Raw genomic sequence first — 54,144 nt, forward strand, 5'->3', positions numbered from 1 at the left:
ACGTCCTGAGCCGTCCAACGCCCCACCCCGACCTCTGCCAGGGTGCCGGTCATCGACCGCACTTGGCGATGCAGGAACGAGCGGGCCTCGAACACCAGGTGGACCTCGTCGCCGACGCGGAACACCCGGGCCACGTCCAGGGTCTTCAACGGCGACTTGGCCTGGCAGGCCATGTCGCGGAACGTCGTGAAGTCATGCAGGCCCACCAACGCCTGGGCCGCCGCGTGCATGGCCTCGGCGTCGATCGGCTTCTTGACGTGCCAGACCTTGCCCGCCTCCAGCGCCGGCGGGGCGCGGCGGTTGAGGATGCGGTAGAGATAGCGCCGCTCGTTGGCCGAGAACCGGGCGTGCCAGTCGTCGGACACCACCACGGCGTCGAGCACGCTGACCGCCTCGCGCACCAGATGGGCGTTCAGCGCGTTCATCACCGTCTCGGCCGGCCAGCCGCGCTCCAGATCGACATGCACCACCTGGGCCGTGGCGTGGACCCCGGTGTCGGTGCGGCCCGCGGCCGCGATGCGGATGTCCTGGCCGGTGAAGGCCTTCACCGCCGCCTCGATCGCGCCCTGCACCGACGGCTGCGAGGCCTGGGCCTGGAAGCCGTTATAGGGCCGGCCGTCATATTCGATCGTCAGGCGGTAGCGGGGCATCAGGCCAGAACCGTTCCGGCGGAAACGGGGAAGCCACGCAGGAACACCTCGGCGTCCTGAGCGCCCTTGCCTTCGCGCTGGGCCTTGAGCAGGCGGACGGCGCCGTCTCCACAGGCGATCAGCAGGGCGTCGTCCAGGGCCACGCCCGCCTCACCATCGCCGTCCTCGACCCGCGACAGCAGGGCCTTCACCCGCACCGGCCCCTTTTCCGACGGAGCCTCGAACCATGCCCCGGGGAACGGCGACAGGCCCCGGATGTGGCGGTCGACCTCGGCGGCCGGGCGGGTCCAGTCGATGCGGGCCTCGGCGGCCTTGATCTTCTTGGCGTAGGTGACGCCCTCTTCGCTCTGCGGCGTCTCGCGGGCCCCGCCGCGCTCGATGGCGGCCAGGGCGATGGGCAGCAGGCGCGAGCCGACAGCGGCCAGCTTGTCGTGCAGGGTCCCGGCGGTCTCCAGGGCGTCGATCCGCACCTGCTCGCCCATCAGCACCGGACCTTCGTCGAGGCCCACGCTCATCCGCATCACCTGGACGCCGGTCACCGCGTCGCCGGCCATGATCGCGCGCTGGATCGGGGCCGCGCCGCGCCAGCGGGGCAGCAGGCTGGCGTGCAGGTTGAAACAGCCCAGGCGCGGGGCGTCCAACACCTCGGCGACCAGGATCTGGCCGAACGCCACCACCACGGCGGCGTCGAGGTCCAGCGCCTGGAAGGCCTCGATCTCTTCGGGGGTCTTCATCGAGACCGGCGTGCGCACCGGCAGGCCCAGGCTCTCGGCGAAGGCGTGGACCGGCGAGGGCTTGAGGTCCTGGCCGCGGCCGCGCGGGGCGGGCGGCTGGGAATAGACGCAGGCGATCTCGTGGCCGGCGGCGACGAGCTCGGCCAGGCAGGCGACGGAGAAATCGGGGGTTCCGAGGAAGGCAAGGCGCATGGCGGACGTTTAGACGGCCGAGCCCTCATTAGGAAGGCGGGGGTGCGACAGAGTCGGAACCTTCACCATGGATCGCCGTTCTATGAACGACCCCTATTTCCAGGAGGAAACGCCATGCGCTCCATCACCCTGATCGCCGCCGCCGGCTTGGCCGCTCTTTCGCTGGCCGCCTGCTCGGACGAGCACGCCACCCAGATCAAGGAAGGCGCCAAGGCCGCCGGTAGCGAGATCAAGCAAGCCGCCACCGACATCAAGAACGACCCCGACGTGAAGGAAGCCGGCACGGCGCTGAAGGAAAGCACCGAGGAAGCCGCCGCCGACGCCAAGGTCGCGGCCGGCGAGGCCGTCGACAAGGCCAAGGAAGCCGGCGCCAAGGCCGGCGAAGAGACCAAGGAAGCGGCGGCCGACATCAACGCCGACGCCAAGAAGGCCGGCTCGAACGCCAAGAAGGAAGTCCACGAAGCGACGAAGTAAGGCTCACGTCGCCGCGCTTGGCCCTCGTCCTTCGACAAGCTCAGGATGAGGACCATTTACAGGCCCCGACAGTCGAAAACCTCATCCTGAGCTTGTCGAAGGACGAGGTTTTCGTTGCGCCTTAAGCCGCCCGGCGCGCCTTCTTGACCTTGCTGATGGCCCGATCGCGCTTCAGGCGCGACAGGTGGTCGATGAACAGCACGCCCTTGAGATGGTCCATCTCGTGCTGGATGCAGACCGCGAACAGCTCTTCGGCGTCTTCCTCGACCGCCTCGCCCTTGTAGTTCAGATAGCTGAGCTTGACCTTGGCCGGGCGCTCGACGGCGTCGTAGACCTCGGGCACCGACAGGCAGCCTTCCTCGTACGAGAACAGCTCCTCGGACTCCCAGGTGATCTTCGGATTGACGAAGTAGCGGGGGGCCGGCTCCTCGCCCTCGCGGGCCAGGTCCATGACGATCACATTGACCAGCTCGCCGACCTGCACGGCCGCCAAGCCGATGCCGGGGGCGTCGTACATGGTCTCCAGCATGTCGTCCATCAGCGCGCGCAGGGCGTCGTCGACGGCGGGCACCTCCTTGGAGACTTGCTTCAGAATCGCCAGATCGGCGGCGTTATCGACGGTGAGGATGCGACGGATGGCCATAACGACAGTCAGGTAAGGTCCGCGCCGCCTAGCGTCAAGGCGACCGAAAGGCGCGGGGCTAGGGAGCCGCCAGCGTGATCATCATGGCGAAGATCTGCCAGGCCAGCACGCAGACGGCGCCGACCAGGATCAGGGCCGGCATGCCCAGGGCCTTCACCCGACCCTTGAGCAGCTTGTCGAAACGCTCGGCGTCCACCGCCCGCTCGACCTTGGCCTTGCCGTAGGACTTGCTGATCAGCACGCCCGTGCGCCGCGCGTTCAGCACGGTCAGGCCCTGGGACAGCAGCATGTAGAGCGACGCGATGATGGCGCCGGCGCAGGCGAAGAAGATCATGCCGCCAGGCTACGGCTTAGCTTTCAAGCGCGCAACCATGGGTTCGTCCGAGGCTTCCGGGGCCTCGCCCGACGCCAGCTTGATCAGCGGCCGCACCGAGCCCTCGACAGGCCCCAGCTCGCCGATCTCCTTGCCCTCGTGATCGACCGACAGGTCCTCGAAGCGGCGGGCCTGGGTCAGGACCTGGCTCTCCAGCGAGCCGACGAACTGGTTGTAGCGGCCGACCGCCGCCTCCAGCGCCTTGCCCACCGAGCCGGCGTGGGCCCCCATCACGGCGATGCGCTTGTAGAGCTCGCGGCCCACCGCGACGATGGCGGCGGCGTTCTTGGCCTGGTCCTCGGCCCGCCAGCCATAGGCGACGGCCTTGCAGAGGGCGAACAGGGTGGTGGGGGTGACCAGCAGCACGCGGCGGTCCATGGCCTCGGTCATCAGGTCGGGCAGGCGGTCCAGGGCCGCGGCCAGGAAGCCGTCGCCGGGCACGAACATGGCCACGAAGTCGGGCGAACCCTCGCCGGCGAACTGGTCCCAATAGGCCTTGGCCGACAGGCTCTGCATGTGGGCGCGGACGCTGGCGGCGTGGCGGGCCAGGGCGCTTTCCTTCAGGTGCTCCTCGACGGCCTCCTGGGCCTCGAGGAAGGCGTTCAGCGAGCACTTGGCGTCGATCACGAACACCCCGCCGCCGGGCATTTTCACCTTCACGTCGGGGCGGCGGCGGCCCTCGTCGCTCTCGACGCTGAACTGCTCCTCGAAGTCGAAGCGGTTGTTGAGGCCGGCGGCCTCAAGAACGTTACGTAAAGTCTGCTCGCCCCAGCGGCCCTGGACGCCGGCCCCGCGGCGCAGGGCGGCCGACAGCTTGCGGGCCTCGAACTGGGTGGCGGTCGAGGCCTCCATCAGGGCGGCGATCTGGGCCTTGAGGCCGCCGGTCTCCTCGGCGCGGGCCTTCTCGACGGCGGTGACCTGGGCCTCGAACTTGGCCAGGGTCTCGGCCACGGGCTTGAGCTGGGCTTCCAGGCGCTGCTGGCTCAGCAGTTCGCGGCTCTTGAAATTCTCTTCGGTGCGCTTGATCAGCGCCTCGGCCACGGTGTTGGCGGTCATGGTCGCCTGCTGGGCGGCCTGGGCGCGGATCAGCTCGCCCTGGGTGGCGGTCTGGTCCTCCAGCAGCCGGGCCCGCTCGTCGGCCTGGACCAGCCTGGCGTTCAGCTCCCAGGCCTTGGCCTCGGCGGCGGCGGCGCGGCGCATGGCCCAGACGGCGACCGCCGCGGCGGCGAGCGCCACGACCAGCAGGACCAGGGCGAGGATCAGGAACGGATCGGAGAAGTTCATGCTCCGTTCTTAGCGGGAGTCGCCGGTTCTAGGAAGCGAGGTCGCGCGGCCTCGAAATCCGGGCGCGGGCGGTCTAGACCCTCGGCTTCGCTGCGAGAGAGGCCCTTCATGTCCCGGCTTTGGATCATCGGACCGGGCGCGGTCGGCCGGACCCTGGGCCGCTTGCTCCACGACCGCGCGGGCTTCGAGATCGCGGGGGTGGTCGGGCGGGACCTGGACCGCGTGGAGGCGGCGCGGGACTTCATCGGCCAGGGCCAGGCCCTGACCTTCGCCGATCCGATCGCGATCCGGGCCGGCGACGTGGTCATGATCTCGGTCGGCGACGGCGCGATCGACGAGACGGCCGCCTGGCTGGCGCAAGCCGTCGACCCGGCGGGCCTGGTCGTCTTCCATTGCAGCGGCGCGCGCGACCTGGTCCCGCTGGAGCCCCTGCGCCAGGCCGGGGCGGCGGTCGTGGCCCTGCATCCGGTCAAGGCCTTCGCCGATCCAGCCCGCGAGATCCTGACCTTCGACGGCGTGGTCTGCACCCTGCAGGGCGACGCCGAGGCCGTGGCGCGGCTTGCGAAAGCGGTGACGGCCGTCGGCGGCGATCCGGTCGTCCTGCCGCAGGACGTCGACCGGCGGCTCTATCACGCGGGGACAGTGTTCTCGTCGAACTACCTGGCGGCCCTGGTCCAGGCGGCGCTGGACTGCCACGCGGCGGCGGGCTTGGACGAAGCGACGGCCCTGCACGTGCTGAGCCCTATCCTGCGCGACGCCCTGAGCGCGATCCTGGATCGCGGACCAGTCCAGGCTCTGACGGGTCCGATCGCCCGAGGGGACGCCGCGACGGTGGGAACGCAGGTCGAGGCGATCGCGGCCGTGGATGCGGATCTGGCGGGGCTCTATCAGGCGCTGGGTCGGCGGACAGTGGGGTTGGCGCGGCGGAAGACGCCGGGGTTGGATTTGACGGGGATGGAGAGCGTGCTGGGCGCGCCCGCTTCCTCCTCTACTCCCTTCATCCCGACGAAAGTCGGGACCCAAGCCGAATAGGCCGCCAATCCACGACTGTCCCGTTCGCAAGCGCCATCCCTGACGGGCCGCTTGGGTCCCGACTTTCGTCGGGATGAAAGGATCGATGGAATGGGCGGTGGACCCTAAGCCGGCCGCCGCGCCCGCAGCGCCTGGGCGATCGTCCCGTCGTCCAGCCAATCCAGGTCGCCGCCCACGGGCACGCCGCGCGCCAGCATGGTCACCGAGACGCCGGTCGGCGCCAGGCGGTCGGCCAGGTAGTGGGCCGTGGTCTGGCCGTCGACGGTGGCCGGCAGGGCCAGGATGACCTCGGCGATCTCGCTCGCGTTCGCCCGGCCCAGCAGTTCGCCGACCCGCAGCGCTTCGGGACCGATCCCGTCCAGGGCAGACAGCAGGCCGCCCAGCACGTGGTAGCGGCCCTTGAACGAGCCCCCGCGCTCCATGGCCCACAGCGAGCCGACCTCCTCGACCACGCACAGCAGGCGGTTGTCGCGGGTGGCGTCCGAGCAGATGGCGCAAGGATCCGACGTGTCGAGCGAGCCGCACACCGAGCAGGTGCGCACCTTGGCCTGGGCGTCGACCAGGGCCGCGGTCAGCGGCGCAAGCAGGGTGTCGCGCTTCTTCAGCAGCGCCAGCGCCGCGCGCCGGCCCGAGCGCGGACCCAGGCCCGGCAGCTTGGACAGCAGCGCGATCAGTCGCTCGATCTCGGGTCCCGCGGAGGCGGCCATCAGGGCTTGGCGACCCGCGTGACCTGCGAATAGACCACACGCCACTGGCCGTCGCGCTTGGCCCAGGTGTCGACGAAGCGCACGACCAGGGCGAAGCGCTGGCCGCTGTCCACGCCCGTCATGTTGACCCGGCCGCCCAGCAGGGCGGTGTCGCCCAGCACCTTCTCGACCGGCTCTTCGATCGTGAACGGGTCAAGCTTGAAGCCGGGGGTCACGTAGTCGGCGATCAGCCGCGCCTTGTCCTGGACCTGGCCCGCGCCGTTGACCAGCACGTAGTCGTCGGCCACCAGCCGCTCCAGCGCCGCGCGGTCGCCGTTCACCTGGGCCGCGTCATAGGCATGGGCGGCGGCGGCCAGGTCGGCCGGCAGGGGCGCGGCGAAGGCCGCGCCTGGAGCCGTCAGCGCAAGGGCGATCAATACGGTGCGAAGATGGAGCATCGGGGTCTCCGTGCGGACGGGGAGAGGCTAGAACTTCATGCCGGGCAGTCCGCCCATCATGCCGGCCATCGGACCGGCGGCCTCCTGCAGCATCTGGTCGCGCTGGGCGTCCAGCTTGGACTTGGCGACGGCGTGGGCGGCGACGACCAGGTCGGCGATCACCTCGCCCTCGCCCGGCTCGACCAGGCTCTCGTCCAGCACCACCTTGACCAGCTCGCCCGAGCCCTTGAGCGTGACGGTGACCATGCCGCCGCCGGCGGTCCCGTCCACGGTCAGTTCGACGATCCGCGCCTGAGCGTCGGCCAGCTTCTGCTGCATGGCCTGGGCCTGCTTCATCAGGCCGCCGAGGTCTTTCATCTGCTTTCTCCACTTTTCCTGTCATCCCGGAAACGGCGAAGCCGTTATCCGGGACCGCCGGAAACGCCGGCGTTCACGCGTCGGTCCCGGATTGGCGGCCCTGCGGGCCTTGTCCGGGATGACAACGCTTAAGTCTCTTCCAGTTCGTCCGGCTCGATCGGCGGCGCCTCGGGCGTCATCATCTTGCGGACCTCGACGATCTCGGCGCCGGGGAAGGCGTCCAGCACGGAGGCCACGAACGGGTCCGCCCGGATCGAAGCAAGCTCCTCGCGGTCCTCGCGCTTCTGGCGTTCCAGCAGGCTCTCGGCCCCGCCGCCGCCCTCGGCGGCCACCAGCCAGGGCTGGCCGGTCCATTCCTTCAGCGCCCGCACCAGCCGGCCGGCCAGGTTGCCGGGCGCGCCGGGAGCGGGTTCGAAGGTGATCGCCCCAGGCCGGAAGCTGATCGGGCGGACATATTGCTCGACGTCCAGGCGCAGGCCGATGTCGCGCTTCTCGGCGATCAACTTCACGACGTCTTCGAACGAGGCAAGAGTCGGCGCGGCCTGGGCGGCCGGCGCGGCCATCACCCGGGCCTGGGCGTTGACGGCCCCGCCGCCTCCGCCGCCGCCCATCGAACCGCCGCCTCCACCGCCCGGACCACCGCCGACCGGCTGACCGTCGCGCAGGGCCTTCAGGGCTTCCTCAGGACCGGGCAGGTCCGCCGCGTAGCACAGGCGGATGATCGCCATCTCGGCCGCGGCCATGGCGTCGGGCGCGCGGCGCACTTCCTCGTGGGCCTTCAGCAGCATCTGCCACAGGCGCGACAGGGTCCCGGCCGAGGTCTGGGCCCCGATCGAGGTCAGGCGCGCGGCCTGCTCCTTGGGCATCGACAGGGCGTCCGGCCCCAGGGCCTTGGCCACCGAGGCGGCATGGCAGTGGTCCAGCAGGTCCAGCATGACCACCGCCGGATCGGCGCCGAAGCCCCACAGGGCGCGGAAGCCGGTCAGCGAGTCGCCCGGCTTGCCGCTCATGACGTTCTCGAACAGGGCGATCGTCTGGCCGCGGTCGGCCAGGCCCAGCATGTCGCGGACCACGGCGGCGGTGACGGTCGAGCCGCGCTCGCCCTGGACGATGGCCTGGTCCAGCAGGGACAGGCCGTCGCGGACCGAACCCTCGGCGGCGCGGGCGATCAGGGCCAGGCCGTCCTCCTCGACCTTGGCCCCTTCCTTGGCGGCGATCTTGGCGAAGTGCTTGACCAGCACGTCCGGCTCGACCCGGCGCAGGTCGAAGCGCTGGGTGCGCGACAGGATCGTCACCGGCACCTTGCGGATCTCGGTGGTGGCGAAGATGAACTTGGCGTGCGGCGGCGGCTCTTCCAGCGTCTTCAGCAGGGCGTTGAACGCCGCCGTCGACAGCATGTGCACTTCGTCGATGATGTAGACCTTGTAGCGCGCCTCGACCGGGGCGTAGCGCACCCCGTCCAGCAACTCGCGCATCTCGTCGACCTTGGTGCGGCTGGCGGCGTCCAGCTCCAGCACGTCCATGTGCCGGCCCTCGACGATGGCCTTGCAGTGGCGGCCGTCGACGGTCAGGTCGACCGAGGGCTGGTGGACGGTGTCGGTCTCGTAGTTCAGGGCCCGGGCCAGCAGGCGGGCGGTCGTGGTCTTGCCGACGCCCCGCACGCCGGTGAGCATGAAGGCGTGGGCGATGCGGCCCGTGGCGAAGGCGTTGGCCAGGGTGCGGACCATGGCCTCCTGGCCGATCAGGTCCTCGAAGGTGCGCGGCCGGTACTTGCGCGCCAGCACGGTGTAGGCGGCGTCAGGGTCGGACGGCGCCTCGGCGACCGGGGCGGCTTTCGGCTCGGCGGGCGGCGTCGCGACGACGGGCGGAGTCGCCTCCGCCGGCGGACCGCCGAAGATGTCGGCGGTGTTCTCGTCGCGCTCGGGGGCGTCTTCATCCCACGGCGGCGCGGAATCGGTCGTGAGGTCGTCGTGGTCGGCCATGGCGTGAGTGTAGTGCGCCGAAGGGCGCAGCAAAAGGCTCGGCCCGCGCTTGAGGGGCTGTTGTCGTCATAATGTGGGGAAAGGTGGAGACCGGCAGACGACCCGGAGCGAAACTCGTTGTGGCTGCTGCCTCTCGGCCCTGACCAGGTTGGCGAGGACTCCGCCCGTCGCCGATCTCCAAGGCCTATATCGCGACTCATTGAGACGGATGCAAGACACAAGCTCCGGAGGCGTGACGACTCTTCGTCGCGGATGCGGGTTTTCGCCGGGCCGCATTTTCTTCGCGCGAACCGGAATCCACATCGCTCGAAAATGCTCTAGAGATTCGCCATGGCCCTTTCGATCATCACCAACATCTTCGCCGGCAATCCGCTCGACCGCGCCAGCGAGCGCCGGGGCGACGAAGCCTGGCTGGCCGAGAAGGCCGACGATCCGCACTCGCTGGCGGTCGCCATCTGGAACGGCAAGGCCCTGGTCGAGGACCTCGTCGGGGACGAGGGCAAGGTCACGGGCGCCCAGATCGCCTATTTGCGCGCGGACATGGCCAAGGACCTGGCCGCCACGCCCGAGCGGCTGCTGTTCCTGGGCCTGTGGAAGGACATCGCGGTGTTCGCCGTCGACCTGGAGGGCGGGGCCGATCCGGCCGAGGGGCCGTTGCAGGGCCTGGGCCGGTTCGAGGAGCTGCGCGGCGTCGCCCTGACCCTGCCGCCGCCCGACGCCGGCATCCTGGCCACGGCCAAGTCGATGTTCGAATGGCGGCGCAAGCACAAGTGGTGCAGCAACTGCGGCCAGGAGACGGCGGTCAGCGACGGCGGCTGGAAGCGCCATTGCCCGTCCTGCCAGGCCGAGCACTTCCCGCGCACCGACCCGGTGGCGATCATGCTGGCGCTGCACGACGGCCGCTGCCTGCTGGGCCGCCAGGCCGGCTGGCCGCCGGGGATGTATTCAGCGCTGGCCGGCTTCCTGGAGCCCGGCGAGACCATCGAGGAGGCCTGCGCCCGCGAACTGATGGAGGAGGCCGGCCTGACCGCCACCGCCGTCCGCTACCACTCCAGCCAGCCTTGGCCTTGGCCCTCGTCGCTGATGATGGGCCTGATGGCCGACGTCGACAGCGACACCGCCGCCCCCGACCAGACCGAGCTGGAAGCGGTGAAGTGGTTCACCAAGGACGAGGCCAAGGCCCTGATCGCCGGCGAGCTGGAAGGCTTCTTCGCCCCCCCGCCGCTGGCGATCGCCCACCAGCTGATCAAGGCCTGGGCGGAGGGGTAAATCCTCCCCCTGTGGGGGAGGTGTCGGCGAAGCCGACGGAGGGGGAGTGCTCGGCAGGCGACGTCCTGCAGGATCAACGCGCCCAAGACTCCCCCCACCGATCGCTGCGCGATCGCCTCCCCCACAGGGGGAAGGCCTGACGTCCGGCGGACGTCAGGCGAACAGCTTGATCAGCTCCCGCGCCACCATCCACGCCAGCACCAGCGTCGCGGACGAGAACGCCAGGAAGCGCAGCAGCACGATGTTGACGCTGATCTGGATCAGGCTGTGCAGCACCCGCAGCCCCACGAAAGCCCAGGCCAGGTTGAGCGCCAGGCCGTCGCCGTGGCCGGCGACCTGGATGGCCAGGGCCGCCGCGTAGAAGATCGTCGGCTGCTCCATCAGGTGGTTGTAGTTGTCGGCCGCCTGGCGGGCGGGCGCGGGCAGGGCGTTCAGGCTGCCCGGAAAGGCCGCGTCCTGCGGCTTGAGCCCGGCCTTGCTCATGGCCGGCACCCGCTGGACGTACATCCACAGCCAGATCACCAGCGACCAGGCTGTCAGCACCATCACGGGCGCGATCAGAGTGTTCATCGTCATTCCCTCCCCGGCCCCTTGCTGGAACCTTGGCGGAGAAGTTAGGCGCCGAACGCCCGATTAGCGAAGCTTGCCGTGACGTTATCTCTCTGCCGCAGGGGGAGAAGGGTTCAAACCCGGTCGCGGAACGGATCGGCCGGATAGACGCCCAGCACCTCGAACTTCTCGGAGAAGAACTTCAGCTCGTCGAAGGCCAAGGCCAGGGGGCGGTCCTCGGGACGGCCGTCGACCTCGGCGTAGAAGAAGGTCGCCGTGAAGGCCCCGCCCTCCATGTAGCTTTCCAGCTTGGTCATGTTGACGCCGTTGGTCGCGAAGCCGCCCAGCGCCTTGTAGAGGGCGGCCGGCAGGTTGCGAACCTTGAACACGAAGCTGGTCACGCAGCGGTGGGTGAACGGCGGCGGTTCGGGGTGCTTCTCGGCCGTCATCACCAGGAAGCGCGTGGTGTTGTTGCGCTCGTCCTCGATGTCGCGGGCCAGGATGTCGAGGCCGTAGATCTCGGCGGCCAGGGCCGGGGCCACGGCGGCGCGGGTCGGGTCGGGCTTCAGGGCCAGGGCCTTGGCGGCGCCCGCCGTGTCGCCGGCGCTCTCGTGGGCCAGGCCCAGCTTCTTCAGGCTGTGGCGGCACTGGCTGAGCGCGATCGGCATCGAGCTGGCGATCTTCACCGTCTCCAGCGTCACGCCCTTGTTGGCCATCAGCTGGAAGCGGATCGGCTTGAAGCGCTCGCCGACGATCTTCAGGCCCGAGGCGGGCAGCAGGTGGTGCACGTCGGCCACGCGGCCGGCGATCGAGTTCTCGATCGGGATCATGCCCAGTTGGCAGGCGCCGGTCTTGATGGCCTCGAACGCCTCCTCGAAGGTGGCGCAGGGCACGGCCTCGTAGTCGGGAAAATAGGTGCGGCAGGCCTCGTGGCTGTTGGCGCCGGGTTCGCCCTGGAAGGCGATCTTCTTGAGGATGCTCATGCTGTCTTTCCGGTCGCCCCAATGGTGTTCAGATAGGCGCGGGCCGCTTCTAGATCAGAGGGGTTGTCGACGGAGATCGGGGCCTCGGCGGCCACGGCGGCGCGCAGCGAAAGGCCCAGCTCCATGGCGCGCAGCTGCTCCAGCTTCTCCCGCTTCTCCAGCGGCGAGGGCGGGGCGGCGTTGAAAGCTTCCAGGGCGGCGCGGCGATAGCCGTAGATGCCGATGTGCCGCCAGATCGGCGCGTCGCCATAGAGGGTGGAGCGGGTGAAATAGAGCGCGCGGCCCGACAGGCCGTCCTGCTCCATGGCCAGCACGGCCTTGACCACGTCGGGGTTGGTGCGGTCGGCGGGCGAGGCCTCGGGCGCGACGACCGTGGCGATGTCGCAGCCGGGATGGGCGCTCAGCAGGTCGGCGCAGGCGCTCAGAACCGACGGCTGCACGAACGGCATGTCGCCCTGCAGGTTGATCACGGCGTCGTGGCGGCGTTCGGGGTCCAGCTCCTCGAGGGCGGCCAGGATGCGGTCCGAGCCCGACGGCAGGTCCGGATCGGTCAGGACCGCCTGGCCGCCGGCCTTCTTGACCGCGTGGACGATGGCGATGTCGCCCGCCGCCACGGCCACCGGACCGATTCCCGCCGCCTGGGCCTGGCGCAGCACGCGCACGATCATCGACACCCCGCCGATGTCGGCCAGGGGCTTGTCGGGGAGCCGGGTGGCCGCCATGCGGGCCGGAATGACGACGATGGGGTTCATGAAAGGCCGATGCGGGTCAAAACCGTTGCTGCCCGGTTGCGCCCCGGGCGGTAGCGTGTAAGAGACGCGAGCGCAACATGGAGCGCACGGGGGAAACCTCCGGGCGCGGATTCGGGCCTGTCGTCAGACGGCCCCCAAGAGGCTGGTAAGGCTTTAGATGAGCGACCTGACGTTCAACAAGATCTTCGGCGGCGTCCTTATGACGGGCCTGATCATTTTCGGTCTCAAGGAAGCGTCGGACATCGTTTTCGCCAAGCACGAGCTGGAAAAGCCGGGCTACGAGATCGCCGTCGCCGAGGAAGCGGGTCCCGGCGGCGCCGTGGCCGAGGTCGCGCCCGACTGGGGCAGCGTGCTGCTGGTTCCGGCCAATATCGAAGCCGGCAAGGCCGTCACCGCCAAGTGCGCCTCGTGCCACAGCTTCGAGCAAGGCGGCCCCAACGGCACCGGCCCCGACCTGTGGGACGTCCTGGGCCGCAAGCCCGGCTCGCACGGCGGCTTCGCCTATTCGCCGGCCATGACCGAGTTCGGCGGCAAGAACGCGGTGTGGGACTACGACCATATCGACCAGTTCCTGAAGGCTCCGGGCAAGTACATCTCGGGCACCAAGATGACCTTCGTCGGCCTGAAGAAGCAGGAAGACCGCATCGCGGTGATCGCCTATCTGCACAGCCTGGGCTCCAAGCTGCCGGTTCCGGCTCCCAAGCCGGCTGGCGCGGCTCCCGCCGCCGAGGGCGCCGCCCCGGCCGCTGGCGAAGCGCCGGCCGCCGGCACGGCCGCTTCGGGCGGCGAGACCGCTCCGGCCCCGGCCGCCGCCCCGGCCGCCGCGCCCGCCCACTAGGCGGCTCCACCAGGCGTCCAGGCGCGACAAAAGATCAAAAGGCCGCGAAGTTCGCTTCGCGGCCTTTTTCTTTGCCCCGTTTGCAGGCGCCGTGAGGCCGTCTGCAGCAAAGCTGCCTTGCGGCCTTTTCCCATTCCGTGAGTAGAGTATCGAACCGTACCGCTTCACCGGAACCGTTCGACCATGACCGCTCGCCTGCTGGCCGCCTCTCTCGCCGCGATGCTGATCGCCGCCCCAATCTTGGTCGTTCCTGGCTCGGCTTTCGCCGCCAAGGCGCCGACCGTGGCCCTGAAGTCGCTGGCCGACCTGCCGACCCCGCCCTACCCTTATGACGAGGCGGCCGACGCCGAGGCCGACGTCGCCGCCGCGCTGAAGCGCGCCAAGAAGGCCCGCAAGCTGACCCTGATCGATTTCGGCGGCAACTGGTGCGCCGACTGCCGGATCTTCGCCGGCGTCATCGAGCAGCCCGACGTCAAGCCGTGGGTCGACAAGCACTACGAGGTCGTGACGGTGAACGTCGGCCGCTACGACAAGAACATGCAGATCCCGGCCCGCTACGGCGTCGACAAGCTCAAGGGCGTGCCCAGCTTCCTGGTGGTCGACGGCAACGGCAAGCTGGTCAATCCGGGCGCCTTCTTCGCCCTGACCGACGCCCGCCACATGACCCCGCAGTCCATCGTCGACTGGCTGGCCCAGTGGCCGAAGTAGCCCACTAAGGCCGCCGCCATCCCGTGACCGGTCCGCCGCCCGCCGCCTCGACGCGGGCGACGGCCTCGGCCAGGGGTTCGACCGCCACGGCCATGTGGTGGGCGTTGGCGTGCAGGATGGTGTCGGCGTCCAGCAGGACGGCCACGTGTCCTCTCCAGAACACCAGGTCGCCGCGCCGGCGGTCGGCCTCGGCGATGGGCGCGAAGAAGGCCAGCTGCAGGTCGGTGTCGCGCGGGATCGCCCGGCCGCAGGCCGCCAGGGCCTGCTGCACCAGGCCCGAACAGTCCAGGCCCAGCGATTCGCGACCGCCCCACTGGTAGGGCGCGCCTAGATAGCCCTCGGCGACGGCCACATAGTCGGTCAGGGCGACGCCGACCGGCGCCAGGTGGGCGGCGACGAACCAGCCGGTGCCCTCGCCCTTGGCGAACCGGCCGTCGGTCGCCTCGACGGCGGTCAGGGCGTTCAGCGAATAGAGGCCCACGGGGCGCGACTTGATGTTCGGCTCGGCGAAGGCGTAGGTGCGCGGGACCGCCACTTGGTGGGTGGCCGGCGCGCCCGTGGCGGCCAGGTCGTCCTCGGCGACGAAGCCCACATAGCCGTCACGCGCCGCCTGGCCCCAGGCGAAGCCGTCCTTCACCTCCAGCACCCGGAACAGCTCGCCGAACAGCAGCTGGTCCCATTGCTCGGCCATCGGATGGGCGGCCTTGCGCAGGGCGGCGGTCGGGACGGCGACCTGCCGAAGCGTTGGGGCCTCGTAGCGTTCGGCGGCGACCAGGCCTTGCAGGTCCAGGTCCGCCAGGTCGGGGCGCGCGAGGGTCACCCTTGGATCGTTTGGGCGTGGATCGCTCATGCGGAGGCCTTCGGAAAACGCGACTTCAGCATGCCGTACAGCCCCCGGATCACCTGGGCCTCGCCGCCGGAAACGAAGCCCGGCCGGGCCTTGGGGTTCCAGGCGAAGATGTCGAAATGGACCCACGCGCCCGTGGCCGGAGCGAAGCGCTGCAGGAACAGGGCGGCGGTCATCGAGCCGGCCTGGGCCCAGCCGTCGGGGTCGTTCTTGAGGTCGGCGATGTCGCTCTCGACCGCCTCGCGATAACCGTCCCACAGCGGCATGCGCCACACCGGGTCGGAGGCGACGCGCGCGCCCTCCTCGATCTCCAGGGCCAGGTCGTCGTCGGGGGTGTAGAACGGGATGACCTGCGGCCCCAGCGCCACGCGCGCCGCGCCGGTCAGGGTGGCCATGTCGATGGTCAGCACCGGCTCCAACTCGCCGGCCCGGGTCAGGGCGTCGGCCAGGATCAGCCGGCCCTCGGCGTCGGTGTTGCCGACCTCGACGGTCAGGCCCGAGCGGGTGGCCAGCACGTCGCCGGGCCGCATGGCGTCGCCGGCGATGGCGTTCTCGACCACCGGGATCAGCACGGTCAGCGCCACCGGCAGGCCGGCGGCCATCACCATCCGGCCCAGGGCCAGGGCGTGGGCGGCTCCGCCCATGTCCTTCTTCATCAGCCGCATGCCGCCGGACGGCTTGATGTCCAGGCCGCCGGTGTCGAACACCACGCCCTTGCCGACGAGCGCCACGCGCGGATGCGAGGGATCGCCCCAGGTCAGCTCCAGCATCCGCGGCGCGCGGGCCGGGACGGCGGCGCGCCCCACGGCGTGGACGGCGGGATAGTTCGCTTCCAGCAGGTCATCGCCCGTGACCACGTCCAGGGTCGCGCCGTAACGCTCGGCGATCTCGCGGGCGATGGTCTCGATCTGCAGCGGGCCCATGTCGTTGGCCGGGGTGTTGACCATGTCGCGGGCCAGGGCGCAGGCGTGGGCCAGGCTGCGGACCTCGTCCAGATCGACGGCCTCGTCCGCGACCAGTCGTCGCGGTTCGTCACCGGTCCGGGGCCGATAACGGTCGAACTTGTAGGCGCCCAGGGCGAAGGCCAGGGCGATCTGGCCGGCGTCCAGGTCGTCGGGAACGGCCGCCAGGCGGTAGTCGCCGGCCGGCAGGCGGCCCGGCAGGGCGCGGAACAGCATGGCCTCGGCCTTGTCCCGGGTCCCCAGGCCCAGCAGCACGCGGTCCACGGCCCCTTGCGGCGTGGGGAGAACAAGCACCTGGCCGGCCTTGGCCTTGAAGTCCTCCAGGGCCACGAAGCCCTTCACGAAGCTGGGCCGCGCCTCGACGAAGGCGGCCAGTTCGGACTCGTACAGGCAGTGGATGGGCGTCGGCGCGCCGTCCTCCGGAGAGCGGGACGAGGAGGCGATGATCGGTTCCGACATGGGCGGGCCCTGAACGATGGAAATTATGCTTAACGATTCCTTGAGGGCCGCGCGCGAGGATGCGGGACCGTCGGGAGATCCTTCTTCATGTGTCGCAAGCGCGCGCTCCTCGCAACCGTTCTCGCCCCTGTCCTCGCCGTCGGCGTGCTGACGGCGTCCTCGGCGCAGGCCGCCAGGAAGTCCGCGCCCGCCCCGGCCGCGTCGGCCGTCGCCGCCCCCGAGGCGCCGCGCAAGGCCACGCCCGCCCAGAGGGCCGAGATGCGCCGCGCCGACCCCTTGACCCGCATGGCCTTCTGGTCGACCGAAGCCGAACGCGACCCCCGCGACGTCGAGGCCGGCGTCGCCCTGTCCCAGGCCCTGCGCGCCCTGGGCCGCTATGACGAGGCGGTCGACGCGGCAGACCGCATCCTGATCGTCACGCCCGACAACTACGACGCCCTGATGGAATCGGCGCGGGCCAACGTGGCGCGCGGCCAGGGCTTCTACGCCATCGAGCCGGGCCGCAAGGCCGCCGCCCTGCAACCGCGCGACTGGCGCCCGCCGTCGCTGCTGGGCGTGGCCTACGAGCAGGCCAAGCGCGACGACGAGGCCCTGGCCGCCCACCGCCAGGCCGTGGCCCTGGCTCCGACCGAGGCTGTCCCGCTGACCAATCTGGCCATGCACCTGGCCTCGACCGGCGACCTGAAGGGGGCCGAGGCCGCCCTGCGCCAGGCCGTCGCCCTGCCCACCGCCACCATCCAGGTGCGCCAGAACCTGGCCCTGGTCATCGGCCTGCAAGGCCGCATCGACGAGGCCGAGAAACTGGCCCGCCAGGATCTGCCGCCGGAGTCGGTCGACAACAACCTGGCCTGGCTGCGCGCCGCGATCGGCCAGGAAAGCACGACCCGCTCGTGGACCGCCGTGAAGGCGGGCGGCTAACACCCTTCCAGTTTCCGACTGACGACACGCGATCCGGAACGCCGAGCCGCGTTCCGGATTTGACACCGGTTGCCCTCGTCGATACTTGCTCTTGCGAATCATTATTGATCGCAAGAGGGGATATCATGACCACGATCCTGCGCGCCCTGCTTCTGGCCGGCGCCTCCGTCGCGGCCGTGTCATGGGGCGGCTCCGCCCTGGCCGACGACGTCGCGACCGCCGCGACCGCCGACGCCAATACCGCGGAGAACCAGGTGGACGGCGTGGTCGTCACCGGCGCGCGCACCCGCACCTCGGCCGTGACCGGCCTGGACATGAGCCTGCGCGAGACGCCGCAATCGGTGACGATCCTCAACCAGACGCGGATCCGCGACTTCGGCCTGACCAGCGTCCACGACCTGCTGGCCCAGGTGACCGGGGTCAATGTCGAGAAGGTCGAGACCGACCGCACCTATTACAACTCGCGCGGCTTCGACATCACCAATTTCCAGGTCGACGGGATCGGCCTGCCGCTGATCTGGGGCATCCAGTTCGGCGACCTGGACACCGTGCTGTTCGACCGCGTCGAGGTGGTGCGCGGCGCCAACAGCATGATGACCGGCACCGGCAATCCCTCGGCCACCGTCAACTACGTGCGCAAGCGCCCGACCGACACGTTCAAGGCCAGCGGCGCCCTGCAGTACGGCTCTTGGGACGACTACCGCCTGGAGGCCGACGTCGCGGGGCCGCTGAACAAGGCGGGCACGGTGCGCGGCCGGCTGATCTACGCCAACGAGGACAAGGGTTCGTACCTCGACCACTACCACGTCAACCGGAACGTCTATTCGGGCCTGATGGCCTGGGACGTCACGCCCAAGCTGACCGCCACCGCCGGCTATTCGCTGCAGGACAACCGCTCGCGCGGCGTGCTGTGGGGCGCCCTGCCGCTGAACTATTTGGACGGGACCCTCGTCGACTACCCGCGCTCGGCCTCGACCTCGGCCGACTGGACCTACTGGAACGTCAAGGACCAGACCGCCTTCACCGAGCTGGACTACAGGTTCGACAACGGCTGGCAGATCAAGGCGACCGGCACCTACAAGCGCTTCAATGAGAAGGCCAAGCTGCTCTACGCCTACGACAATCCCGACCCGGTCACCGGCCTGGGCGTGAAGGGCATGAGCGGCATCTATCCGTCGAAGTACGAGAACTACATCCTCGACGCCTACGCCTCGGGTCCGTTCCAGCTGTTCGGCCGCACCCACCAACTGGTGGTCGGGGGACAGACCTCCAAGTCGACCGGCAAGGAATGGGAGGACTTCTCGGCCGACACGATCCTCTATCCGGCCGTCGGCCTGTGGGGTTCGCAACAGCCGGCCGAGCCGACCTATCCGGGTCCGTACCAGGCCTCCGACCAGACCGACCGCCTGTCGCGCTTCTACGCCGCCGCCCACTTCAGCGTCACCGACCAGTTCAAGATCGTGGCCGGTTTCAACGCCCTGAAGCTGAAGTCGAAGGGCTATTCCTACGGCACGGAAACCCCGCGCGACGAGGAGAAGGTCAGCCCCTATGTCGGCGGCGTCTACGACCTGACCCAGAACGTCTCGCTGTACGCCAGCTACACCGACATCTTCAATCCGCAGTCCGAGGTCGACATCGACCACCGGACCCTGCCCGCCGCGCATGGCAAGGCCTATGAGGCCGGGGTCAAGAGCGAGTGGTTCGACCACCGCCTGTACCTGACGGGCGCGGTGTTCAAGTCCGAGCAGGGCGACCTGGCCGAATACGCCGGCGACTTCACCAACGGCCAGAGCTACTACGCCGGGATCGACACCGAGGTGACCGGCTACGAGCTGGAAGCCAGCGGCGCGCTGACCGACCAGTGGACGCTCAGCGCCGGCTGGACCCAGCTGAAGGTCGAGGGCGAGAACGACCAGCCCACCCGCACCTACCTGCCGCGCAAGACCTTCAAGGCCACGACCACCTACACCTTCCCCGAGCTGCGCAACCTCAAGGTCGGGGCGGCGGTGCGCTGGCAGAGCAAGGTCTCGATGGTCGACATCGTCCCCGTCGAGCAGGAGGCCTACGGAATCGTCGACCTGACGGCCAGCGTCGACCTGACCGAGACGGTGCGCGCCACGCTCAACGTCGATAACGCGGCCGACAAGACGTACCTGACCAGCCTGATGTGGAACCAGTCGTACTACGCCGCGCCGCGCAGCGTGTCGCTGCGCCTCGACTTCAGCTTCTGAGGACGGACATGGACGCGCGAACCCAGGACCTGGCCTCTCCAGCGCCCGCCGCCGAGCCCGCGCCCGCGCGGTCGGGCCTCGTCCGGTTCGCGCCGCCCAGCTTGCGGCCCCTGATGACCTTCATCCACCGGTGGGTGGGGCTGTTCATGGCCGCCTTCCTGTTCGTGTCGGGCGTCACCGGGGCGGTGATCTCGTGGGACCACGAACTGGACGACGTGCTCAATCCGCACCTGATGTTCGCCCAATCCAGCCAGGAAGGGGCCAAGGACGGCCCTCCCCTGCCGGCTCTGGACCTGGCGCGCCAGATCGAGGCGCGCGATCCGCGGGTTCACGTCACCTACCTGCCGCTGGCCCCCGAGCCGGGCGGAACCCTGGCGTTCGGCGTCGAAGGCAAGCGCGATCCGGCGACCGGCAAGCTGTACGACGTCGGCTACAACCAGGTCTTCATCGATCCGGTGACCGGCGCCGAGCAGGGCCGGCGCGAATGGGGCGCGGTCTGGCCGATCACCACCGAGACCTTCGTCTCGTTCCTCTATGTGTTCCACTACAGCCTGCACATCCCGGAGATGTGGGGCATCGACCGCTGGGGCGTCTGGTTTCTGGGCGTGATCGCGATCCTGTGGACGCTGGACTGCTTCGTCGGCTTCTACCTGACCCTGCCGCCGCGCCAGAAGGCTTCGGTCCAGAAGGCTGGCGCCAAAAGCGCCGGGGCCAAGGCCGGCAAAGGCTTCTGGGCCCGCTGGAAGCCGGCCTGGATGATCAAGACCTCGGCCAGCGCCTACCGGATCAATTTCGACATCCACCGGGCCTTCAGTCTCTGGCTGTGGGGCGTGCTGTTCACCGTGGCCTTCACCGCCTTCTCGCTGAATCTCTATACCGAGGTGTTCTATCCGGTGATGTCGAAGGTCTCGAAGGTGACGCCCGGCCCCTTCGACCAGCGCACGCCCGTCGATCACAATTCGCCGATCGTCGCCACCCGCAGCTACGCCCAGGTGCTGGACAGCGCCCGCGCCGAAGCGACCAAGCGCGGCTGGACCGCCCCGGCCGGCGGGGCCTTCTACTCGCCCGAGTTCGGCATCTACGGCGTGGCCTTCCACGAGCCGGGCGGCGACCACGGCGCGGCCGGCGTCGGCCCGCCCTACCTCTACTACGACGGCAAGACCGGAGCCCTGCTGGGCGACTCCCAGCCGTGGAAGGGCACGGCGGCCGACATCTTCGTCCAGGCGCAGTTCCCGCTGCACTCGGGCCGGATCCTGGGCGTGCCCGGCCGGATCCTGATCTCGCTGACGGGCGTGGTCGTGGCGGCGCTCAGCGTGACCGGCGTGGTCATCTGGCTGCGCAAGCGCAAGGCGCGGGTGGGGCGGCGCAAGCCGCGTCCCGAGCCTACTTATGCTTCATCACGTCCTGGATCTTGATGATCGCCGGACCCATGATCACGATGAACAGCACGGGCAGGAAGAACAGGATCATCGGCACGGTCAGCTTGGCCGGCAGGGCCGCGGCCTTCTTCTCGGCGGCCGACAGCCGCAGCTCGCGGTTTTCCTTGGCCATCACCCGCAGGGCCGTGCCCAGCGGGGTGCCGTAGCGCTCGGCCTGGATCATGGCGGTGACCACCGAGCGGATGCCGGGGTGGTTGGTCCGCTTGGCCAGGCCCTCATAGGCCAGGCGCCGCTCGGGCAGGTAGCTGAGCTCGGCGGTCAGCAGGCTGAGCTCCTCGGCCAGCTCGATCGAGGCTCCGCCGACCTCGGCCCCGACCTTGGCGATCGCCGCCTCGATCGACATGCCGCTTTCGACGCAGATCAGCATCAGGTCCAGGGCGTCGGGGAAGGCCGAGACGATCGACTCGCGGCGCTTCTGGGCGATGTTGGAGATGTAGATGTTGGGCGCGTAGTAGCCCGCCGTCAGGGCGAAGAAGCAGGCGGCGATCTTCTGCACCGGCAGCAGGCCGAAGTCGTTGACGACGTAGAGGTAGAACGCCGTCACCACCGCGAACACGAACGGCATCAGGAAGCGGAAGAAGTAGAAGGTCGAAACTGGCTTGGGGCCCCGGAAGCCGGCCTGGGCCAGCTTGTCGACGACCTTGGGATCCTCCAGCAGCTTGGACAGTTGCAGGCGGTCGACGACGTTCTTGTACATCCCCTCGTCGGCGTGGCGCAGGCTGCCGCCGCCCTTCTGGGACATGGCCTCGCGCGAGCGGCGGCGCAGTTCCTCGCGGCGGTTGGCCACCGACTTCAGCCGGCCCTCCAGGCCGTTGCTGCTGAACATCGGCGAGGCCAGGGTGACGATGGTGGCGAACACCACGATCGCGATGAAGGCGCTGAACAGGGTCTGGGGATTGGTGAGCATCTCGATCATGGCCGCCTCCCCCTAGAACTTGAAGTTGATCATCTTGCGCATCACGAAGATGCCCACGCTCATCCAGAAGGCGGCGATCATCAGCATGAAGTGGCCGCGCTGGTCGCTGAACATCGGGGCCATGTAGGTGGGCGCGGTGATCGAGATCAGCGCCACCACGCCGGGCGGCAGGCTGCCGATGATGAAGGCCGAGGCCACGGCTTCGGCCGACAGCGCCTTGATCTTCTCGGCCATCAGCTTGCGGGCCCGCAGCACGGTCGACAGGTTGCCCAGCGCCTCGGCCAGGTTGCCGCCGGTCTTGGCCTGGATGGTCAGGACGATGGTGAAGAAGCGCAGCTCGTTGGTCGGCATGCGCTCGTACATGCGCTCCAGCGCCTGCTCCATCGACATGCCCATGCCGGTGTTCTCGGTCAGCATGCGGAACTCGCCGGCCAGGGGCTCGGGGCATTCCTTGCCGATGATCTTCAGGCAGTCATGGACCGGCAGGCCCGACTTGATGCCGCGCACGATGATGTCGATGGCGTCGGAGAAGGCCTCGGTGAACTTCTTGGTGCGGGCCTTGGCCATCATGCCGACCACCCAGCGCGGCAGGCCCAGGCCGGCGGCGAAGGCCGCGCCCAGGGCGATGATCGGCATCTGGCGCAGCACCAGCAGCACCACCCCGACCAGCAGGCCGACCACGCCGCTGACGATCCAGAACATCTGCACGTTGTCGCCCAGGCCGGCGGCCCGCAGGCGCGCGGCGGTGGTCAGCGACGCCTTCTTCTTCTGCTGATCCTGTTCCTTGAGGGTCTTGAGGATCTGCTTGCGGCGGGCGTCGGGCGTGTTGGCCGCGGCCTTGGCGCGGGCGGCCACGCTGGTGCGGTCGCCGCCGGTGATCAGCTGGGCGCGCTTGACCGTCTTGGCCGAGCCGCCGTCGCCGCCGCCGGCCAGCACGAAGCCGAGCCCCGCGATGGTGATGAAGCCGAGGACGCCGGCGAGGATGAACAGCATCGCCTATTCCGCCGCGTCGAGGGCTTCGGCCAGCTCGCGCTCGAGGCCGTAATAGCGGGCGCGGTCCCAGAAGCGCGGGCGGCCGATGCCGGTCGAGCGGTGCTTGCCGACGACGTTGCCGTCGGAGTCCTCGCCGCTGATCTCGTAGACGAACAGGTCCTGGGTGACGATCACGTCGCCTTCCAGCCCGACCACCTCGGTGATGTGGGTGATGCGGCGCGAGCCGTCGCGGAGGCGGGCGGCCTGGACGATGACGTCGACCGAGCCGACGATCATCTCCTTGATGGTCTTGGAGGGCAGGCCGTAGCCGCCCATGGTGATCATGCTCTCGATCCGGCTGATGGCTTCACGCGGGCTGTTGGCGTGCAGCGTGCCCATCGAGCCGTCGTGGCCGGTGTTCATGGCCTGCAGCAGGTCGAACGCCTCGGGACCGCGGACTTCGCCGACGATGATCCGCTCGGGACGCATCCGCAGGCAGTTCTTGACCAGGTCGCGCATGGTCACCGCGCCCTGGCCTTCCAGGTTGGGCGGCCGGGTTTCCAGGCGCACCACGTGCGGCTGCTGCAGCTGCAGTTCGGCCGCGTCCTCGCAGGTCACCACCCGTTCGGTCGGGTCGATGAAGGCGGTCATGGTGTTGAGCAGGGTGGTCTTGCCCGAGCCGGTGCCGCCCGAGATGACGATGTTGCAGCGGCAGGCGCCGATCACGCCCAGGACCCGCGCCCCTTCCGGGCTGATCGACGCGTAGTCGACCAGGTTCTTCATCGTCAGCTTGTCCTTCTTGAACTTCCGGATGGTCAGGGTGGGACCATCCAGCGCCAAGGGCGGGGCGATGACGTTGACGCGGCTGCCGTCGGGCAGGCGGGCGTCGCAGATCGGGCTGCTCTCGTCGACCCGGCGGCCGACCTGGCTGACGATCCGCTGGCAGATGTTCATCAGCTGCAGATTGTCGCGGAAGCGGACGTTGGTCAGCTGGACCTTGCCGCCGACTTCGATGAACACCCGGTGCGCGCCGTTGACCATGATGTCGGCGATGTCGTCGCGGGCCAGCAGGGGCTCCAGCGGGCCGTAGCCGAGGACGTCGTTGATGATGTCCTGGACCAGGTGCTCCTGCTCGGACACCGACATCGAGACGTTCTTGATCGCCACCAGCTCGGCGACGATGTCGCGGATCTCCTCGGCCGCCGCCTTCAGGTCCAGCTGGGCCAGCTGGCTGAGATCGATGGTGTTGAGCAGGGCGTTGAAGATCGTGGTCTTGGTGGCGTGGTAGTAGTCGCTCTGCTCGCGGACCACGTTGGTGGTCGGCGGCGCGCCCTGGGCGGCGCGCAGTTGCTCCAGGCCGTTGGTGGCGCGGGGACCGGCCGCCTTGGCGGGCGTCGCGGCCTTGGCCGGCGCGGGCGCGGCGGGCGCGTCCGATTCATTGGCGGCGGGATCGACGCGCTGCGGGCGCGTGGCGATGGCCGGCCCGTCGTTGGAGACGGGCGGCGGCGCCTGTTCCGTGCGGACGGCGGCCTGATCGCGCTTGCCGAACATGCCCTACTTCTTCTTGAACAGGCTGGAGAGGACCGACGTCTTCTGCGGCGCCGGCGGTTCGCGGCGGCTGATCAGCCGCGCCAGGTGATCGATGCCCTCGGCCGCCTTCGACTTGGGGGCCACCTCGGCGACCATCTGGCCGTTGTTGGCGGCCTGGCCGAAGGGCTTGGGATCGAAGGGCAGCACCAGGGACGGCGTCAGGCCCAGGGCCTCGCCGAAGTCCTTGACCGGGATCTCGGGACGGCCGGGCACGCCCACCTGGTTCAGCACCAGGCGCGGCGGGGCGTCGTTGGGCCGGGCCTGGCGGACCAGGTCGACGATGTTCTTGGCGTTGCGCAGGGACGCCAGGTCGGGCGTGGCCACCACGACCAGGTCGTCGCTGGCGATCAGCACCTGGCGGGTCCAGGCGCTCCAGCTGTGCGGCAGGTCCAGCACCACGAAGGGCGCGGCGCCGCGGATCTTCTGGGTGACTTCCTCGAAGGCGTCGGCCGGGATCTCGTAGTCCTGGTCCAGGGTGCCGGGCGCGGCGAACAGCGACAGGCGGTCGCCGCAGCGGACCATCATGCGGTCCATCAGCACCGGGTCCAGGCGGTCGGGCTGGCTCAGGGCGTCGAGCACGCCCTGCAGCGGATCCTGGTTGAAGTCGAGGCCGGCGGTGCCGAACGGCAGGTCCAGGTCGACCATCACCGTGGCGGCCTGGACGCGCTCGGCCATCGACCAGGCGAAATTGTGGGCCAGGGTCGAGGACCCGACGCCGCCCTTGGCGCCGACGAAGGCGATCTGCCGGCCGACGAACGGCGCGGAGGGGTCGGCATAGAGGCCCGAGACCGCGCGGATGATCTGCAGCGGGCCCTGGGGCTGGGTGATGTACTCGCTGACCCCGCGCCGCATCAGTTCGCGATAGAGGGCGATGTCGTTGGTCTGGCCGATGACCACGACCTTGGTGCCCGGGTCGCAGACCTGGGCCAGGCCGTCCAGCAGCGCCAGCATGCGCGGCGCGGCGTCCAGGCTCTCGACCAGCACCAGCGAGGGCGTCGACTGGTTCTGGTAGTACTCGACCGCGGCTTCCAGCCCGCCGGGCCGGGCCGTGGTCGAGGCGCGGATCATGCGGCGGTCGGCCGAGGCGGCCTCGACCAGGGTGACGGTCTCGGGCCGCGCGCAGAAGGCGTGGATGGTGATCCTCGGCACGGCCGCCTCGCCCATGTCGGCGTCGGCGGCGGCGATGACTTCCTGCACCAAGGCCTGGGCGCCGCCCACCGGATAGGCGGCGGGCGCGACCGGGGCGGCGGCGTCGATCGGGATCGATTTCGCGGCCGCCGGAGCCGGAGCTTGGGCCGGAGCCGGCGACGGCTGAGGCGTATAGGGCGGGGCGGCCGGCGGCAGGTCCGCGAACGGCGCGGAGGCGCCTTCGCGGGGACGCACGGGCGGGAAGTCGGCGAACGGGTCGTCGGCGCCCGAACGCGCCGCCGGAGCCGCGCGCCACGGGTCGGAACCCAATGCCGCCCCAGGCGCGGCCCCGGGGGCCGCGAAATCGTCGTCGGCCTCGAAGCCCAGGTCGAAGGGGTCGTGATCGTTGCGCGTGACCATCAGTTGACAGCCTTCGAAACGATGCCGTTGGACTGGCTGTCCTTGGCCGAGGAGGTGACCTCGCCCCGACGGTACTTGTCGAGCACGGTCGCGCGGCGTCCGGAGTCGATCGGACCCTCGGGACGCGGGGTCAGCAGGTCTTCGGGATTGGCCACCTGGGCGGCGATGTTGGCGGTCACCGCGCAGCCGAAGTTCTCGTAGGCGGTGTTGTTGCGGGTGGCGGTGATGTTCTCCCAGCCGCCGCATTGCGGAACCTGGGCGACGTAATGCAGGAAGCCGACCTTCAGCGGCGCGCCCGGCGCGCCCGCGGCGTCATAGCCCATCACCCGGACCTTGGCGGCCGGCGCGCCCATGGCGATCAGGCGCTGGCGGGCGGCCACGGCCATGCGGCCGGCGACCTCGCCGCTGGTCCCGCCGGTCGGGGCGCTGACCACGATCTCGCGCCCCTCGGCGGCCAGCCAGCGGCCGATCAGCTCGTCCAGGGCCCGGTTCTGGTTGGCCGACAGCCCCTCGGCGTGCAGGACCAGCAGGACCTCGTCCGGCTGGGCGTCGACGTGGACGCGGTTGGCCCACTGGGCGGTCTCGGTGCGCGCGGCGGCGACCGTTTCCGGACCGCCCCCCGACGAGGCGCAGCCCGCCAGCGACGCCAGGACCAGGCCGGCGGCGGCCAGTTTCAAGACCGTTTGATGCAAAGAAGGATTGGGTCGCGTCATGTCCGCGTTCTCACTCGATCACGTAGCCGACGGGGCCCTGGTAAGCGCGCCCGCTGTTCGCGCCGGCCGGCGCCTTGACCACCTTGTTCAGCCGGCCCAGCAGGACCGTGCTCATGTCGCCCGCCGTCTCCAGGCCGTCGGCCGGGGTCTGCAGGTTCTGGGGCCGGGTCGGGTCGACGATGTAGGGGGTGATGATCACCACCAGTTCGGTCTCGCCGTTCAGATAGTCGCGCGAGCGGAACAGCCCGCCCAGGATCGGCAGGTTGGTCATGCCCGGCAGCGAGTCGATGTTCTGCTTGGTCTGCTGCTGCAGCAGGCCGGCGATCATCAGCGAGCCGCCGGACGGCAGTTCGACCGTGGTCTCGGCCCGCCGGACCGTCAGGCCGGGCACGCTGAGGCTGGTGCCGCCCTCGGAGCTGGCCAGGGTGAAGGCGCCCAGGCTGGTCAGTTCCGAGACCTCGGTCGACAGCTTCAGCGAGATGCGGCCGCCCGACATCACCACCGGCGTATAGCCCAGGCCCACGCCGTAGGGTTTGAACTCCAGCGAGATGCGGCCCATCGCGTCCTGCGACACCGGCACCGGGAACTCGCCGCCGACCAGGAACTTGCCGGCCTCGCCCGACACCACGGTCAGGTTGGGCTCGGCCAGGGTCTTGACCAGGCCCACGCGCTCGAAGGCCTGCAGGCAGAGATTGGTCTTGCCGCCGGTCGCCAGCGAGTAGGCCGTCGAGGCCGCGCTCGAGATCGCGTTGGTCAGGGCGTTGGACGTGCCGCTCGACGCGCCGGTCCCGTTGGTGACGGTGGTCGTCGTCGTGCCGCCGGTGACCGGGTCGACCGACACCGTGACGGTCTCGGTCGTGTTGGACGAGGCGCCGTTGGTCCCGCCGTTCGAGCCGGTCTGGTTGGTCGAGCCGTTGCTGTTGGTGTAGTTCGTCGTCTTGGTGTTGTTGCGGCCGTAGCAGAGGTCGGCGCCGCCGATCATCGAGCCGTTGACGCCGTACGTGGCGCCCTGGCCCAGGCCGTAGCTCTTGTAGCCGTCGTTGATCAGCACGGTGCTGGAGACGCCCAGCTGCTTGATGATGTTGCGCTGGACCTCGACGATGCGGACCTTGAGCATCACCTGGTCCTTGCCGGCGATGGTCAGCATGTTCAGCACGTTGTCGGGCTTGTCGACGAAGCGGGCGGCGATCTGAGAGGCCATGCCCGCGTCGCCGGTGTTGGCCACCGATCCGGTCAGGATCACGCTGTCGCGGATCGACTGCACCTGGATGTTGGCGTTGGGCAGCACGCGGCGCAGGGTGTCCTCCAGGGCCGTGGAGTCCTGCTCGACCCGGATGGCCAGGTTCAGGATCTTGCGACCCGAAGCGTCGAAGAACACCGCGTCGGTCGCGCCCAGGGACATGCCCAGCACATAGATGCGGCGCGGGCCGCGCAGCACGGCGTCGGCCACGGCCGGGTTGGTCACCAGCATGTCGCGCACGTCGACCGGCAGTTCGATGATCGCCGACTTGCCGCGCGACAGGGCCAGGCTCTGGGCGCCGGAGGCGGTGAGGTCGATGCGCAGCACCTGGTCGGCCGGCGGCGCCATGATCGGCGTCTCGATGGGGCGCGACACGACGCGGGCCGGCGTGCGGTAGAGATGGGTGCCGGCCGCCGGGCCGTCGGCCAGGACGGCGGTCGACGGCGTCAGGACCAGAAGGGCCGCGAGCGACGCGGAGGCCAACGAGGCGGATGAGAGCCGGCGGATCATGGGCGAACCGAGATGCTGGAGGTCTGGCCGCCGCGATTGATGCGGACGACGGCGGAGTCTTGCGACGGAGCGGCCAGGCCCGAGGGCCCGCCCAGGTCGGTGTAGGCGCGCAGGGTCAGGGTCAGCGGGCCGCCGGCCTTGGCGCGGGCCAGGGCCTCGGCCTCGATCGGGCCGACCTCGAGGGTGGCGGTAGAGGCGACGATGGTCTTGGCGTCCTTCTCGGCCGCCGTGCTCTGGTCGAGGGCCACGACGCGGACGTTCTGGATGATGGTCTCGGCGACGATCTGCTTGACCGAGGCGCCGTCGCCCTCGCCGACGCTCTGCGCCTCGCGGGTCTGGATGACGTCGACGCGGTCGCCGGGCAGGATGAAGCCGCCGACCGCGGTCTCGGAGGTGACCGGCACGGCCATGGCGCGCTTGCCGGGGCCCAGGACCACCGACAGGTAGCCGCCTTCGCCGCCGCGGACGATCTTGCGGGGGGTGATGGGTTCGCCGGCCAGGATCGGGTCGCGCACGATCGCGCCCTCGACGGCCTTTTCGGGGGTGACGCCGCCCATCATGTGGTCGGCCGCGTCGCCGACGGCCTTGGCGGCCTTGGCGGTCGTCCTGGTCGGGACGGGGGCGGCCGCGCCGTTGGTGATGAAGGCGGCGTTGACGGTGTCGGACGGCCAGGGCTGCCAGTCGACGTCGCCGGCGGCCAGGCGGTCGCCGATGGCCAGGTCGCGCTTGGCGACCAGCACCTGGGTCATGGGCTTGCTGGAGGGCGCGGCCTCGGCGACCGGCGCGGGCGCGGGCTTGCCGCCCATCGCCTTCTGCATGACCACGGCCAGGCCGATGGCCGCGACGGCGGCGACCAAAACGATCATGACGCGAAGAGGGTTCATGCGGCCGGGCTCTAACGACGGAGATACAGGTCGAGGCGGGCCGCCTTCAGGCGATCACGCACAAATCGTCGAACGGCCCTTCTGGCCGCGTCGCACACTCGCGCGGCCATGGTTAACAGCGGCTAAAGGCAACGCTCCGAAAGGCGAGGCGGCGGGCGCGACAGGCTGACGCGGGGCGCCCCTGGTCCGCGACCGCCTCAGCCGTGGGCGCCGACGGCCAGGGTCAGGGCGCCTTGCGGGAAAGCCGCCAGGGCGCCGACCGCGATGGCCACGCCGTAGGGGATGTCGCCGTCCTTGGCGCCCAGCTTGCGGATCCAGGCGGGGCTGCCGGCCAGGACCGGCTCGAACCAGCCCGAGCGCAGGCTCAGGAGGCCCAGGGTCAGGGCGCCGCCGGCCATGCCGGTGGTCAGCATGAACGGCAGGGACGCGGGCCAGCCCAGCCATAGGACCGAGGCCGCGAACAGCTTGGCGTCGCCGCCGCCGATCCAGCCGGCCGCGAACATGCCCATGCCCGCGAGCAGGGCGACCAACCCGGCGGCCAGGCACACGCCGATGGTCCCCAGCGAGGCGCCGCTGATGAAGGCGATCGGCCCGAAGGCGACGATCAGGGCCAGGGAGATCCAGTTTGGGATCGTATAGCTGGTGGCGTCCTTCAGCGCGGCGACGACGACCAGCGCGGGGAAGATGAGCAGCAGGGCGAACTGAAAGGTCTGCATGGCGGCCTAGCCTGGTTGATCGACCCCACCCTGGGCCAATCGCGTGAAGCAATCGTTGAAACGGTCGGAAACCGCCTGCCTTCAGACGTAAAAAAAGGCCCCGGCGTTTCCGCCGGGGCCCTCTTTTCGGGAAGGTCTCGCCTTACGGGGCGGGGGTGTTGGCCGCCTCGACCTTCTTGTTGGCGTTGTCGAAGGTGGTGCGCAGGTTGGTGCCGAGCGTGGTGACGATCGTGGCGATCACGACGGCGATCAGGGCGACGATCAGGCCATACTCGATGGCGGTCGCGCCGGATTCATCTTTCAGGAAGCGGGTGACGAACTTCGACATGTTGGATCTCCTGGTCAGTAAGTGGATCTGGGCTCTCAAGCCGTGTCGACTTGCTCACCCCCGAAAACACGATCAATTTCGCCCACCTCGCTTAATGCCCAGTAAACAGCGGATAGTTTCGCGAATTTTTTCGATGGTTTATTTTGGTTTACCATTATCTTCTCTTAACTATGCCATTACCAAAGGGCGAAAAACCCCTTATCCGCCAACGTTTTCTCAATTGTCGGAAAGAATACACAAGCATCGAGCTTAGTTCTTTATTGACCATTCCGAGGCAATCTCATCGCATACAAAGCCTGGGAAGACATCTTCATGCGCCGCCTGACTCTCGCCCTCTGCGCCGGTCTGAGCCTCTCCGCCGCCACGGCCGCCCTCGCCGACAGCCCGGCCGCGCCCCTATCGGTGAGCGCCGGCAGCGCCGCGCGAATCGTGCTGAGCGCCCCGGTGCGCGACATCGTGGTGGGCGACCCGTCGGTGGCCGACGTCAGCCTGATCAACGAACGCACCCTGGTGGTGCTGGGCAAGAAGGCCGGCGCGACCACCGTCCTGGCCTTCGACGGACGTGGACGGGCCCTGGCCGACCGCGACGTGGTGGTCTCCGACGTTCCGAGCCAGGCGGTCGTGGTCCAGCGCGGCCTCAACGCCGCGACCTACGCTTGCGGCGATCGCTGCTCGCTGCTGGGCTCGACCACCGCCCCCGCCGCGCCCGCGCCGGCCGCCGCCACGCCGTAAAGTCGCCGGCCTAAACCCCTGATTAGGGACGCCCGGCCTAGATTGCGCCGCCTGCCGTTTCCTAAAGGCGCTGACGCGGACGCCGCCATGGCCGATCGAGCCCGACACCATCGCCAGCTTCCGGCCCGCCTGGGCCTGCTGCGCCGCTTCACCCGCGCCGACGACGGCGCGGCGGCGATCGAGTTCGCCTTCGTCGCCATCCCCTTCCTGATCCTGGTGTTCGCGATCATCGAGCTGGGCCTCACCTTCCTGGTGTCGATGAGCCTGGAAAACGCGATGATGACCGCCGATCGCAGGATCCGCACCGGCGACTACCAGGCCACGACCCGCGCGCAATTCACCACGGCGGTGTGCAACGAGATGTCCTGGCTGGGCTCGTCCTGCCAGACCTCGATCACCCTCGACGTCCGCGTCCTGCCCAGCTTCGCCAAGGCCAAGGACCTGACCAAGCCCAAGACCGACGCCGTCTGCTTCGACACCGGCGGCCCGAAATCGATCATGTTGGTGCGCGGCTACTACAAGTGGCCGATCTTCACGCCGCTGCTGCAGGAGGCGGTTGGCGGCTCGGACGGCAATCGCGAGGTGATGTTCGCGGCCGTGTTCGTCAACGAGCCCTATTCGGAAACCCCCGTCGCGATCAAATGCACATGACCCGCCGCCTTTCCCGCTTCTGGCGCGACCGCCGCGGCGTTTCGGCCGTCGAGTTCGCCCTGATCCTGCCGCTGCTGATGCTGTTCTATTTCGGCATGGCCGAACTGACCGAAGCGATGATGGCCCAGCGGCGCCTGAGCCACCTGACCGCCTCGATGGGCGACGTGGTGGCCCGCGAGCAGACCCTCACCGACGCCGGCAGCAAAGACATCTTCGTCGCCGGCCAGGTGATGATGGCGCCGTTCCCGACCTCGAGCCTGAAGATGTGCATCGTCAGCATCGCCTCCGACGCCCAGGGCCGGGACAGGGTCGTCTGGGCGGAAAGCTCAAGCGCTCAGGCCGACTGCCCCAAGGCCAACGACCCGATCGTCATCCCGCCCGCCGTGCTGCCGGCCAGCCAGAGCGTGATCATGAGCAAGGCCAGCTACGAGTACAACTCGATGTTCAAGGTCATCATCCCCCAGACCATGACCTTCCGCCGCACCTTCTATCTGCGCCCGCGCCTCGCCGACCAGGTGACCCGGGTCAAGAGCTGACCCCCTCGCGCACGGCGTCGGCCAGGCGCTCGACCAGCGCGTGGGGACCGAAGGTCTCGCCCTCGAACCGCCGGGCCGGCCGCACGCCGATCAGGCTGTTGGTCAGGAACACCGCCTCGGCCTCGTCCAGGGCCTCGGCCCCGGTCGCCACCTCGTGGACCTCGACGTCCAGCGTCCGCGCCGCCTCCAGCACCCGCCCCCGGGCGATGCCGCTCAGCACGCCGCAATGCAGGGCCGGGGTGAACAGCCGCCCCTCCGCGATCCAGAACAGGTTGGCGGCCGCCGCGCAGGTCAGGTCGCCGTGGTTGTTGCGCATCACCGCCTCGTCGGCTCCCGCCGCCTTGGCCTCGGCCCGGGCCAGGACGTTGTCGAGATAGGACAGGGTCTTCAGCCGGGCGGCGGGCGAACCTTCGTTGCGGCGAGTCCTGGCCAGGACCAGGTCGACCGGCGTGGTCACGGGCGGCGCGGGTGCGGCGCTGGCCGCCAGCCGCAGCACGGGCGCGTCCGGACGATCCAGGCCCCGACCGCCCGAGCCAGCCGTCAGGGTCAGCCGCACGGCGGCGCGGACCTCGTCCAGCCCCGCCTCGTTCGGCGCGGCCAGGCACAGCGCGCGGGCCTGGTCCAGGTCGAAGGCGGGAAGGCCCAGGGTCTCGCAGCCGGCCGCCATCCGCGACAGGTGGGCGTCGAGATGCGGCAAGCCGTCGCCGGTCCACAGCAGGGTCTCGAACAGGCCGTCGCCCAGCAGCAGGCCGCGATCGTCCAGAGGGAAGGCTGTCATCCGCGGGGCGGCTCCATCAGGGCCCGGCGCAGGGCGGCGAACTTGGCTTCGGTCTCCAGGCGCTCGGCGTGGGGATCGCTGTCGGCGACGATGCCCGCTCCGGCCCTCGCCTCCAAACGCCATCCAGCGGAGTCCTGTTCAAGGCCGACCGTGCGGATCAGCACGCTGGACTCCAGCGCCCCRTCGACGCCGGCCCAGAACAGCGAACCGCAATAGGGCCCGCGCGCGGTTTCCAGCTGGGCGATCACCTTCATGGCCTGGACCTTGGGCGCGCCGGTGATCGAACCGGGCGGGAAGGCCGCGCGCAGCAGGTCGGCGGCCGCCAGGCCGGGGGCCAGCTTGCCCGTCACCGTCGAGACCAGGTGATGGACGTTGGCGAAGGTCTCGACCCGGAACAGCTCGGGCACAGCGACGCTGCCGGGCGGGCTGACCCGGGCCAGGTCGTTGCGCATCAGGTCGACGATCATCAGGTTCTCGGCCCGGTCCTTGGCGCTGGCCGACAGCTCGGCCATCAGCAGCGCGTCCTCGGCCTGGTCGGCGCCGCGCGGGCGGGTGCCCTTGATCGGCCGGGTCTCGATCGTCAGGTCGCCGCCGGTCACCTTGAGGAACCGCTCGGGCGAGTTGGACACCAGGGCCCGGCCCGGCAGGCGCAGATAGGCCGAGAACGGCGCGGGACTGTCGGCGCGCAGGCGGGCGAACAGGTCGAACGGATGGGCGCCGTCGGCCAGGCGTCCGGTCCAGGCGCGGGCGATGTTGGCCTGGAAGATCTCGCCGCCGACGATGCGCTCGACCACCTCGGCCACGGCGGCTTCGTAGGCCTCGCCGTCGCTGACGCTCAGGGCGTCGCACAGCGTCCCTTCGTGCATGTCCGGCGAGGCGGCGCTCAGCCAGCCCAGGGCCGCCTCGGCGCGGGCCCGCGCGAAGCTCTGCGATCCGCCCCGGCCGATCGCCAGCACCCGGCGCTGCAGGTGGTCGAAGGCCAGCAGGGCCGGATAGCGGGCGCAGGCCAGGTCGGGCCAGCCGGTGCGCGGCAGGTCCAGGTGCTCGACCCGGTCGCCCAGCTCGTAGGCGGCCAGGCCCACGACCCCGCCCTGGAACGGCGGGCCGTCGGGGTCCATGCCCTGGGGCGGCCCGATCAACTCGGCCAGGGCGGCGAACGGATCGCGGGGATCGTCATTCAGGGGAGAGGGGGCGGTCACCGCCAGCGTCGCGTCCGGGTCGCGCAGCAGGTAGGACCACCGCCCCGCCTGGCCGCCGGAAATCATCGCGCAGGCGAAGGGTTCGTCCCGCCACGGGGCCGCGGCCCAGACCGGGTCGCGCCAGGGGGCGCTGATGAGGACGACATGACGCATCGGCGGGTGATACCGCCGCTGGCTCTTCGACGCCATGGGCCAAGGCCAGCGCGGCCTTTCAACCTCCGCCTTCCCGGCGAAGGCCGGGACCCAGATTCATCCAGAGCCGCTCGTGGGTTTCACCTGGGCCCCGGCCTTCGCCGGGGAGACGGAGGAAGAGGTTGTCGGTTTCGGAGCAAACGTTCTCAGGTCGTCTCCGGGTCGCCGCCCCGCACCAGGAACAGCCCGCAGAACCCCAGCCCCAGCAGGGCCGCGATGGGCAGGAAGCCGCCGACCTGGCTCTTGAAGATCGCCGTGGCCAGGGCCACCAGCAGCGAGCCCAGCCACACCGTGGCCGTGCCCGACAGGGCGTACAGCCCGAAGAAGGCCGCGGTCTTGTCGGGCGGGCACAGGCGGATCAGCAGGGTGCGGCTGGACGCGTACTGGGCGGTGACGAACACCGCGATCAGCAGGCCCAGGCCCAGATAGATCAGCTCGGGCGCGGTGCGGAACAGCGGTCCGTTCCAGATCGGCGCGTGGGCCGCAGGGTCGTAGGCCCAGAAGTACAGGATCTTCTCGCGGCTCATGCCCAGGGTGGCGACCAACACCGCCAGCGAGCCGGCGATCTCGATCTGCACGGCCTTGCGCGGCCCCAGCACCCGGTCGAGCCAAGGCGCGACCAGGCCGCCGATCACCCCGAAGATGCTCAGCGAGATTCCGTAGGCCAGCATCTCCAGCGCGCCCCACTTCATCAGGCCGGCGGCCAGCAGCCCGCCGAACACCAGCAGGGCCGTCATGCCGTCGTTGTAGAGCATGCGCGCGCCCAGGAAGACGGCGACGTCGCGATGGCCGCGCAGGTTGGCGAAGATGTCGCGCAGCATGGCGATCCCGGCCCGCATGCTGGTCATCCAGCTGCGGCCGGTGCGCACGGCGTCGGGGGTCCACAGGAAGAACGGGATCGCGCCCAGCAGCATCACCGCCGCCGCCATGGGTCCGGAGATCCGGCTGGGCTCGTTCTTGGCCGGGTCCAGGCCGAACAGCGGAGCGTGCGGCACGCCCGGCCAGTCGACCTGGCCGGGCAGCACCATGCCCCACAGCATGAAGATCAGCAGGGCCACCGACAGGCCGTTGGCCACGGCGTAGCCCAGGCCCGAGATCAGGGCGGCGCGGCCGGGAACGTCGCCGGCGGCGCGGCCCAGCAGCGAATTGCTCAGCACGTCGCCCCAGTTATAGACCAGGCCCAGGACGATCAGCAGCGTGCTGGTCGCCATCAGCGGCAGTCCGCCGCTCGGCATGGCCCACCACAGGGCGACCAGGGCCGGGACCATGATCCCCAGCACGATGCCCAGCATCGGCTTGCGCGGCCCGTACTGCTCGATCATCGCCCCCAGCAGCGGCGCGGTCAGGGCGGTCAGCAGGCCGTAGGTGGTGGAGATGTTGGCCACCAGGGCCTGTCCCGCCACTGGGTCGCCGACCAGCACCCGCGAGAAGTAGGGCGAGAAGATGTAGATGGTGATCAGGATCACATAGGGGTCGCGCGCGCCCTGCTGCAGGATCCAGGCGAGGGCGCCGCGCGGCAGGCCCGACTTCAGCGGGGCGATCGGTTCGCCGCTCGCCGGGACCGCCGCGGCGGCCGAGAACTCACTCATGCGGTTCCACCCTATTACAGGGCCGTCGTCTGACGCGGCGGCTTGGGCGGAGCGTGGCTTTGAAACGGGCGTTTGTCACGAAGGGAATGCGAGCTTGGGTTTCAGCCTCGGCGTTTCCCATAGGCCGTCATTCCCGCGCGGCGCTCGCGACGGATCCTAGGCGAGCGCCTCGTCCACCATACGACCAAGGGCCACGTCGTAAGGCTCGTCCGTCAGTTCGAACTGAAAGGAAGGTGCGACCACCTCGAGCACTCGGTCTCGAAATGAAAAGATGAAGTGTCTCTGACGTGCGAGCCACGCGAGGTTGGGCTGCCAGCCCTCGCCTTCCATCCGCTTCAGATCATCGATCCAGGCCGAGTTCACGACTTCAAACGCGGACTCCATCTCAAACCCGCAAGCCGCGAGGCGATGTGCGCCTGAGCTGTCCTCATGGGGCAATCCAAAATTGAGCGCGACCTGATCGTCCACCCGCAATATCGCGATCGTCTCTTGCCCCGACACCGCTTTCGCATGGAACAAGAGTCGCAGCCGATGCTCCCCCGCCAGCATGAAAGGCTCCGGAGCACCACTGCGCCAGGTCGCGCCGAGATCGAGCACGGTGAGAGCTTCTGTCATGTCGCATGACATAGCAGGCGCGGGTCTTCCCTCCACCCCAAGCTGGCGATCAGCGTGTCCATTGTTGGCGCGGGCGGTCGGGTTTGCCGGCGGCGGCGCCCCACACGAGAGCGGGAATGACGGGAAGTTCGGGAGAAAAAAGTGACGGTCGGCTACAGCAGGATATGGGTCCGCACCGCCTCGCGTCCCGCCGCGTCCAGGCCGAGCGCCTGTTCCAGGTAGCCGTCGAGCGAGCCGTACCGGGCCTTCATCTCGGCGATCGCCGTGGCCAGGTACTCGGCTTCGACGCCCAGGGCCGCGCGCATCGCCGCGTCGGACGGACGGCGGCCGAGCTCGGCCTCGAGGCGGTCGGCCATCCGGGGGGCGCGGCGGGCGAAGAAGTCCTCGCTGTTGGTCAGCAGGTAGTCGTCGACGATGTCGTCGTCGCCCACCCCCGCCACGTGATGGGTCAGGGCGGCCAGCAGGCCGGTGCGGTCCTTGCCCGCCGCGCAGTGGATCAGCACCGGACCGCGCCCGGCGCCCAGGGCCTGGAAGTAGCGGCGGAACAGGTCCAGGTGCCGCTCGGCGAACGGCGCGCGGCGATAGTACTCGACCAGGTAGCCGCGGATCGACTCCACCGACAGGTCCGAGTCCCGCAGGAAGGTGTGCCAGGGATCCTCGCCGGTCACGCCCAGGTCGTTGTCGATCACCTCGGCGGCGAAGCCTTCCCAGCGCCGCGACGGATCGCGCTGGCGCTCGTTGGGGCGGCGCAGGTCGACGATGGTGCAGAGGTTCAGGTCGGCCATGGCGGCCAGGTCGTCGTCGGTGGCCTCGGCCTGGTGGGCGGCGCGGAACAGCACGCCCTTCTTCAGCCGGCCCTCGCCGGCGGCGTAGTCGCCGAAGTCGCGGAAGTTCTCGACGCCTTGCAGAACGATATGACGGGTCATGGCCGGCTTGTTAGCGCCGCGCGGTGACGAAAGCGAGACGGCCGTTACGGCACGACGTCACCCGCCGCGGGTGACCTCGACCGTGCGCCAGGCCGAACGCGGATCGTGGGCATAGGCGACCGAGCTCCAGCCCTCTTTTCGGGAGACATGCCAGTCGACGAACGGCCAGCCTGCGGGCCGGGTCAGCACACCCGCGTCGTCCGGCCGGCCCAGCGGCGCGCCCAGCACGATCTGGCCTGGAAGCGCGTCCGCCATGACCTGGACGTCATCCTGTTGGAAATAGACCCGGCACATCGACGTGCCGCCCGTGTCGCCGACCGTCAGGAACGCCGGCCGGCCGTCCAGGCTGATCCGCTTGACGACCTGCCAGTCGCCCGCGCCAGCGCCCTGCAACAGAGCGGGCAAAGCGTCGTCGCGCACGGTCTCGCCGGCCGTTCGCCGCGCCTCGCGCAGGACCGCACGAGATGAGGCCGGGGCGAAGCAGACATCGCGGACGACGGCGACGGCGCTGGACCGCGTCACCTTGGGGGCGAGATCGTCCGTCACGCCGGAGAAGGCCACGCCCGCGAAAGCGACAGCGATGGCGGACAGGGCGAGCGGGAGGACGGACTTTTTCATGACCGGAGGTTGTGCGGCCCTCATCAGGAAATCAAGAGGCTGGACCGCTCGCGCTCAGGCGAGCCACTCTGCCGCCATGACCGACCTGCACCGCTTCCAGAGCTTCGACGGCGTCTCATTGGGCTACCGCACGCTGTGCGGTTCGGGGGGCGAAGGCTGGCCCACCCTGATGCTGCATGGGTTCCTGGCCAGCGCCGAGACCAACTGGCTCCTGCCCGGGATCGCCGCCGCCGTCGCCGCGACGGGCCGCCGGGTGATCGCTCCCGACCTGCGCGGCCACGGCCGCTCGGACGCCCCGACCGATCCCGCCGCCTGGCCGCGCGACGTGCTGGCCATGGACCAGGAAGCGCTGATCGCCCACCTGGGCCTGAAGGACTACGACCTGGTCGGCTATTCGCTGGGCGCGCGCACGGCCGTGCGGATGCTGGTGCGCGGGGCGCGGCCCCGGAAGCTGGTGCTGGGCGGCATGGGCGACAGCGGGCTGATGGCGGCCGGCGCGCGGGCGGCGATGTTCGAGGACAGCATCCGGAACGGCGACGCGGCCCAGGATCCCCGGGCCGGACGGCGGGTCCATGCGATGATGGCGGCGGGCGGGCTGAAGCCGGAGGCGATGCTGGGGGTGCTGACCTCGTTCGCGGCGACGTCGGCGGCGGAGATCGCGGCGATCGACGTCCCGACCCTGGTGGTGGCCGGGCAGCGGGACGACGACAACGGCTCGGTCGAGCGGCTGGCGGGGATGATGGGGAACGCGCGTGGGACGCGGGTTCCGGGGGATCACCTGAGCGCGGTGATGGAGCCGGCGCTGGCGGAGGTGATCGTGGGATTCCTGAGCCAAGCCGAGTAAGGCCCTCCCCCTGTGGGGGAGGCGATCGCGCAGCGATCGGTGGGGGGGAGTTTTGGGACTGAAGATCCAGATCTGGCCATCGCCCGATCACTCCCCCTCCGTCGCCCTACGGGCGACACCTCCCCACAGGGGGAGGACCTTGGATGGTCGGCTTAGCGGAACGGCGGCTCGTCGAACGCCCGGAGCTTGCGCGAGTGCAGGTTCGGGCCCTCTTCCAGCAGCAGCTTGCAGGTCAGGATGCCGATCTGCAGGTGCTGGCTGATCGCCCGCTCGTAGAAGGCGTTGGCCTGGCCCGGCAGCTTGATCTCGCCGTGCAGGGGCTTGTCGGACACGCAGAGCAGCGTCCCGTACGGCACCCGGAAGCGGTAGCCCTGGGCCGAGATGGTCGCCGACTCCATGTCGATGGCCACCGCCCGGCTCTGGTTGAAGCGCAGGGCCGAGAGGCTGTGGCGCAGTTCCCAGTTGCGGTCGTCGGTGGTGACCACCGTGCCCGTCCGCAAGCGCTTCTTCAGCTGATCGCCCGAGTCGCCGCTGATCGCCTTGGCGGCGTCGTAGAGGGCGCGCTGGACCTCGGCGATCGACGGCACCGGGATCTCGGGCGGCAGCACGGCGTCCAGCACGTGGTCGTCGCGCAGATAGGCGTGGGCCAGCACGTAGTCGCCGATGGTCTGGGTGTCGCGCAGGCCGCCGCAGTGGCCGATCATCAGCCAGGCCTGCGGGCGCAGCACGGCCAGGTGGTCGCAGATGGTCTTGGCGTTGGACGGGCCGACGCCGATGTTGACCAGGGTGATCCCCCGGCCGCCGGGCGCCATCAGGTGGTAGGCCGGCATCTGGTGCTTGCGCCAGGTCGACTCCGCCACCGCCAGTTCGGGATTGGCGGTGTTGGCGGTGATCATCAGGCCGCCCGAGCACGACAGCGCCTCGTAGGGACTGCCTTCCTGGCCCAGTTGCTCGATGCCCCAGCGCACGAACTCGTCGACATAGCGATGGTAGTTGGTGAACAGGATGAACTGCTGGACGTGCTCGGCCGGGGCGCCGGTGTAGTGGCGCAGGCGGGCCAGCGAGAAGTCGGTGCGCAGGCCGTCGAACAGGGCCAGCGGCCGGGCCTCCTCCATCGCCGGGTTCCAGACCCCGTCGGCGATCTCGTCGCCGATGAAGGCCAGGTCCGTGGTCGGGAAGAAGCGGGCGATGTCCTCGCTGCGGACGTCGGCCTGGTTCAGGTCGATCGTGGCGTCCAGCACATAGGGATAGGGGATCTCCTGGCTGGACCGGTCGATCTCGATCTCGACCTCGAAGTCGTTCAGCAGCAGGGTCAGCTGCTCGACCAGGTAGTCGCGGAACTGGTTGGGCTTGGTGATCGTGGTGGCGTAGACGCCGGGCCGGCTGACCCGGGCGTACGAGCGCGCCAGCTTGGGCGGCAGGGCCTCGGGATCGTAGATCAGGCGCAGTTCCGGATAGGCGAACGTGCCGTCGAACCGCGTCTGCGGGTCGGGGCGGGCTCCGGTTTCGAGATAGGCGCGAAGCGCGGTCCGCAGGGCGTCGACGGCGCGTTCGTATTCTACGTTGAGCTGCTCAACGACGGCGATTGCTTTTTCTTGGTTTGACATGGCGCCCTATATCAGCGTTCCGCGGGCATTTCTAGGCTAACGCCGGAAGTGGGCTCGCCATGGGCCCTGGGGCATGGACGAAGCCGATTTCGTCGGCCACAAGGGTCGTAACGACCAAGGCGACGGGCGCGCGGGCGGAAAGCTTGCCCCCAAAGCCTCGACCAATTCGCACGAGCCCCGCGCTCGTCGGGGGAGCCCATGAATAGACGTTTCGCCTTCCTGATCATCGCCGCCATGGTCCTCGGGGTCCTGGTCGGCTGGGCTTGCAACCAGTATCTCGACCCGACCCAGACCGCCGAGGCGGTCAAGTGGTTCAAGATGGGCACCGACCTGTTCCTGCGGCTGATCAAGATGATCATCGCCCCGCTGGTGTTCACCACCCTGGTGGCCGGCATCGCCCACATGGAGGACGCCGCCGCCGTGGGCCGGATCGGCGCCAAGACCATGGGCTGGTTCATCAGCGCCTCGGCCGTCTCGCTGCTGCTGGGCCTTCTGATGGTGCACCTGCTGCATCCCGGCGCGGGCCTGGTGCTGAACGAAGCCGCCGACCTGGCCGCCAAGGCCCCGGCCGCCTCGACCGAGACCTTCACCCTGCAGGGCTTCCTGACCCACCTGGTGCCGACCTCGATCTTCGACGCCATGGCCAAGAACGAGATCCTGCAGATCGTCGTCTTCTCGCTGTTCGTCGGCACCGCCGTCGCCTCGCTCGACAACAAGGCCCCGCACATCCTGGAGCTGGCCGAGCAGGGCGCCCAGATCATGCTGAAGGTCACCGGCTTCGTTATGAAGCTGGCCCCGCTGGCGATCTTCTGCGCCCTGGCCTCGACGATCGCCGACCAGGGCCTGTCGATGCTGGTGGTCTACGGCAAGTTCGTGGTCGGCTTCTACGCCACCATGGGCACGCTGTGGCTTCTGCTGTTCATCGCCGGCTGGCTGGTGCTGGGCAAGCGGGTGGTCCCGCTGTTCGGCGCGATCCGCGACCCGGCCCTGCTGGCCTTCTCGACCGCCAGCTCGGAAGCCGCCTATCCGCGCATCCTGGACGCCCTGCCCAAGCTGGGCATCCGCCGCCGCATCGTCTCGTTCGTCCTGCCGCTGGGCTATTCGTTCAACCTCGACGGCTCGATGCTCTACTGCACCTTCGCCACCATGTTCATCCTGCAGGCGCACGGGGTGCACCTGTCGGTCCAGCAGCAGATCTTCATGCTGCTGCTGCTGATGGTGACGTCGAAGGGCATCGCCGGCGTGCCGCGCGCCTCGCTGGTGGTGATCATGGCCACCCTCACCTATTTCGGCCTGCCCGAGGCCTGGATCGCCCTGGTGCTGGGCGTCGACCACCTGCTGGACATGGGCCGCAGCGCCACCAACGTGGTCGGCAATTCGGTCGCCGCCGCCGTGGTCGCCAAGTGGGAGGGCGAACTGGACGATCCGGAGCCGCCAATCGATCCTCGGGCCGAGCCGGCCAAGGCTTAGACCTGGAAGCGCCGCTGATTGACTTCCGGGGAGAGAGGCCCAATCTCTCTTTCTCCGGGGGGAGGCGCTGACGTGTTTAGGAAGACTGACATGAACGCCAAATCCATGATCCGGGCCGGTCTGCTGTCGACGGTCCTGCTGGCCGCCGCCGCTCCGGCCCTCGCCGATCCAGCCGCGCCCGACGCTCAAGCCAAGCCCCGCCCGGCGCGCACCTGCTTCGCGCTGTCCGACTGGGACAACTGGAGCGCCCCCGACCGCGACACCCTGTATCTGAAGGTCCGCAATCGCGACGTCTATCAGGTGGACCTGTCGCACGGCACCAGCATGCTGACCTCGCCGGGCGTGCACCTGGTGTCGATCGTGCGCGGCGTCGACACCGTCTGCGGCCCGCTCGACCTCGACCTGCGGGTGTCCGACGGCTACGGCATGGCCATGCCGATCATGGCCAAGAAGATCACCAAGCTGTCCAAGGAAGAGATCGCGGCGATCCCCAAGAAGGACCGGCCGTAGGGGCGCAAGGCCGATCGACGGCTTCGGAAGCGAAAACCTCGTCCTTCGACAAGCTCAGGATGAGGTTTTCCACTGCACGGCCTGCACAATGGTCCTCATCCTGAGCTTGTCGAAGGACGAGGGCCACGCACCAGGCTCGAAGGGTTGATCGCCCCTACTCCGCCGCCGCTTCCAGCAGCGCCACCACCATCGCGTTGACCGGCGTGGCGATCCCGTGCCGCGCGCCCAGGCGGACAATCACGCCGTTGCGGGCGTCCAGCTCCATGGGCCGGCCCGCCGCGCGGTCGGCGTGCAGGGAATTGACCCCGTCGGCCGGGCCCGAGCGATAGCCTTCGACCACCGTCTCGGGCAGGTCGGACGGCAGGTCGGCGCCCTCGGCCCGGCCCACCGCCACGCATTCCCCGACCAGGGCCCGCATGATGTCGGCGATCGGCTCGCGCCGGGCCACGCCCGACGGCTTCAGGGTCAGGGCGTTGACCGCCCCGGCGCAGTTGAGGGCCAGCTTCTTCCAGGCGGCGGTCTTGAAGTCCGGCGTCGTGGCGACCTGGATCGGCGTGTCGGCGAACAGCGACACGAAGGCCTCGCCCGCCTCGCCTTGCGGGACCAGGATCGTGCCGTCGCGGCGCTGGCGCACGCGGCCGGGCGCGCTGCGCTCGGCGGGGATGTCGACCACCGCCGGCGTGATCCGTTCGGCGTCCACATAGGGCGTGAAGCGTTCGACGTGCTCCACGCCGTTCTGCAACACCGCCACGCGGGTTCCCGCGCCCACCAGCCGGTCCAGCCACGCGCCGGTGGCGGCCGCGTCATAGGTCTTGGTGGTGATGATCGCCCAATCGACCGAAGACGCCTGGTCCGGAGCCGTCAGCACCCGCGGTGTCGCCGTCAGCGGTCCGCCCGGCGTCTCGACCTCCAGCCGGTCGAACGCGGTGCGCGCGCAGACCTCGACCGTCAGGTCCGGGTTCTGGGCCAGCCACGCGGCGATCACGCCGCCCACCGCGCCAGGTCCGATCACCGCTACCCGCATCGTCAAACTCCGAACAAAGAAACGCCGCCCCCTTTCGAGGGCGGCGGCATGTTATCCCCGGCTTCCCTGCTTCTTTTGGCCTGCTCTTATTCTGCCGGCAGGGTGTTCTCAGAGCGCTTCTTGAGCATGTCGTCGAAGCTCGACCACACGCCCTCCGCGCCGTGCCATTGGCCCTGGGTGGCGGCCTTGGAATATTCCGTGGCCCGGGCCTCGAAGAAGTTGGCGTGCTCCACGCCCGACAGCAGCGACTGCAGCCAGGGCAGCGGGTTTTCCTTGATGCCGTAGACTTCCGGCAGGTGCAGCTGGCGCAGGCGCCAGTCGGCGATGAACCGGATGTATTGCTTGATGTCGTGAGGGGTCATGCCCTGGATCTCGCCGGCCTCGAAGGCCAGGTCGATGAAGGCGTCCTCCATGATCACCACGCTCTTGCAGCACTCGACGATGTCGGCGGCGACCTCGGGGGTGACGCACTTCGTCTCGGCGTTGAACGCGTGGTACAGCTTGATGATGCCTTCGCAGTGCAGGCTCTCGTCGCGGATCGACCACGAGACGATCTGGCCCATGCCCTTCATCTTGTTGAAGCGCGGGAAGTTCATCAGCATCGCGAAGCTGGCGAACAGCTGCAGGCCTTCGGTGAAGCCGCCGAACATGGCCAGGGTGCGGGCGATGTCGGCGTTGGTCTCGACGCCGAACTTCTGCATGAAGTCGTGCTTGTCGCGCATGGCCTGGTATTCCATGAACGCGCCGAATTCGCTCTCCGGCATGCCGATGGTTTCAAGCAGCAGGGCGTAGGCCGCGATATGGATGGTCTCCATATTGGCGAACGACGACAGCATCATCTTCACTTCGGTGGGTTTGAAGACCCGGCCGTAGCGTTCCATGTAGTTGTCGGCGACTTCGATGTCCGACTGGGTGAAGAAGCGGAAGATCTGCGTCAGCAGGTTCCGTTCCTTGTCGTTCAGCTTGACGGCCCAGTCCTTGAGGTCCTCGCCGAGGGGCACTTCCTCGGGCATCCAGTGGACCTGCTGCTGCTTCTTCCAGAACTCGTGGGCCCACGGATAGCGGAAGGGCTTGTAAGCGCCGGAAGGGGTCAGGAGGCCGGGCAGGGTGGCGAGCTTTGCGGACATCGAGGACGGCTCCAGGGCAGGCGGACACGAATCGGACGGACGATTACAGTCTTTTGGTATCGGGCTCCCACGGCCGCATCTAGTGGCCAGATGGTCGCAGCACACAACATGTTGTGGGCGAATTGGGTAACGAATGATGAATCAAGCTTACACCATCTATGGCGCGCTTGGCTCGGGGTCCGTGCCGGTCGAAGCTGTTTTGACGATTCTGGGGCAGCCCTACACCGTGATCGAGGCGCCCACCTGGGAGGGCGCGGCCCAGCAGGCCAAGGTGGCGGGGGTCAATCCGCTGAAACAGATCCCGGCCCTGGTCACGCCCGACGGCGAGACGATCACCGAGAGCGCCGCCATCCTGATCTGGCTGGCCGACCGGTTCCCGGAGGCGTGGCTGGCTCCCTCGCTCGGTTCGCCCCTGCGCGGCCAGTTCCTGCGCTGGATGGTGTTCGTGCCGGCCTCGATCTACTCGCTGTTCTGGGTGCGGGACGATCCTTCGCGGTTGGCGGGGCCGGACGTCGAGGCCGGGGCGAGGATCAAGGCGGCGACGGCCGACCGCATCGCCGAGTGCTGGGGGATGATGGAGAGTCAGCTGACGCCCGGGCGCTACCTGCTGGGCGACGAGCTAACGGTGCTGGATTTGTATGTCGCCGTGGTCAGCCGCTGGGGCTCGCGGCGCAAGCGGTTCTACGAGGTGGCGCCGCGGATGAGCGAGGTCGTCCGCCGCGTGGACGCCGATCCGAGGCTGGCGGACTTCTGGGCGGAGCGGTTCCCGTTCGTGGACGGGTGGGAGAGCAACGGGGCGGCGGGGTAGAGGCCGGCGTCAGCGGTTCAGCGGCTGTAGTGAACGTTGGATATGGCTGCGTCGCACTTCCCGATCACCAGGACGAGCTGCCCGCCGCCACGGGTGGTTTCGAGATCACCATTCGGCAACGCCGCAGGCGGCCGCCATCGAAAGACGGTCCAATGCTCACCGTCATCCTGCACATCGACAGCGGGGTAGGCTTTCGGGTCCGCTGTGGGAAAGAAGTCCTGCTCCACGGCGAGAAAGATCGCTCGCGCTGTTTCGGCATTTGTCACGAGCGGTTTGCCCGGCTTGCCCCAGCGCTCGGCACAGGCCAAAGCGCCGGGCTCCGCGTGAGCCGCCGTCGCGACCAGCGCGAAGATCCCGAGAACCAGCGCCAGTATCGTCGATCTGAAACGGTCGAACATTCTTCGAAACTGCCTTGCAATGCGATCCAGGCGAAGCCCCCATCCGCCCCGGATGCGGCCACGCCTTGGTGGATGGGAGCTCTGGGGGGCTGACTGAGTCAAGGTTTCAAGGCGCGGCCTCGCCGCTGGCGGATGACGTCAGGGGTGGTTGCGGAGAGGGCGCCAACTTGAACCCTCTCCCGGAGGGGAGAGGGTTTCGCGCGGCTTACGCTCGGCGTTCAGTGGATGAAGTCCCGCGATTTCAACGCCCTGAACTTTCTCGACCCGAGTCTGTCCTCACCCCTTCAAAGCCCCCGTATCCTTGACCCACCTCGACGCAAGGAAAGGGCGCATGGCCAGCGACCGATGCGGCGGCGAGGGGCGATCGAGCGGGAAGCTCTGTCCGCGGGGTCTTCGGCGTTGAGTAGGAAGAACCAAACCCCATCCATCTGGTGCCGGCTGGGCTCGGAACACGGATACAGCGTTGGCTGGGGGCCGATTTAGCAGCAGGCGAGCGGTGACGCGCTCGCGGTCCGGGACTGGGGCTCGTTGATCCAGGCCCGCCCGTCGGAGGCTTCAAGGCGGCGAGGCTCGAACAGAGCTCAGCGTCGCGGGCTTTCGGATAACGGTCGCGCGGAGCGTTGGGCTTCGTCGAAACGGTATTCCTATTCAAACTCCGGACGGTGTCCGGCGCTCCGCGACCCTTTCCATTCCCACTCACAGCCAGAAGGCATGAGCTTGAGACGCCGTGCCCGCTAACACTTGCCCCCACCTGACCGCTTCGCGGTCTGTCCGCCCCCAGGGGGGGCGGAGGACGCGCGCTGCGCCGGCGGCGGCTCCTCTTCCCCCTGTGGGGGAAGACGGTCGCGAAGCGACCCGTAGGGGGCAAGTGGTCGCCGCACCGCCCCTTGGGAAACCGCCCATGATCCTGCTAAGCAGCGGCCATGCTGACCGATCCCCTGTTCTACGCCGTCGCCATTCCCGCGGTGATCCTGCTGGGCCTGGCCAAGGGCGGGTTCGCGGGGATCGGGGTGGTGGCGGTGCCGATGATGGCGCTGGTGATCTCGCCGGTGCTGGCCGCGGCGATCACCCTGCCGATCCTGCTGGCCCAGGACGTCGTCAGCGTCTGGTCGTTCCGCAAGACCTGGGACAAGGGCCTGCTGATCCTGATGCTGCCGGCGGCGGCGGTCGGCATCTTCCTGGGCTGGCTGCTGGCGGCCCGGGTCTCCGTCGCGGCGGTCGAGCTGTCGATCGGCCTGATCTCGATCGCCTTCTCGCTGCAGCGCCTGTGGGCCGAGCGGGCGGTCAAGGTCGCCCAGGCGATCGAAGCCGGTCCAGCCCGGCCCTGGCTGGGCGCCCTGTGCGGCGCGGTCGCCGGCTTCACCAGCCAGGTGGCCCACGCCGGCGGTCCGCCGTTCCAGATCTACGTCCTGCCCCGCCGCCTGCCGCGCGACGTGTTCATCGGCACCAGCGCCATCTTCTTCGCCACGGTCAACTGGATGAAGGTGCCGGCCTATATCGCGCTCGGCCAATTCACGCCCCAGGTGCTGACCACGGCGGCCGTGCTGCTGCCCCTGGCCCTGGCCTCGACCTGGGCGGGCGTCTGGCTGGTGCGCCGCGTGCCGGCCGAGGGCTTCTACAAGGTCATCTACGTGCTGTTGATCGCGGTCGGCGCCAAGCTGGCCTGGGACGGGGCGCACGGCCTGCTGGGCTGATCGATAGATGTGTCCAACGCCCTTTCGCCGCCACGATGATCGGCGTTTATATGTCACCGATTGAGCGTAGAGTGGGGCCATGAGCGAGACGACCAGCATCATTCCGGTTGCGGACGCGGCGCCGGTTCCGGCGATCCTTCCGACCACTCACTATCCCACGCCCGGCGCCAAGTGCGCCGACCTGGTGGTGCATCTGGCCGGCCTGGCCTGCGCCCTGCTGGGCGGCGGCATCCTGCTGGGCCTGGCCTTCGGCCTGGGCTCGCTGAGCCAGGTGGCGGCGATCAGCGTCTACACCGTGGGCCTGATCACCATGCTGTCGCTGTCGACCGCCTACAACTTCGCCAAGGCCCGCTGGCGGCCGCTGCTGCGCCGCTTCGACCACGCCGGCATCTTCATCATGATCGCCGCGTCCTACACCCCCTTCACCACCCAGAACCTGCACGGCTGGTGGGCCATCGGCATGACCACGGCCGTCTGGTCGGTGGCCGGCGTCGGCGTCGCCGCCAAGCTGTTCCTGCCCGGCCTGGACAAGCGCTTCTGGGTCGGCCTCTACCTGGCCCTGGGCTGGTTGGTCCTGGTAGCCGTCAAGCCGATGATCGCCGGCATGGGCTGGGCAGCCCTGCTGCTGCTCGCGCTTGGCGGCGTGATCTATTCGACGGGTACGGTGTTCTACCTGATGAAGCGGCTGAAGTTCCGGAGGGCGATCTGGCATGGTCACGTGATCGGCGGCGCCGGCCTGCACTACGCCGCGGTGCTGGTCGGGGTGGTCCTGGCCTCGAGTGGTCACCCCTGACCTTGCGTAAATTGGGCTAGCCTTGAACACCCCGCCGGACTCCAAAAAGACCGCTCAGACCTTCTTCTGGGACCGCGCCGCCAACGGCCAGCGCGGCAAGCGCCTGCCGGCGCCGCTGACCCAGGCCGACAGCACGGTCGAGGCGGTCGGCTTTCCCGGCGTGCGGCTCAGCGTCGACGAGGCCGACGAGGCCCTGCGCAACGTCGCAGACCGCCTGGCCCCGCTGCGGCCGCTGCTGGGCCGCGACGACTTCAACATCCTGGCCCTGTCGGGCGGCGCGGCCGGCGGCGCCTTCGGGGCCGGCGCCCTGGTGGGCCTGACCAAGGCAGGGACCCGTCCGGAGTTCGCCATCGTCACCGGCGTCAGCACCGGCGCCCTGATCGCCCCCTTCGCCTTCCTGGGCTCGGAGTGGGACGACCGACTGGCCGACGCCTATGTCGGCGGCCACGCGGCCGACCTGCTCAGCTTCAAGCGCCTGGGCCCCGGCCTGGGTCCCAGCCTGTTCCGGGGCGACGGCCTGGACGGGCTGGTTTCACCGTTCATCGACCTGGACATGATCGCGGCCGTGGCCCGCGAACACGCCAAGGGCCGCCGCCTGCTGATCGCCACCACCAATCTGGACAGCCAGAAGGTCACGATCTGGGACATGGGGGCAATCGCCACCCAGGGCGGCGACGACGCCGTGCGGCTGTTCCGCGAGGTGCTGGTGGCCTCGGCCACCCTGCCCGGCCTGTTCCCGCCCAAGCTGATCGACGTCGAGGCCCCCGACGGCCATGGGGGCATGACCCACTATCAAGAGATGCACGCCGACGGCGGCATCGCCGCGCCGCTGTTCCTGATGCCCGACGCCCTGCTGCGCTGGCGCGAGCTGGGCCAGCGCCTGCGGCGCGGCCGGGTCTATGTGATCTTCAACACCGTGCTCGACCCCTCGCCCCGCACCACCCCGCCGGGCGTGACCTCGATCATGGGGCGCAGTTTCGAGACCATGCTGCGGTTCTCGTACCGCCAGGCGCTGAGCGTCGCCGCCGGCTTCTGCGCCCGCCACAACCTGCCGCTCTGGTCGGCCTCGATCCCGGTCAGCTTCTCGGGCTTCAACATGATGAAGTTCGAGACCGCGCTGATGAAGCGGACCTTCGACGACGCCGAGGCCCTGGCGATCAGCGGCCAGCTGTGGTCCAGCGCCATCCCGACGCCCGAGCCCCTGTGGCGCGGCCTGTTCAAGCGCCAGCCGCCGCGCGGGCGGACGGTCAAGGATCCCATCCTGGCGCCGACGACGGGCCTGGCCCTGTCGGAGGGAACCTCCGCCGAGCTGGGCGCCGGATCCGACCGGGAAGAGCCTATTTCTTGAGGTAGCGGGCGCGCAGCTTGTCGACGTTCGGCGGCACGGCGCGGAAGTCCGAAGCCAGGCCCAGCCGGGCGTTGCACGACGGGCAGCGCACCGAGTCCTCGTCGGCCAGCTCGGCCGGCGGATCGAAGCGCGTGCCGCAAGGCTTGCACTTGAAGTCGCCGACAGCCGGCGGCGGGGGCGGGGGCTCGGGCGCCATCACCACGACGCGCTTGTGCCCGGCCGGACGCTGGATGCGCTCCAGCGGCGGCGGCCCGCCCGGCGCGGCGACGCCGCTCTTCAGGCTCAGGATCTTGCGGGGGCGAGGGGGCTCGCTGTCGCTCATGGCGCTTGATGGCTCGGGTGAAGGGCTTGGCGGGTCAAGGGCGCTAGCTGCATGATCTGGGCCCGAAACTCAAGCGCCGAGCGTATCACGCCGGCTCGGACGTCCTACCAGTGAGGCCGCAGGCTGAACGAAAAGGCCAGCATTTCGTCCTTCTGGGTGGCCATGCCCATGATGACGTCCTTGGCCTTGATCTTGCGGTGGACATAGCCGAACGAGGCCTGCATCGGGCCCTTGCGCCAGGCGACGCCGGCCTGGCCGTCGCCGACCAGCTTGCTGCTGGCGTCGGACGTGACGCCGGCCCCGCTCCAGTCGCCCTCGCTGCCGCGCAGCATGTTCATGCCCACGGCCTGGCCGCTGGCGGCGGCGAACACGTACCAGCGTCCGCGCTGACCGAACTGGCGGCCGTCCTGGACGCCCAGCGAGTCGACGACCTGGTTTCCCATCTTCTTGCCGAAGCGCACCGTGGCGCCGGCCTCGGCCGAGCCGCCGGCGCCGCCGAAGCCCAAGCCGGCGTGCGGCGTGACATCGAGCGCGTACTTGCCGGCGCCGACCGAGACGGCGGCCGGCCAGCCGCGAGTGACGGTGACGTCGACTTCCCGATCTTCGAAACTGTCCTCGTCGGGGCGGACCAGGGCCAGCGGCCGGGTCCGGCCGGCCGGCGCGACGCTGGCCACCGACATGCGGACCGAGTCGACGGCGTGCGCGCCCTCGCCGACCACGACGGCGCTGGACCGGTAATTGACCGCGCCGCGGCCCTCGTAATAGCGGTTGGCGTCGAGCAGGGCCGCGTCGCCATAGGCGCCGGCGGGCGAGAGCGCGAAGCTGGGATCGCTGGCGCGCTCGGTCCGGGCGGCGGGCGCCTCGGCGAAACCGACCGAGGCGGCGGCGGGGCGGACGTTGCGTACGCCGAGATCCACTGGAGCTCCGGCGCGGCCGGCGGCGCGCATGTCGACAATAAAGCTGGGCGAGGCCTTGCGGGCGGGGGCGGACGTCTTATCTGCAGGACTGGACGCTTTGGCGGACCGAGTCGGTTGGGCCTGCGCCGTGGCGATCGCCAAGACGCTCAGACCCAATCCCGCAGCAAATGCCGTGCAAGCACGCATTCCGGTCCCCAGAACCCTTTCCCCATGAAAAGCCTACTCGGAATTCGAACGGCGTCCATGGGACAAAACCCCACGTCATGAACATTTCGCACTGAGTATGGTTCCGGACGAAAAAGGGCGTCGCGGAGGCCCGCGACGCCCTTGATTTTCAGGAATTCTTAAGGTCTGGCGCCGGCCGGCTCACTGGCAGGCCAGGCATTCCTCGTAGTCGGTCTTGGACGGGGCGTCGAAGCCGTTGACGGGCCCCGCCACCGCGACGTCGGAACCGGCGTAGGACGCCCGTTGCACCGACTTGGAGCGCAGGTAGTACAGCGACTTCACGCCGCGCTCCCAGGCCTGCCAGTGCAGCATGTGCAGGTCCCACTTGTCGACGTCGCCCGGCAGGAAGATGTTCACCGACTGGCTCTGGCAGACTTCCGGCGTGCGGTCGGCGGCCAGTTCGACCACCCAGCGCTGATCCAGCTCGAAGGCGGTCTTGTAGACGTCCTTGTCGTCCTGGCTGAGGAAGTCCAGGTGCTGGACCGAGCCCTCGTTCTCCAGGATCGAACCCCAGACCGCGTCGGTGTTCTGGCCCTTCTCCTCGAGCAGCTTCTCCAGGTAGGGGTTCTTCACCGCGAACGAGCCCGACAGGGTCTTGTGGGTGTAGATGTTGGCCGGGATCGGCTCGATGCCGGCGCTGGTGCCGCCGCAGATGATCGAGATCGAGGCGGTCGGGGCGATGGCCAGCTTGTGCGAGAAGCGCTCCATCGAGCCGCGGTCGGCGGCGTCCGGGCACGGACCCTTCTCCTCGCCGATGGTGATCGACGCCTTGTCGGCCTCGCGGCGCAGGTGCTTGAACATCCGCATGTTCCAGCTCTTGGCCAGGGCGCTCTCGAACGGCACGTTCTGGCTTTGCAGGAAGCTGTGGAAGCCCATCAGGCCCAGGCCCACCGAACGCTCGCGCATGGCGGCGTAGGCGGCGGTCGCGGCGGCGTCCGGCGCGCGGTCGATGAAGTCCTGCAGGACGTTGTCGAGGAAGCGCATGATGTCCTCGATGAACATCGGATGGTCGCGCCACTCCAGGAACGTCTCGGCGTTGACCGACGACAGGCAGCAGACGGCCGTGCGGTCGTTGCCCAGGTGGTCGACGCCGGTGTGCAGCATGATCTCGCTGCACAGGTTCGACTGGCGCACGCTCAGGCCCAGCTCGCGCTGGTGCTGCGGCATGGCGCGGTTCACGGTGTCGGAGAAGATCAGGTAGGGCTCGCCGGTCTGCAGGCGCAGCTCCAGGACCTTCTGCCACAGGGCGCGGGCGTCGACTTCGCGCAGGACCTCGTTGGTCTTGGGCGAGCGCAGGCCGAACTTGTGGCCGTCGCGGACGGCGTGCATGAACTCGTCGGTGATCGAGATGCCGTGGTGCAGGTTCAGGGACTTGCGGTTGAAGTCGCCCGACGCCTTGCGGATCTCCAGGAACTCTTCGATTTCCGGGTGGTGGATGTCGAGGTAGACGGCCGCCGAACCGCGGCGCAGCGAGCCTTGGCTGATCGCCAGGGTCAGGCTGTCCATCACGCGGATGAAGGGGATGATGCCGCTGGTCTGGCCCTGGCCCTTGACCTTCTCGCCGATCGACCGGACGCCGCCCCAGTAGGTGCCGATGCCGCCGCCGTTGGCCGCCAGCCAGACGTTCTCGTTCCAGACGCCCAGGATGCCGTCCAGGCTGTCGCTGACGGCGTTCAGGAAGCAGCTGATCGGCAGGCCGCGCTCGGCGCCGCCGTTGCTCAGCACCGGCGTCGACGGCATGAACCACAGCTTGCTCATGTAGTCGTAGACGCGCTGGGCGTGGTCGGCGTCGTCGGCGAAGGCCGTCGACACGCGGGCGAACATGTCCTGGTAGGACTCGCCCGGCAGCAGATACCGGTCTTCCAGGGTGGTCTTGCCGAAATCGGTCAGCAGGGCGTCGCGCGAGCGATCGACCTCGACCTTGCGCACCAGCGCCAGTTTCGGACGTTCAGCCTTCATGCCGCCGGTGCGGACCAGGGGGAGAGCCGTCGTCTTCGCCGCTTCACTGCCGTTCATGATCAAAAATCCATAATCAATCAGCGTGTTCCGGAAAAGGGAACGTCCCGTCCAGCCGCTACATCTTGTGGCCGAGGAGCCCCCTCAGCCCACATATGGGGCCACAGTGGCTAATGACTCGTCAACGACGAGATGCGCCTCGCGGGCGAGTTTTTTCTTAACAAGCTGTGAACGAACAACGGTGTCCGGGAAGATGCTGGGCATCATCAAGGGGTTGCACGGCCAAGGCAAACGCTGCCGTGACACCCTGTCGCGGGCCACAAAGAAGTGATCCGGTCGCGGACCGGATTGCGCTGAAAAGCACTTGCCTGCGCCAAGCGCCCGGCCGGCGGGCGATCCGACGTCCACGGCGCATCTTGCGACCGTTTCCGACGTCGTCCCGCTCCTGGACGGACCCAAAAGAAAAGGGCCCGGCGTCGCCGCCGGGCCCTCAACCTTAGTGCCTGATCTTGATCTTAGAAGTTGATCGAGATCGTGGAACGACGGTTCAGCGGTTCCTTCACACCATCGCCGGTGGCGACGGCCGGGGCGCTTTCACCCTTCCAGTCAACGGCCAGGGTGTCGGCGGCGACACCGGCGCCGACCAGGGCGTCAGCCACGGCCTTCGCACGACGCTCCGAGAGCTTGGCGTTGTACTTCGGCGAACCCGAGGTGTCGGTGTGACCGACAACCACCAGCTTGGTGGCCTTGCCCGAGGTCGCGTAGTTCGCGGCTTCCGAAACCACCGACTGGGCTTCCGGCGTCAGGACGTACTGATCGAACGGGAAGTAGACGATGAACTCGCGAGCCTCATACGCCGGCGGAGGCGGCGGGGGAGGCGGCGGGGGCGGAGGCGGCGGGGGCGGAGGAGGCGGCGGCGGCGGGGGCGGCGGCGGCGGCGGCGGCGAAGCGAAGGAGTAACGCAGACCCACGGTCAGCGATTGGTCCTTGTACTGGCCTTGGAACGCGCCGGGTTGGATCGCGCCGTT

55 protein-coding genes and 1 other RNA gene (1 of these 56 only partly in view) are annotated in these 54,144 nt (G+C 69.2%); 18 read left to right on the forward strand and 38 right to left on the reverse strand.

The annotated features are described in order from the left end of the window. On the reverse strand, positions 1–650 hold a 650-nt coding region (gene truA / locus AC1DYP_RS13590; protein WP_477046754.1), incomplete at its 3' end, for a tRNA pseudouridine(38-40) synthase TruA. After that, on the reverse strand, positions 650–1,576 hold the full coding sequence (gene fmt, locus AC1DYP_RS13595; protein WP_477046755.1) for a methionyl-tRNA formyltransferase: 927 nt from the start codon (positions 1,574–1,576) through the stop codon (positions 650–652). The genes fmt and truA, both read right to left, overlap by 1 nt. 114 nt (positions 1,577–1,690) lie before the next feature. Here fmt and AC1DYP_RS13600 point away from each other — a divergent pair, with 114 nt between their 5' ends. Further along, positions 1,691–2,050: a cell surface protein gene (locus AC1DYP_RS13600; protein ID WP_477046756.1), complete on the forward strand. Its 360-nt coding sequence runs from the start codon at positions 1,691–1,693 to the stop codon at positions 2,048–2,050. A gap of 121 nt (positions 2,051–2,171) precedes the next feature. Here AC1DYP_RS13600 and def read toward each other — a convergent pair whose 3' ends face one another. The 3 genes from def to AC1DYP_RS13615 are packed head-to-tail and all read right to left on the reverse strand — an operon-like array spanning position 2,172 to position 4,350. Further along, a complete protein-coding gene (gene def, locus AC1DYP_RS13605; RefSeq protein WP_477046757.1) occupies positions 2,172–2,693 on the reverse strand; it encodes a peptide deformylase in 522 nt (173 codons plus the stop codon). Positions 2,694–2,751: 58 nt separating this feature from the next. Further along, positions 2,752–3,027, reverse strand: a complete 276-nt coding sequence (locus AC1DYP_RS13610) for a hypothetical protein (protein ID WP_477046758.1) — start codon at positions 3,025–3,027, stop codon at positions 2,752–2,754. Between the two features lie 9 nt (positions 3,028–3,036). Then, on the reverse strand, positions 3,037–4,350 hold the full coding sequence (locus AC1DYP_RS13615) for a DNA recombination protein RmuC (RefSeq protein ID WP_477046759.1): 1,314 nt from the start codon (positions 4,348–4,350) through the stop codon (positions 3,037–3,039). A 108-nt stretch (positions 4,351–4,458) separates the two neighbouring features. Between AC1DYP_RS13615 and AC1DYP_RS13620 the strand changes: the two genes are divergently transcribed. Further along, complete coding sequence (locus tag AC1DYP_RS13620) at positions 4,459–5,382, forward strand: Rossmann-like and DUF2520 domain-containing protein (protein ID WP_477046760.1); 924 nt, start codon at positions 4,459–4,461, stop codon at positions 5,380–5,382. Positions 5,383–5,486: 104 nt separating this feature from the next. Here the strand turns inward: AC1DYP_RS13620 and recR are convergent, their stop codons facing one another. The 5 genes from recR to ffs all read right to left on the reverse strand — a co-directional run bounded on the left by recR (position 5,487) and on the right by ffs (position 9,042). Then, positions 5,487–6,089, reverse strand: coding sequence for a recombination mediator RecR (gene recR, locus AC1DYP_RS13625; protein WP_477032820.1), 603 nt, complete (start codon positions 6,087–6,089; stop codon positions 5,487–5,489). Then, complete coding sequence (locus tag AC1DYP_RS13630) at positions 6,089–6,526, reverse strand: nuclear transport factor 2 family protein (RefSeq protein WP_477046761.1); 438 nt, start codon at positions 6,524–6,526, stop codon at positions 6,089–6,091. Before AC1DYP_RS13630 ends, recR begins: the two co-directional genes overlap by 1 nt. 27 nt (positions 6,527–6,553) lie before the next feature. Beyond that, on the reverse strand, positions 6,554–6,883 hold the full coding sequence (locus AC1DYP_RS13635) for a YbaB/EbfC family nucleoid-associated protein (RefSeq protein ID WP_477046762.1): 330 nt from the start codon (positions 6,881–6,883) through the stop codon (positions 6,554–6,556). A gap of 128 nt (positions 6,884–7,011) precedes the next feature. Next, positions 7,012–8,865, reverse strand: coding sequence for a DNA polymerase III subunit gamma/tau (locus AC1DYP_RS13640; protein WP_477046763.1), 1,854 nt, complete (start codon positions 8,863–8,865; stop codon positions 7,012–7,014). 84 nt (positions 8,866–8,949) lie between these two features. After that, positions 8,950–9,042, reverse strand: an RNA gene (gene ffs, locus AC1DYP_RS13645) — signal recognition particle sRNA small type. 153 nt (positions 9,043–9,195) lie between these two features. On the opposite strand from ffs, the gene nudC reads away from it, so the two are divergent. Continuing rightward, entirely contained in the window at positions 9,196–10,134 is a 939-nt protein-coding gene (nudC, locus tag AC1DYP_RS13650; RefSeq protein ID WP_477046764.1) for an NAD(+) diphosphatase, read from the forward strand. Positions 10,135–10,287: 153 nt separating this feature from the next. Here the strand turns inward: nudC and AC1DYP_RS13655 are convergent, their stop codons facing one another. From AC1DYP_RS13655 to AC1DYP_RS13665, 3 genes are all read right to left on the reverse strand, one after another. Next, positions 10,288–10,704 (reverse strand): MAPEG family protein, encoded by a 417-nt coding sequence (locus AC1DYP_RS13655; protein WP_477046765.1) that lies wholly within the window; start codon positions 10,702–10,704, stop codon positions 10,288–10,290. A gap of 113 nt (positions 10,705–10,817) precedes the next feature. Next, positions 10,818–11,666 (reverse strand): prephenate dehydratase, encoded by an 849-nt coding sequence (locus tag AC1DYP_RS13660; protein WP_477046766.1) that lies wholly within the window; start codon positions 11,664–11,666, stop codon positions 10,818–10,820. Further along, positions 11,663–12,418, reverse strand: a complete 756-nt coding sequence (locus AC1DYP_RS13665) for a 3-deoxy-manno-octulosonate cytidylyltransferase (protein ID WP_477032827.1) — start codon at positions 12,416–12,418, stop codon at positions 11,663–11,665. Before AC1DYP_RS13665 ends, AC1DYP_RS13660 begins: the two co-directional genes overlap by 4 nt. A 157-nt stretch (positions 12,419–12,575) precedes the next feature. Between AC1DYP_RS13665 and AC1DYP_RS13670 the strand changes: the two genes are divergently transcribed. Next, a complete protein-coding gene (locus tag AC1DYP_RS13670) occupies positions 12,576–13,256 on the forward strand; it encodes a c-type cytochrome (protein WP_477046767.1) in 681 nt (226 codons plus the stop codon). 183 nt (positions 13,257–13,439) lie between these two features. Next, positions 13,440–13,964, forward strand: coding sequence for a thioredoxin family protein (locus AC1DYP_RS13675; RefSeq protein ID WP_477046768.1), 525 nt, complete (start codon positions 13,440–13,442; stop codon positions 13,962–13,964). Positions 13,965–13,968: 4 nt separating this feature from the next. Here AC1DYP_RS13675 and AC1DYP_RS13680 read toward each other — a convergent pair whose 3' ends face one another. Both AC1DYP_RS13680 and AC1DYP_RS13685 read right to left on the reverse strand, forming a co-directional pair. Next, positions 13,969–14,814 carry a C40 family peptidase gene (locus AC1DYP_RS13680; protein WP_477046769.1) on the reverse strand — a complete coding sequence of 282 codons (846 nt, stop codon included), beginning with the start codon at positions 14,812–14,814 and terminating at the stop codon, positions 13,969–13,971. Then, positions 14,811–16,232, reverse strand: coding sequence for a leucyl aminopeptidase family protein (locus AC1DYP_RS13685; protein ID WP_477046770.1), 1,422 nt, complete (start codon positions 16,230–16,232; stop codon positions 14,811–14,813). Before AC1DYP_RS13685 ends, AC1DYP_RS13680 begins: the two co-directional genes overlap by 4 nt. An 87-nt stretch (positions 16,233–16,319) precedes the next feature. Between AC1DYP_RS13685 and AC1DYP_RS13690 the strand changes: the two genes are divergently transcribed. The 3 genes from AC1DYP_RS13690 to AC1DYP_RS13700 all read left to right on the forward strand — a co-directional run bounded on the left by AC1DYP_RS13690 (position 16,320) and on the right by AC1DYP_RS13700 (position 20,796). Next, positions 16,320–17,150 (forward strand): tetratricopeptide repeat protein, encoded by an 831-nt coding sequence (locus AC1DYP_RS13690; RefSeq protein ID WP_477046771.1) that lies wholly within the window; start codon positions 16,320–16,322, stop codon positions 17,148–17,150. Between the two features lie 125 nt (positions 17,151–17,275). Further along, complete coding sequence (locus tag AC1DYP_RS13695; RefSeq protein WP_477046772.1) at positions 17,276–19,381, forward strand: TonB-dependent siderophore receptor; 2,106 nt, start codon at positions 17,276–17,278, stop codon at positions 19,379–19,381. An 8-nt stretch (positions 19,382–19,389) separates the two neighbouring features. Then, positions 19,390–20,796: a PepSY-associated TM helix domain-containing protein gene (locus tag AC1DYP_RS13700; protein WP_477046773.1), complete on the forward strand. Its 1,407-nt coding sequence runs from the start codon at positions 19,390–19,392 to the stop codon at positions 20,794–20,796. On the opposite strand, the gene AC1DYP_RS13705 is transcribed toward AC1DYP_RS13700, so the two are convergent. The 9 genes from AC1DYP_RS13705 to AC1DYP_RS13745 all read right to left on the reverse strand — a co-directional run bounded on the left by AC1DYP_RS13705 (position 20,765) and on the right by AC1DYP_RS13745 (position 30,237). Next, complete coding sequence (locus AC1DYP_RS13705) at positions 20,765–21,736, reverse strand: type II secretion system F family protein (protein ID WP_477046774.1); 972 nt, start codon at positions 21,734–21,736, stop codon at positions 20,765–20,767. The two genes, AC1DYP_RS13700 and AC1DYP_RS13705, sit on opposite strands and share 32 nt — an antisense overlap. Positions 21,737–21,748: 12 nt before the next feature. Next, complete coding sequence (locus tag AC1DYP_RS13710) at positions 21,749–22,729, reverse strand: type II secretion system F family protein (RefSeq protein WP_477046775.1); 981 nt, start codon at positions 22,727–22,729, stop codon at positions 21,749–21,751. Between the two features lie 3 nt (positions 22,730–22,732). After that, a complete protein-coding gene (locus AC1DYP_RS13715; RefSeq protein WP_477046776.1) occupies positions 22,733–24,259 on the reverse strand; it encodes a CpaF family protein in 1,527 nt (508 codons plus the stop codon). 3 nt (positions 24,260–24,262) lie between these two features. Continuing rightward, entirely contained in the window at positions 24,263–25,846 is a 1,584-nt protein-coding gene (locus tag AC1DYP_RS13720; RefSeq protein ID WP_477046777.1) for a CpaE/TadZ family protein, read from the reverse strand. Further along, positions 25,846–26,523: a CpaD family pilus assembly protein gene (locus AC1DYP_RS13725; RefSeq protein WP_477046778.1), complete on the reverse strand. Its 678-nt coding sequence runs from the start codon at positions 26,521–26,523 to the stop codon at positions 25,846–25,848. Before AC1DYP_RS13725 ends, AC1DYP_RS13720 begins: the two co-directional genes overlap by 1 nt. A gap of 46 nt (positions 26,524–26,569) precedes the next feature. Beyond that, on the reverse strand, positions 26,570–28,309 hold the full coding sequence (locus tag AC1DYP_RS13730) for a type II and III secretion system protein family protein (protein ID WP_477032840.1): 1,740 nt from the start codon (positions 28,307–28,309) through the stop codon (positions 26,570–26,572). Continuing rightward, complete coding sequence (cpaB, locus tag AC1DYP_RS13735; protein WP_477046779.1) at positions 28,306–29,193, reverse strand: Flp pilus assembly protein CpaB; 888 nt, start codon at positions 29,191–29,193, stop codon at positions 28,306–28,308. The genes AC1DYP_RS13730 and cpaB overlap by 4 nt, the downstream gene beginning before the upstream one ends. A 197-nt stretch (positions 29,194–29,390) precedes the next feature. Then, complete coding sequence (locus AC1DYP_RS13740) at positions 29,391–29,909, reverse strand: A24 family peptidase (RefSeq protein WP_477046780.1); 519 nt, start codon at positions 29,907–29,909, stop codon at positions 29,391–29,393. Between the two features lie 142 nt (positions 29,910–30,051). Beyond that, positions 30,052–30,237, reverse strand: coding sequence for a Flp family type IVb pilin (locus AC1DYP_RS13745; RefSeq protein ID WP_477032843.1), 186 nt, complete (start codon positions 30,235–30,237; stop codon positions 30,052–30,054). A gap of 312 nt (positions 30,238–30,549) precedes the next feature. Here AC1DYP_RS13745 and AC1DYP_RS13750 point away from each other — a divergent pair, with 312 nt between their 5' ends. The 3 genes from AC1DYP_RS13750 (at position 30,550) to AC1DYP_RS13760 (ending at position 32,156) form a co-directional block, all read left to right on the forward strand. Next, entirely contained in the window at positions 30,550–30,969 is a 420-nt protein-coding gene (locus AC1DYP_RS13750) for a pilus assembly protein N-terminal domain-containing protein (protein WP_477046781.1), read from the forward strand. Between the two features lie 87 nt (positions 30,970–31,056). Beyond that, positions 31,057–31,620 carry a TadE/TadG family type IV pilus assembly protein gene (locus AC1DYP_RS13755; RefSeq protein WP_477046782.1) on the forward strand — a complete coding sequence of 188 codons (564 nt, stop codon included), beginning with the start codon at positions 31,057–31,059 and terminating at the stop codon, positions 31,618–31,620. Further along, positions 31,617–32,156, forward strand: coding sequence for a TadE/TadG family type IV pilus assembly protein (locus AC1DYP_RS13760; RefSeq protein ID WP_477046783.1), 540 nt, complete (start codon positions 31,617–31,619; stop codon positions 32,154–32,156). Before AC1DYP_RS13755 ends, AC1DYP_RS13760 begins: the two co-directional genes overlap by 4 nt. Here AC1DYP_RS13760 and AC1DYP_RS13765 read toward each other — a convergent pair. From AC1DYP_RS13765 to AC1DYP_RS13790, 6 genes are all read right to left on the reverse strand, one after another. Further along, entirely contained in the window at positions 32,146–32,934 is a 789-nt protein-coding gene (locus tag AC1DYP_RS13765) for an aminotransferase class IV (protein ID WP_477046784.1), read from the reverse strand. The genes AC1DYP_RS13760 and AC1DYP_RS13765 overlap by 11 nt on opposite strands. Further along, a complete protein-coding gene (gene pabB / locus AC1DYP_RS13770; RefSeq protein WP_477046785.1) occupies positions 32,931–34,286 on the reverse strand; it encodes an aminodeoxychorismate synthase, component I in 1,356 nt (451 codons plus the stop codon). The genes AC1DYP_RS13765 and pabB overlap by 4 nt, the downstream gene beginning before the upstream one ends. Positions 34,287–34,471: 185 nt before the next feature. Continuing rightward, positions 34,472–35,914 carry an MFS transporter gene (locus tag AC1DYP_RS13775; protein ID WP_477046786.1) on the reverse strand — a complete coding sequence of 481 codons (1,443 nt, stop codon included), beginning with the start codon at positions 35,912–35,914 and terminating at the stop codon, positions 34,472–34,474. A 156-nt stretch (positions 35,915–36,070) separates the two neighbouring features. Then, complete coding sequence (locus tag AC1DYP_RS13780) at positions 36,071–36,511, reverse strand: hypothetical protein (RefSeq protein ID WP_477046787.1); 441 nt, start codon at positions 36,509–36,511, stop codon at positions 36,071–36,073. A 170-nt stretch (positions 36,512–36,681) separates the two neighbouring features. Continuing rightward, on the reverse strand, positions 36,682–37,455 hold the full coding sequence (locus AC1DYP_RS13785) for a tyrosine-protein phosphatase (protein ID WP_477046788.1): 774 nt from the start codon (positions 37,453–37,455) through the stop codon (positions 36,682–36,684). 57 nt (positions 37,456–37,512) lie between these two features. Beyond that, a complete protein-coding gene (locus tag AC1DYP_RS13790) occupies positions 37,513–38,073 on the reverse strand; it encodes a hypothetical protein (RefSeq protein ID WP_477046789.1) in 561 nt (186 codons plus the stop codon). A 76-nt stretch (positions 38,074–38,149) separates the two neighbouring features. On the opposite strand from AC1DYP_RS13790, the gene AC1DYP_RS13795 reads away from it, so the two are divergent. Then, positions 38,150–38,917, forward strand: a complete 768-nt coding sequence (locus AC1DYP_RS13795; RefSeq protein WP_477046790.1) for an alpha/beta fold hydrolase — start codon at positions 38,150–38,152, stop codon at positions 38,915–38,917. 152 nt (positions 38,918–39,069) lie between these two features. Here the strand turns inward: AC1DYP_RS13795 and AC1DYP_RS13800 are convergent, their stop codons facing one another. Continuing rightward, on the reverse strand, positions 39,070–40,524 hold the full coding sequence (locus tag AC1DYP_RS13800) for an AMP nucleosidase (protein ID WP_477046791.1): 1,455 nt from the start codon (positions 40,522–40,524) through the stop codon (positions 39,070–39,072). 198 nt (positions 40,525–40,722) lie between these two features. Between AC1DYP_RS13800 and AC1DYP_RS13805 the strand changes: the two genes are divergently transcribed. Both AC1DYP_RS13805 and AC1DYP_RS13810 read left to right on the forward strand, forming a co-directional pair. Beyond that, positions 40,723–41,994, forward strand: coding sequence for a dicarboxylate/amino acid:cation symporter (locus AC1DYP_RS13805; RefSeq protein WP_477046792.1), 1,272 nt, complete (start codon positions 40,723–40,725; stop codon positions 41,992–41,994). Between the two features lie 90 nt (positions 41,995–42,084). Continuing rightward, positions 42,085–42,504 (forward strand): DUF6491 family protein, encoded by a 420-nt coding sequence (locus tag AC1DYP_RS13810; protein WP_477032855.1) that lies wholly within the window; start codon positions 42,085–42,087, stop codon positions 42,502–42,504. 154 nt (positions 42,505–42,658) lie between these two features. On the opposite strand, the gene AC1DYP_RS13815 is transcribed toward AC1DYP_RS13810, so the two are convergent. Continuing rightward, entirely contained in the window at positions 42,659–43,528 is an 870-nt protein-coding gene (locus tag AC1DYP_RS13815) for a 2-dehydropantoate 2-reductase (RefSeq protein ID WP_477046793.1), read from the reverse strand. Between the two features lie 86 nt (positions 43,529–43,614). Next, complete coding sequence (locus AC1DYP_RS13820; RefSeq protein WP_477032858.1) at positions 43,615–44,655, reverse strand: ribonucleotide-diphosphate reductase subunit beta; 1,041 nt, start codon at positions 44,653–44,655, stop codon at positions 43,615–43,617. A 136-nt stretch (positions 44,656–44,791) separates the two neighbouring features. On the opposite strand from AC1DYP_RS13820, the gene AC1DYP_RS13825 reads away from it, so the two are divergent. Continuing rightward, entirely contained in the window at positions 44,792–45,463 is a 672-nt protein-coding gene (locus AC1DYP_RS13825; protein WP_477046841.1) for a glutathione S-transferase family protein, read from the forward strand. 17 nt (positions 45,464–45,480) lie between these two features. On the opposite strand, the gene AC1DYP_RS13830 is transcribed toward AC1DYP_RS13825, so the two are convergent. Further along, positions 45,481–45,861: a hypothetical protein gene (locus AC1DYP_RS13830; protein ID WP_477046794.1), complete on the reverse strand. Its 381-nt coding sequence runs from the start codon at positions 45,859–45,861 to the stop codon at positions 45,481–45,483. Positions 45,862–46,784: 923 nt separating this feature from the next. Here AC1DYP_RS13830 and AC1DYP_RS13835 point away from each other — a divergent pair. The 3 genes from AC1DYP_RS13835 (at position 46,785) to AC1DYP_RS13845 (ending at position 49,696) form a co-directional block, all read left to right on the forward strand. Next, positions 46,785–47,555: a sulfite exporter TauE/SafE family protein gene (locus AC1DYP_RS13835; RefSeq protein WP_477046795.1), complete on the forward strand. Its 771-nt coding sequence runs from the start codon at positions 46,785–46,787 to the stop codon at positions 47,553–47,555. Positions 47,556–47,634: 79 nt separating this feature from the next. After that, positions 47,635–48,348, forward strand: a complete 714-nt coding sequence (gene trhA / locus AC1DYP_RS13840; protein WP_477046796.1) for a PAQR family membrane homeostasis protein TrhA — start codon at positions 47,635–47,637, stop codon at positions 48,346–48,348. A gap of 22 nt (positions 48,349–48,370) precedes the next feature. Beyond that, entirely contained in the window at positions 48,371–49,696 is a 1,326-nt protein-coding gene (locus tag AC1DYP_RS13845) for a patatin-like phospholipase family protein (RefSeq protein WP_477046797.1), read from the forward strand. On the opposite strand, the gene AC1DYP_RS13850 is transcribed toward AC1DYP_RS13845, so the two are convergent. From AC1DYP_RS13850 to AC1DYP_RS13865, 4 genes are all read right to left on the reverse strand, one after another. Further along, complete coding sequence (locus AC1DYP_RS13850) at positions 49,686–50,018, reverse strand: FmdB family zinc ribbon protein (RefSeq protein ID WP_477032862.1); 333 nt, start codon at positions 50,016–50,018, stop codon at positions 49,686–49,688. The genes AC1DYP_RS13845 and AC1DYP_RS13850 overlap by 11 nt on opposite strands. 104 nt (positions 50,019–50,122) lie before the next feature. Then, positions 50,123–50,935 (reverse strand): lipid A-modifier LpxR family protein, encoded by an 813-nt coding sequence (locus AC1DYP_RS13855; RefSeq protein ID WP_477046798.1) that lies wholly within the window; start codon positions 50,933–50,935, stop codon positions 50,123–50,125. Between the two features lie 366 nt (positions 50,936–51,301). Then, positions 51,302–53,182: a ribonucleoside-diphosphate reductase subunit alpha gene (locus tag AC1DYP_RS13860; protein ID WP_477032864.1), complete on the reverse strand. Its 1,881-nt coding sequence runs from the start codon at positions 53,180–53,182 to the stop codon at positions 51,302–51,304. 449 nt (positions 53,183–53,631) lie between these two features. Beyond that, positions 53,632–54,144: the end of an OmpA family protein gene (locus tag AC1DYP_RS13865; RefSeq protein ID WP_477046799.1), read on the reverse strand. It continues 687 nt past the right edge of the window; the window shows 513 of its 1,200 coding nt (coding positions 688–1,200); its start codon lies beyond the right edge, outside the window — the gene reads right to left on this strand; it ends in the stop codon at positions 53,632–53,634.

This window comes from Caulobacter sp. P1_D6 (assembly GCF_056406095.1).

What these genes read in the sequence shown, in the direction of transcription:
- fmt (WP_477046755.1), bottom strand. Translation starts at nt 1,576, where the DNA reads ATGCGCCTTGCCTTCCTCGGAACCCCCGATTTCTCCGTCGCCTGCCTG.
- AC1DYP_RS13600 (WP_477046756.1), top strand. Translation starts at nt 1,691, where the DNA reads ATGCGCTCCATCACCCTGATCGCCGCCGCCGGCTTGGCCGCTCTTTCG.
- def (WP_477046757.1), bottom strand. Translation starts at nt 2,693, where the DNA reads ATGGCCATCCGTCGCATCCTCACCGTCGATAACGCCGCCGATCTGGCG.
- AC1DYP_RS13610 (WP_477046758.1), bottom strand. Translation starts at nt 3,027, where the DNA reads ATGATCTTCTTCGCCTGCGCCGGCGCCATCATCGCGTCGCTCTACATG.
- AC1DYP_RS13615 (WP_477046759.1), bottom strand. Translation starts at nt 4,350, where the DNA reads ATGAACTTCTCCGATCCGTTCCTGATCCTCGCCCTGGTCCTGCTGGTC.
- AC1DYP_RS13620 (WP_477046760.1), top strand. Translation starts at nt 4,459, where the DNA reads ATGTCCCGGCTTTGGATCATCGGACCGGGCGCGGTCGGCCGGACCCTG.
- recR (WP_477032820.1), bottom strand. Translation starts at nt 6,089, where the DNA reads ATGGCCGCCTCCGCGGGACCCGAGATCGAGCGACTGATCGCGCTGCTG.
- AC1DYP_RS13630 (WP_477046761.1), bottom strand. Translation starts at nt 6,526, where the DNA reads ATGCTCCATCTTCGCACCGTATTGATCGCCCTTGCGCTGACGGCTCCA.
- AC1DYP_RS13635 (WP_477046762.1), bottom strand. Translation starts at nt 6,883, where the DNA reads ATGAAAGACCTCGGCGGCCTGATGAAGCAGGCCCAGGCCATGCAGCAG.
- AC1DYP_RS13640 (WP_477046763.1), bottom strand. Translation starts at nt 8,865, where the DNA reads ATGGCCGACCACGACGACCTCACGACCGATTCCGCGCCGCCGTGGGAT.
- nudC (WP_477046764.1), top strand. Translation starts at nt 9,196, where the DNA reads ATGGCCCTTTCGATCATCACCAACATCTTCGCCGGCAATCCGCTCGAC.
- AC1DYP_RS13655 (WP_477046765.1), bottom strand. Translation starts at nt 10,704, where the DNA reads ATGAACACTCTGATCGCGCCCGTGATGGTGCTGACAGCCTGGTCGCTG.
- AC1DYP_RS13660 (WP_477046766.1), bottom strand. Translation starts at nt 11,666, where the DNA reads ATGAGCATCCTCAAGAAGATCGCCTTCCAGGGCGAACCCGGCGCCAAC.
- AC1DYP_RS13665 (WP_477032827.1), bottom strand. Translation starts at nt 12,418, where the DNA reads ATGAACCCCATCGTCGTCATTCCGGCCCGCATGGCGGCCACCCGGCTC.
- AC1DYP_RS13670 (WP_477046767.1), top strand. Translation starts at nt 12,576, where the DNA reads ATGAGCGACCTGACGTTCAACAAGATCTTCGGCGGCGTCCTTATGACG.
- AC1DYP_RS13675 (WP_477046768.1), top strand. Translation starts at nt 13,440, where the DNA reads ATGACCGCTCGCCTGCTGGCCGCCTCTCTCGCCGCGATGCTGATCGCC.
- AC1DYP_RS13680 (WP_477046769.1), bottom strand. Translation starts at nt 14,814, where the DNA reads ATGAGCGATCCACGCCCAAACGATCCAAGGGTGACCCTCGCGCGCCCC.
- AC1DYP_RS13685 (WP_477046770.1), bottom strand. Translation starts at nt 16,232, where the DNA reads ATGTCGGAACCGATCATCGCCTCCTCGTCCCGCTCTCCGGAGGACGGC.
- AC1DYP_RS13690 (WP_477046771.1), top strand. Translation starts at nt 16,320, where the DNA reads ATGTGTCGCAAGCGCGCGCTCCTCGCAACCGTTCTCGCCCCTGTCCTC.
- AC1DYP_RS13695 (WP_477046772.1), top strand. Translation starts at nt 17,276, where the DNA reads ATGACCACGATCCTGCGCGCCCTGCTTCTGGCCGGCGCCTCCGTCGCG.
- AC1DYP_RS13700 (WP_477046773.1), top strand. Translation starts at nt 19,390, where the DNA reads ATGGACGCGCGAACCCAGGACCTGGCCTCTCCAGCGCCCGCCGCCGAG.
- AC1DYP_RS13705 (WP_477046774.1), bottom strand. Translation starts at nt 21,736, where the DNA reads ATGATCGAGATGCTCACCAATCCCCAGACCCTGTTCAGCGCCTTCATC.
- AC1DYP_RS13710 (WP_477046775.1), bottom strand. Translation starts at nt 22,729, where the DNA reads ATGCTGTTCATCCTCGCCGGCGTCCTCGGCTTCATCACCATCGCGGGG.
- AC1DYP_RS13715 (WP_477046776.1), bottom strand. Translation starts at nt 24,259, where the DNA reads ATGTTCGGCAAGCGCGATCAGGCCGCCGTCCGCACGGAACAGGCGCCG.
- AC1DYP_RS13720 (WP_477046777.1), bottom strand. Translation starts at nt 25,846, where the DNA reads ATGGTCACGCGCAACGATCACGACCCCTTCGACCTGGGCTTCGAGGCC.
- AC1DYP_RS13730 (WP_477032840.1), bottom strand. Translation starts at nt 28,309, where the DNA reads ATGATCCGCCGGCTCTCATCCGCCTCGTTGGCCTCCGCGTCGCTCGCG.
- cpaB (WP_477046779.1), bottom strand. Translation starts at nt 29,193, where the DNA reads ATGAACCCTCTTCGCGTCATGATCGTTTTGGTCGCCGCCGTCGCGGCC.
- AC1DYP_RS13740 (WP_477046780.1), bottom strand. Translation starts at nt 29,909, where the DNA reads ATGCAGACCTTTCAGTTCGCCCTGCTGCTCATCTTCCCCGCGCTGGTC.
- AC1DYP_RS13745 (WP_477032843.1), bottom strand. Translation starts at nt 30,237, where the DNA reads ATGTCGAAGTTCGTCACCCGCTTCCTGAAAGATGAATCCGGCGCGACC.
- AC1DYP_RS13750 (WP_477046781.1), top strand. Translation starts at nt 30,550, where the DNA reads ATGCGCCGCCTGACTCTCGCCCTCTGCGCCGGTCTGAGCCTCTCCGCC.
- AC1DYP_RS13755 (WP_477046782.1), top strand. Translation starts at nt 31,057, where the DNA reads ATGGCCGATCGAGCCCGACACCATCGCCAGCTTCCGGCCCGCCTGGGC.
- AC1DYP_RS13760 (WP_477046783.1), top strand. Translation starts at nt 31,617, where the DNA reads ATGACCCGCCGCCTTTCCCGCTTCTGGCGCGACCGCCGCGGCGTTTCG.
- AC1DYP_RS13765 (WP_477046784.1), bottom strand. Translation starts at nt 32,934, where the DNA reads ATGACAGCCTTCCCTCTGGACGATCGCGGCCTGCTGCTGGGCGACGGC.
- AC1DYP_RS13775 (WP_477046786.1), bottom strand. Translation starts at nt 35,914, where the DNA reads ATGAGTGAGTTCTCGGCCGCCGCGGCGGTCCCGGCGAGCGGCGAACCG.
- AC1DYP_RS13785 (WP_477046788.1), bottom strand. Translation starts at nt 37,455, where the DNA reads ATGACCCGTCATATCGTTCTGCAAGGCGTCGAGAACTTCCGCGACTTC.
- AC1DYP_RS13790 (WP_477046789.1), bottom strand. Translation starts at nt 38,073, where the DNA reads ATGAAAAAGTCCGTCCTCCCGCTCGCCCTGTCCGCCATCGCTGTCGCT.
- AC1DYP_RS13795 (WP_477046790.1), top strand. Translation starts at nt 38,150, where the DNA reads ATGACCGACCTGCACCGCTTCCAGAGCTTCGACGGCGTCTCATTGGGC.
- AC1DYP_RS13800 (WP_477046791.1), bottom strand. Translation starts at nt 40,524, where the DNA reads ATGTCAAACCAAGAAAAAGCAATCGCCGTCGTTGAGCAGCTCAACGTA.
- AC1DYP_RS13805 (WP_477046792.1), top strand. Translation starts at nt 40,723, where the DNA reads ATGAATAGACGTTTCGCCTTCCTGATCATCGCCGCCATGGTCCTCGGG.
- AC1DYP_RS13810 (WP_477032855.1), top strand. Translation starts at nt 42,085, where the DNA reads ATGAACGCCAAATCCATGATCCGGGCCGGTCTGCTGTCGACGGTCCTG.
- AC1DYP_RS13815 (WP_477046793.1), bottom strand. Translation starts at nt 43,528, where the DNA reads ATGCGGGTAGCGGTGATCGGACCTGGCGCGGTGGGCGGCGTGATCGCC.
- AC1DYP_RS13820 (WP_477032858.1), bottom strand. Translation starts at nt 44,655, where the DNA reads ATGTCCGCAAAGCTCGCCACCCTGCCCGGCCTCCTGACCCCTTCCGGC.
- AC1DYP_RS13825 (WP_477046841.1), top strand. Translation starts at nt 44,792, where the DNA reads ATGAATCAAGCTTACACCATCTATGGCGCGCTTGGCTCGGGGTCCGTG.
- AC1DYP_RS13830 (WP_477046794.1), bottom strand. Translation starts at nt 45,861, where the DNA reads ATGTTCGACCGTTTCAGATCGACGATACTGGCGCTGGTTCTCGGGATC.
- AC1DYP_RS13835 (WP_477046795.1), top strand. Translation starts at nt 46,785, where the DNA reads ATGCTGACCGATCCCCTGTTCTACGCCGTCGCCATTCCCGCGGTGATC.
- trhA (WP_477046796.1), top strand. Translation starts at nt 47,635, where the DNA reads ATGAGCGAGACGACCAGCATCATTCCGGTTGCGGACGCGGCGCCGGTT.
- AC1DYP_RS13850 (WP_477032862.1), bottom strand. Translation starts at nt 50,018, where the DNA reads ATGAGCGACAGCGAGCCCCCTCGCCCCCGCAAGATCCTGAGCCTGAAG.